Genomic DNA, 57,671 nt, shown 5'->3' with positions numbered 1-57,671 from the left:
CACCGCGATCGCCGGTGGCTTTGACCTGGTCGACCGCTCTGGCGGGCGCCTTATCTTGGTCGAAGACCGCTTCTCGAATCTCGCCGAGGTCTGCGCCGCGCAAGGCGTTGACGCCGTCGACGGTGTCGTCATGGACGTCGGCGTCTCCTCGATGCAGCTCGACCAGGCCGGCCGCGGCTTCTCGTTCCGGCTCGACGGTCCCCTCGACATGCGGATGGGGCAGGCTGGACCGACCGCAGCGGACGTCGTCGCAAAGGCGTCCGAGAGCGATCTTGCCGACATCATCTACCTCTTCGGCGAGGAGCGGCATTCGCGCAAAGTCGCGCGCGCCATCGTCGCAGCACGGCAGGAAGCACCGATCACGACCACGCGCGCGCTCGCCGATCTCGTTGCACGAGTCGTGCGCTCGAAGCCCGGCGACATCCATCCGGCGACGCGGACGTTCCAGGGCTTGCGCATCTTCGTTAATGAAGAGCTCGAAGAGCTTCAGACGGCGCTTGCAGCCGCCGAGCGCGTGCTGAGGCCTGGCGGGCGGCTGGTCGTGGTTTCCTTCCATTCGCTGGAAGACCGCATCGTCAAGAATTTCCTCAGCGAACGCGCCAAGACCGGCGGGGGCTCGCGGCATTTGCCCGAGGTCGCGCAGGTGCCGCCGAGTTTCCAGCTCCTGACGCGGCGTCCGGTCGTCGCTGGCGAAGATGAGGTCGCGCACAATCCGCGCGCGCGTTCCGCCAAGTTGCGCGCCGCCGAGCGGACCGCCTCTGCCGCGCATGCCGAGGGCGAGTCATCGTCCTGGCCGAGCCTTTCCGATGTCATGAGGGGCGGCTAGCGCATGCGCATCATTCACCTCTTGGTCATCGGCGCGCTGATCTTCGCCGCGGCCTATGTCTACCGGATCAAGATGGAGTCCACCGCGCGCACCGAGCGAGTGCTGCGCCTGCATGCCGACATCCGCGAGCAGCGCGATGCCATCGCCGCATTGCGCTCCGAATGGGCCAAGCTCGATGCGCCATTGCGGCTGCAAGGACTTGCCGAGCGGCATCTGCCGCTCAAGCCGGTCAATGGCACGCAATACGATCAGCTGAAGAACCTGCCCGACCGCCCGCCGCGGCTGGTCAAGCCCGGCGAGCCCGATCCGATCGGCGCCATGATCAACACCATTGAAGCTGCGACCGATGCCGACACGGTCACGGGTTCGGTGCGAGAGCCGCAGGACAAGCAATGAGCGCCGCCACTCCGGGCAAACCCGCAAAGCCGGCGCAGCGGGCAACCGAGCCTTGGCGTCAGCGGCTGATCCGCAGCCTGCTCTACGGGCGCAACGTCGATCGCGCGGCGAAGGCGCGTGCGCGCGTGGGCCTTGCGATCCTGGCGTTTTCGGCCGTCTATGCGCTAATCGGCGGCCGTCTCGTGATGTTCGCCATCGGTGCCGACGTCCACAGCGCACGGCGCGGCGGCGCGCAGGACGTGGTTGCGACCGCGCGGCCCGACATCGTCGATCGCAACGGCGAGATCCTTGCCACCGACGTCAAGGCGCCGAGCCTGTTCGGCGAACCGCGCCGCATCATCGACAAGGACGAGGCGATCGAACTCCTGACCGCCACCGTGTCTGACCTCGACGAGGCCGAGGTACGCGAGCGGCTATCCGCGCGAAAGGGGTTCGTCTGGCTGAAGCGCGAGATCACGCCGAAGCAGCAGCAGGAGATCCACAAGCTCGGCATTCCCGGCATCGGGTTCCTGCGCGAGAACAAGCGCGTCTATCCAACCGGCAACGAGGTCGCCCACCTCATCGGTCTCGTCAACATCGACAACCAGGGCATCGCCGGCATGGAGAAGTGGCTCGACAATAACGGGCTCGCCGATCTCCACCGTGCGGGCTTTGCCACCGACCGCCTGCAAAAGCCGATCGAGCTGTCGGTGGACTTGCGCGTCGAGCACGCGCTGCGCGACGAACTGTTGAAGGCGAAGGAGAAGTTTCACGCCAAGGCGGCGTCGGGCCTCGTCTCCAACGTCAAGACCGGCGAGATCGTGGCGATGGTCTCGGTGCCGGACTTCGACCCGAACAACCCGAAGGAAGCCCACGACCCCGATCGCATCAACCGCCTGACCACCGGCGTCTACGAGATGGGCTCGACCTTCAAGGCCTTTACGCTCGCCATGGCGCTCGACTCCGGCAAGGTCGATCTCAATTCGATGTGGGACGCGCGCGGGCCGCTGCACTACGGCAAGTTCGCCATTCATGACGATCACGCGCTCGGCCGCTTCATCAGCATGAAGGAAGTGTTCTATTACTCCTCCAACGTCGGTGCGGCGCGCATCGCGCTCTCGCAAGGCGTCGAGGCGCACAAGGCCTTCCTGCGCAAGATGGGGCAGCTCGAGCGGCTCCGCACCGAATTGCCGGAGAGCGCCTCGCCGATCGTGCCGAAGCGCTGGGCGGAGCTCAACACGGTGACCATCTCCTTCGGTCACGGCATCGCGGTCGCGCCGCTGCAGGCGGTGATGGGCATCGATGCGCTGGTCAATGGCGGCTATCTCATTCCGCCGACCTTCTTGAAGCGCACGGAGGCCGAGGCGATGGCGATGGCAAAGCGCGTCATCAAGCCCGAGACCTCGGACAAGATGCGCTATCTGATGCGGCTCAACGCCGAGGTCGGTACCGCCAAGAAGGCCGACGTTCCCGGCTATTACATCGGCGGCAAGACCGGCACGGCCGAAAAGGTCATCAACGGCCACTACGCCAAGAAGCGTGTGCTCAACGCCTTCACCGCGATCCTGCCGGCGGACAATCCGAAATACCAGCTCCTGATCATGCTGGACGAGCCGCAGCCTCTGAAAGAGACCTATGGCTTGATTACCTCGGGCTGGAACGCGGTGCCCACGGGCGGCAAGGTGATCGAGCGGATCGCGCCGCTGCTCGGGATCGAGCCCCGTTTCAACCTGCCGCCGTCCGACCGCCTTATTCTTGCAGCATCCAGGACAACCCAGTAAGCCGTAACCGGGCTGCCCCGAGTCGGGTTTCCTCCTGGATCCGGCTTGGCATTTCGACTGGAAGGCCATGAAACTGCGCGACCTCCTAGGTCAGGATTTTCTGGGCAATGATGCCGCAATCGAGCCCGCCGTCGCGGCGCTCGATGCGACGGGGCTTGCGCTCGACAGCCGCGTCGTCAAACCGGGTGATCTCTTCTTCGCGCTCGCCGGCAGCAAGACCGACGGCGCACGCTTCACCGACGCGGCGATCGCCGCAGGCGCGGTCGCTGTCGTCGGCGACCATGCGCCGGATACCTGCAAGGTGCCGTTCATCGCGGTCTCCAATCCGCGGCGTGCGCTGGCTCTGGCCGCGGCAAGATTCTTCCCCGCCCAGCCTGCGACGATTGCGGCGGTGACCGGCACCAGTGGCAAGACCTCAGTCGCGGCCTTCACGCGGCAGATCTGGGAGCGGCTCGGCCACGCGTCCGCCAGCATCGGGACCATCGGCCTTGTCTCGCCCAAGCGTACCGTCTACGGCTCGCTGACGACGCCCGATCCGATTGCGCTGCACCGGCAGCTCGATGAGATTGCGCGCGATGGCGTCACGCATCTGGCGTTCGAAGCGTCCTCGCACGGGCTCGATCAATATCGCCTCGACGGCGTGCGCGTCGCGGCCGGCGGCTTCACCAACCTCACGCGCGACCACATGGACTATCACCCGACCATCGCGCACTATCTTGCAGCGAAGCTGCGGCTGTTCCGCGATCTGGTCGCACCTGGCGGCGCGGCTGTGATCTCCGCCGATCATGATTGCTCGACTGAGGCGATCGAGGCCGCGAGGTCGCGCGGCCTGCGCGTGATGGCGGTCGGCCGCAACGGCGACGGGGCAGGCGAGGGCATCCGCCTCGTCGATGCCAAGGTCGACGGCTTTTCGCAAGCGCTCGCAATCGGGCATCGCGGCAAGGCGTATTCGATCAGGCTGCCGCTGGTCGGCGCGTTCCAGGTCGAGAACGCGCTGGTCTCCGCTGGCCTTGCGATCGGCACCGGCAGCGATGCGGGAGGCGTGTTTGCGAGCCTCGAACATCTCGAAGGCGCCAAGGGGCGGCTCGAGCTCGTTGGCGAACGCAATGGCGCGCCGATCTTCGTCGACTACGCGCACAAGCCGGATGCATTGGTCAAGGCACTTCAGGCGCTCCGGCCCTATGCCAAACGCAAGCTGATCGTCGTGTTCGGCGCCGGCGGTGATCGTGATGCCGGCAAGCGACCGATCATGGGCGCTATCGCGGCGGAGAATGCCGACGGTGTCATCATCACCGACGACAATCCGCGCAGCGAAAAGCCGGAAGCCATTCGCGCCGCAATCCTTGGCGCTGCAAAGGGCGCGAAAGAGATCGGTGATCGCGCAGCGGCGATCCGCGCGGCAATCGAGGAGCTCGAGCCGGGCGATGCGCTGCTGATTGCCGGCAAGGGCCACGAGACCGGGCAGATCATCGGCGGCCAGGTGCTGCCGTTCAGCGATCACGAGGCGGTCGCCGCCGCATTAGCGACGAGGGTTTCATGAGCGCGCCATTGTGGACGATTGCCGAGGTCGCGCGCGCGCTGGGGATCGCGGGATCGTTCCCGGACACGGCCATCGACTTCGTCACCCAGGACAGCCGCCTGGTGAAGCCGGGCAGCCTGTTCGTCGCGCTGAGCGGCACGCCTAGCGGCGGCTTCATCTCGGCCTTCGCCAGCGCGCGCGACGGCTGGGAGTTTGCCGACAAGGCGGAAGCTTCCGGCGCGGTCGCGATGATCGTGCCGCATGAGATCGCGGGCATCCGCATCCCACAGCTCATCGTCAAGGACACGCTGATCGACGGCCTCTGGGGCCTCGCGCGTGCCGCCCGCGCCCGCTTTGCGGGGCCGGTCGTCGGGCTCACTGGCAGCGCCGGCAAGACCAGCACCAAGGAATATCTCGCCGCCTACCCGAACGCCTATGCGAACCCGTCCAGCTTCAACAATTTCTGGGGCGTGCCGCTGACGCTGTGCAATGCGAGGCCTGATGCGAGCCTCTGGGTCGTCGAGATGGGCATGAACCAGACCGGCGAGATCGCGCGACTGAGCGAGCTGACGCGGCCGACGGTGGCGCTGGTCGTCAACGTGCAGCCGGTGCATCTGGAAAAGCTCGGCTCGCTCGAAGCCATCCGGCGCGAGAAGGTTTCGATCGCACTCGGCCTGCCGAATGACGGCGTGCTGGTGTTGCCGGCCGATATCGCCGCGCCCGAATGGAACGGCAAGGTCATCCGTTTCGGCGACGGCACCGAGGTCCGCGAGCTCGGGCACACGCCACATGGTGAAAGCTGGCAGGTGAGGGCGCAAGTCGGCGACAAGGAGATCGACTTCAGCCTCACGCCCGGCGCGCCGCACCGCGTCCACAACGCGCTCGCCGCGCTGGCCTCGATTCACGCGGCCGGTCTCGATGCCGCTGCGCTCGCGGCGAGGCTCGATGGTGTCGGCATCATGACTGGCCGCGGCGTCGAGCAGACCGTCGGCGGCATCACCGTGATCGACGACAGCTTTAACGGCAATCCGGCCAGCATGGCCGCGGCTCTGGAAAGTCTCAAGGCGCGCCACATGACCAGTGGCCGCCGCATCGCCGTGATCGGCGACATGCTCGAGCTGGGAACTGACGCGCCGTCCTATCACGTGAATCTTGCAAGACATCTCGACGGCATCGACGGCGTCTACTGTGTCGGTCCGTTGATGCATCATCTCTACCAGAAGCTGCCGCTGGCCAAGAGCCTCGGCTGGCATGACGATCCTGCCACGCTGGCCCCGCGAGATGTCGCAGATCTGCTGAAGGCAGGCGATGTCGTGGTTGTCAAGGGCAGCAAAAAGATGTTCTGGGTCAACAAGTTTGTGCCGGGGCTAGTGGCTGCCTTGCAGGCAAAGGCGTAAACTGGTTAAGCGCCGTGTCTGATCCCACAACACCGGCCGTCCGATTTTTGAGGGTCGCCCGACCACACCATGGAAGCCGGCGAAATACGCCAAAAGCGCTTTCGGCAAGGCCGCATGTGATGAGGCGGTATAGGACTGTCTGAATGTTTTACTGGCTGATCGAACTCTCCAACACGTTTCCGAGCTTCGGTGCGTTTCGCACCGTGCTGAACGTCTTCCGCTACATCACTTTCCGCACCGGCGGTGCCGTTGTCACCGGCGCGTTGTTCGTGTTCCTGTTCGGGCCCTGGATCATCGATCATTTGCGCATCCGCCAGGGCAAGGGCCAGCCGATTCGGGAAGACGGCCCGCAATCGCATCTCAGCAAGAAGGGCACGCCCACCATGGGCGGGCTGATGATCCTGTCCGGCCTCACGGTCGGCACGGTGCTGTGGGCCAACCCGCTCAATCCCTATGTCTGGATCGTGCTCGCGGTGACGCTCGGCTTCGGCTTCGTCGGCTTCTACGACGATTACCTCAAGGTGACCAAGCAGACGACGAGCGGGTTCGGCGGCAAGCTTCGCCTGCTGATCGAGGCGGTCATCGCGCTGGTCGCCTGCTATGCGCTGGTGCGGCTGAATCGCGATCCCGCGTCGACCGCGTTGACGATTCCTTTCCTCAAGGACACCGTTCTGCATTTCGGCTGGTTCTTCGTGATCTTCGGCGCCTTCGTCATCGTCGGCGCCGGCAATGCGGTGAACCTCACCGACGGTCTCGACGGCCTCGCCATCGTGCCGGTGATGATCGCCACCGCGAGCTTTGCCATGATCGCCTATCTCGCCGGTAACGCCGTGTTCGCCGATTACCTCCAGATCAAATATGTCGCGGGCACCGGCGAGCTCGCCGTGCTCTGCGGAGCGCTGCTGGGAGCGGGCCTCGGCTTCCTCTGGTTCAACGCACCGCCGGCCTCGATCTTCATGGGCGACACCGGTTCGCTGGCGCTCGGCGGCATGCTCGGCTCGATCGCCGTTGCGGTGAAGCACGAGATCGTGCTCGCCGTGATCGGCGGCCTGTTCGTGCTGGAGGCGGTCTCGGTGATCGTGCAGGTCGTCTCGTTCAAGCTGACGGGAAAACGCATCTTCAGGATGGCGCCGATCCATCACCATTTCGAGCAACTCGGCTGGACCGAGCCGCAGATCGTGATCCGCTTCTGGATCATCTCGGTGATGCTGGCGCTCGCCGGCCTTTCCACGCTGAAGCTGCGGTGATCGATCGATGATCCCGGTCACATCGTTTGCCGGCAAGACGGTCGCGGTGTTCGGGCTCGGCGGCTCGGGCCTCGCAAGCTGCCACGCCCTGAAAGCCGGCGGCGCCGAGGTGATCGCCGGCGACGACAGTGCCGACAATCTCGCCAAGGCAGCGCAGGAAGGTTTCATCACCGCCGAACTGCGCACCGTGTCGTGGGCGAATTTCTCGGCGCTGGTGCTCGCGCCCGGCGTGCCGCTCACCCATCCGGCGCCGCACTGGAGCGTCTTGAGGGCGCGCGAGGCCGGCGTCGAGGTGATCGGCGACATCGAGCTGTTCTGCCGCGAGCGGCGACGCCACGCGCCGAACGCACCGTTCGTCGCCATCACCGGCACCAACGGTAAGTCCACCACCACGGCGCTGATCGCGCATCTCACCAAGGTTGCCGGCTACGACACCCAGATGGGCGGCAATATCGGCACCGCGATCCTGTCGCTGGAGCAGCCGCGCATGGGCCGCGTCCATGTCGTCGAGATGTCGTCCTACCAGATCGATCTCACGCCGTCGCTCGATCCCTCCGCCGGCATTCTGCTCAATGTCAGCGAGGACCACATCGACCGCCACGGCACCATCCAGCACTATGCCGCGGTGAAGGAGCGTCTCGTCGCCGGAGTGCAAGCGAGCGGCACCTCGATCGTCGGCGTCGACGACGGCTGGTGCCGCGACATCGCCGACCGGCTCGACCGCGCCGGCAAGAACGTGGTGCGCATCTCCGTCAAAAATCCGCTTGCGACCGGCATCTATGTCGAGCACGACACGATCGTCCGCGCCTCGGGCGGCGCCCGCAGCGAGGTCGCAAAGCTCGGCGGCATCGGTTCGCTGCGCGGCCTGCACAATGCGCAGAATGCCGCCTGCGCCTCCGCCGCCGCGCTCGCGATGGGCATCAGCCTCGACGTGCTCCAGAACGGCCTGCGCAGCTTTCCCGGCCTTGCGCATCGCATGGAGCAGGTCGGCCGCCGCGGCAACGTGCTGTTCGTCAACGACTCCAAGGGCACCAACGCAGACGCTGCCGCGCATGCGCTGTCGTCCTTTGCCGACATCTTCTGGATTGCCGGTGGCAAGCCGAAGATGGGCGGCATCACCAGCTTGACGAGCTTCTTCCCGCGCATCCGAAAGGCCTATCTGATCGGCGAGGCCGCGCAGGAGTTTTCCGGCACGCTGGGCACGCGAGTCGCCCACGAGATTAGCCAGACGCTGGACGTCGCCGTCGAGCACGCCGCGCGCGACGCGGAAGCATCAGGCATCAGCGAGGCCGTCGTGCTGCTCTCGCCCGCCTGCGCCTCCTTCGACCAGTACCGAAATTTCGAGATCCGCGGCGCCAGGTACCGCGAGCTGGTCCAGGCGCTGCCGGGTGTGAAGCCGGTGGTGTAGGGTGCACTTATTCCTTGCACTCCGCTGTCGTCGTCCGGCTTGACCGGACGACCCAGTATTCCCCAGAGACGGCGACGAATACGGCGAGGCCGCGGCGTACTGGATGGCCCGGTCAAGCCGGGCCATGACGAGCATTTGGGGACGCGCTGTGCGCTATTTCCAAAGTTATCGATCCCATTAACCCCCCGTAAACCAACCTCGGCGACCAATGGGCTGATCTCTGTCCGAAAGTCGGCCGCCCCATGCTCTCCCGTGAAGAACGCACCCCCTTTTCCGAATGGTGGTGGACCGTCGACAAGCCGCTGCTCGGCGTCATCCTGGCGCTGATGCTGACTGGCGTCATCCTGTCGCTGGCGGCGAGCCCGCCGGTTGCGACCCGCATCGGGCTCGATCCCTTCCACTTCTTCAGCCGGCACGTGATGTTTCTGGCGCCGTCCTTCATTGTCCTGATCGGCGTGTCGTTTCTGTCGCCGCGTGCGATCCGGCGCAGCGCGCTGATCATCTTCGCGATCAGCATCATACTCATCGTGGTGACGCTCGCCATTGGCCCCGAGGTGAAGGGCTCGCGGCGCTGGATCACGCTGCTCGGCGTCAACATCCAGGCCTCCGAGGCCGCAAAGCCGTCATTCGTCGTCATCGCCGCCTGGCTGTTCGCAGAATCGACCAAGCGGCCTGAGATGCCCGCGACCTCGATGGCGCTGGTGCTGCTGTTGATGCTGGTCTCGCTCCTCGTCATGGAGCCCGATTTCGGCCAGACCATGCTGATCCTGATGGTGTGGGGCGCGCTGTTCTTCATCGCGGGCATGCGCATGATCTGGGTGTTCGGGCTTGCGGGCGCCGCCTCCGCCGGCCTGTTCAGCGCCTATCTTTTTGTTCCGCATGTCGCCGGGCGCATCAAGCGATTCATGAATCCGGCTTCTGGCGACACCTTCCAGGTCGATACCGCGATGGAAGCCTTCTACAACGGCGGATGGTTTGGCCTGGGGCCGGGCGAGGGCATCGCCAAGCGCAGCCTGCCGGACAGCCACACCGACTTCGTGTTTGCCGTCGCGGCCGAAGAGTTCGGCATCATCCTGTGCCTTGCGATGCTGGCGCTGTTCGCCTTCATCGTCATCCGCACGCTGTCGCGCGCCTATGCCAATGAGGACATGTTCTCGCGCTTTGCCGCCTCCGGCCTTGCCATCCTGTTCGGCGTGCAGGCCGCGATCAACATGTCGGTCAATCTTCAGCTCATCCCGGCCAAGGGCATGACGCTGCCGTTCATCTCCTATGGCGGCTCCTCCATCGTGACGCTCGCTTACGGCGTCGGCATGATGCTGGCGCTGACACGGCTGCGTCCGCGCACCGAGGTCGAGTCGATCGGCCGCGCCGAGGCGATGCGCAGCTACGCGTGATGCCCGACCCTCACCCTGAGGACCCACGCTCGCGCGGCGTCTCGAAGGGCGAGGCCAGCGGCCGGGCCTTCATCCTTCGAGACGCGCGTTCCGCGCTCCTCAGGATGAGGATTGGCATCCTGGATTTGCCCCGCTCGCAATGACGGAAAAGTCCCGGTAAAACCCTCCGCCATGGACACTTCCCCCCTGATTCTTCTCGCCGCAGGCGGCACCGGCGGTCATCTGTTCCCGGCCGAGGCGCTCGGCGTCGAATTGATCCGGCGCGGGTTTCGCGTGCGTCTCGTCACCGACGCGCGTGCGCTCCGCTACAGCGGGCTATTCAGCAAGGACATGATCGACGTCGTGGCGAGCGAAACCGCGCGCGGCCGCAATCCGCTGCAGCTTGCCCATGCCGGCTTCACGCTCGCCACCGGCACGCTCTCCGCCTTCAATCTGATGCGCCGATTGCGGCCGGTCGCAGTCGTCGGCTTCGGCGGTTATCCGACGCTGCCGCCGTTGATCGCGGCCAGGCTCGCCGGTGTGCCCGGTATCATCCACGATGCCAACGCGGTGCTCGGTCGCGCCAATCGGTTCCTGTCGCGCCATGTACGCGCGATCGCGACGTCCTTGCCGGGCGTGCTCGACCGGGATCCCACGCTGGCGCCGAAGACCACGACGGTCGGCACCCCGATGCGTCCGGCGATCCTCGCAGCCGCCGCGGTGAAGTACACGCCGCCGGAGCCCAACGGCCCGCTGCGCCTGCTTGTCGTTGGTGGTAGCCAGGGCGCGCGCATCATGGCCGACATCGTGCCCGGCGCGATCGAGCGGCTCGCGCCCGCGATCTGGAGCCGGTTGATCCTCACCCAGCAGGTCCGCGATGAGGACATGACGCGGGTGCGCGCGGTCTACGACAAGCTCAAGATCAATGCCGAGCTCGCGCCGTTCTTCACCGATTTGCCGGCGCGGCTTGCCTCGAATCATCTGGTAGTGTCGCGCTCGGGCGCCGGCACGGTCGCCGAGCTCGCGGCAATCGGGCGGCCCTCGATCCTGGTACCGCTGCCCGGCTCGATCGACCAGGACCAGTTCGCCAATGCCGGGGTGCTCGCCCAGGTGAACGGCGGTCTGCGCATCCCGCAGACCGAGTTCACCTCGGACCGGCTGGCCGCGGAGATCTCTGCCTTCGCCGTCGAGCCCGCGCGGCTTGCCGCCATGGCCGAGGCCGCCCGCGGTGCCGGCCGGCTCGATGCCGCCGAGCGGCTGGCCGACCTGGTGGTCAAAGTCGCCGGAATCTGACGTCAGTTCCGCCCCGGAATGACCAAAAATGCCCCTTGTCATGCCCCGCGAAAGCGGGGCATCCAGTAACCGGCGCAGGCTGATTTGAATCTCAGGCTTCGCGGAGTACTGGATCGTCCCGCCCCAGTGCGCAAGAGCGCACAAGGCGGACGATGACGTCGAGGAGACAACATGAGACTGCCGCGCGAGATCGGACCCATCCACTTCGTCGGGATCGGCGGCATCGGCATGAGCGGCATTGCCGAGGTGCTGGTCAATCTCGGCTACGCCGTGCAGGGCTCGGACGCCTCCGACAATTACAATCTCGACCGGCTGCGCAAGAAGGGCGCAAAGGTCTCGGTCGGCCACAGGGCCGAAAATGTCGATGGCGCCGACGTCGTCGTCGTGTCCTCCGCGATCAAGCGCGACAATCCGGAATTGATGGCGGCGCGCGCGCAGCGCATTCCCGTGGTGCGCCGTGCCGAGATGCTGGCCGAATTGATGCGGCTGAAGAGCTGCGTGGCGATCGCCGGCACCCATGGCAAGACCACGACGACGACGATGGTCGCAACGCTGCTCGATGCCGGCGGCCTCGATCCAACCGTGATCAACGGCGGCATCATCAACGCCTATGGCTCGAATGCACGGCTCGGTGCTGGCGACTGGATGGTGGTGGAAGCGGACGAGAGCGACGGCACGTTCCTGAAGCTGCCGACGGATGTCGCGATCGTCACCAATGTCGACCCAGAGCATCTCGATCACTTCAAGACGTTCGAAGCCGTGCAGGATGCGTTCCGCCAATTCGTCGAGAACCTGCCGTTCTACGGCTTTGCCGTGATGTGCATCGATCATCCGACCGTGCAGAGCCTGGTCGGCAAGATCGAGGATCGCCGCATCATCACCTATGGCGAGAACCCGCAGGCTGATGCACGGCTTGTCGATCTCACGCCGATGGGTGGCGGCTCGAAATTCAAGGTCGCGATCCGCGATCGCAAGAGCGGTGCCGTGCATGAGATCGCGGATCTCATGCTGCCGATGCCGGGACGTCACAATGCCTCCAACGCGACAGCCGCGATTGCAGTGGCGCATGAGCTCGGCGTCTCCGACGAGGCGATCCGCAAGGCGATGGCGACCTTCGGCGGCGTGAAGCGCCGTTTCACCAAGACCGGCGAGTGGAATGGTATCACCGTGATCGACGACTACGGTCACCATCCCGTCGAGATTGCTGCGGTGCTGAAGGCGGCGCGCGAATCCACCAACGGCAAGATCGTCGCCGTGGTGCAGCCGCACCGCTTCACCCGCCTGCAATCGCTGTTCGAGGAATTCTGCACCTGCTTCAACGATGCGGATGCGGTTGTTGTCGCCGAGGTCTATCCCGCAGGGGAGGCCCCGATCGAAGGCATCGACCGCGATCATTTCGTCGCCGGCCTGCGCGCCCACGGCCATCGCCAGGTGATCCCGCTGCCGGCATCCTCGGACCTCGCCGGCATCGTCAAGGGCACGGCGAAGTCAGGCGATCTCGTCGTGTGCCTGGGCGCCGGCAACATCACGCAATGGGCCTACGCGCTGCCCGGCGAATTGAAGGCGCTGGGGTGAGCCGTCGCATGAGCTTTCCCGACATCACGCCCGAACTCAAAGCCGCGATGCCTGACCTGCGCGGGCGGCTGCTGGCGAACCAGTCGCTGGCCGAGCTCACCTGGTTTCGCGTCGGCGGTCCCGCGCAGGTGTTGTTCACGCCGGCCGATGAAGACGATCTCGCTTATTTCCTCGCGCATCTGTCGACCGACATTCCGGTCTACGTCGTCGGCGTCGGCTCCAATCTCATCGTGCGCGATGGCGGCATCTCGGGCGTCGTGATCCGTCTTGCGCCGCGCGCCTTTGGCGAGGCGAGCGCGAGCGGCGACATCGTCGCCGCGGGGGCTGCCGCGCTCGACAAGCGCGTTGCCGAAGTGGCGGCCAGCGCTGATATCGGCGGGCTCGAATTCTTCTTCGGCATTCCCGGCACGATCGGCGGCGCGCTGCGGATGAATGCGGGGGCCAATGGCGGCGAGACCAAGGACGTGCTGATCGAGGCGACCGGCATCGGTCGCGACGGCACAAGGCACATCTTCTCCAATGCCGACATGAAGTTCGTCTACCGCAACAGCGGTGTCGATCCCTCGGTCATCTTCACGTCCGCGCGCTTTCGTGGCGTCATCAAGGATGCGGAGGCAATCCGCGCCCGCATGGCGGAGGTGCAAAACCATCGCGAGACCGCCCAGCCGATCCGAGAAAAAACCGGCGGCTCGACCTTCAAGAATCCGCCCGGTCACTCCGCCTGGAAGCTGATCGACGCTGCCGGCTGCCGCGGCCTGCGCGTCGGCGGCGCGCAGGTGTCGGAGATGCACTGCAACTTCCTGATCAACACCGGCGATGCGACCGGTCACGACATCGAGACACTGGGCGAGACCGTGCGCGAACGCGTGAAGGTAAATTCCGGAATTGAGCTACACTGGGAAATCAAACGGATTGGGATTCCCGCATGATCGTCATTCCACATTGCGCAAATGCGCAATGTGGAATGACGCCTACGGATAGGTGACTGAACACATGCGCATCACCATTCTCTTCGGCGGCTCCAACAGGGAGCGTCTGGTCTCGGCCGCAAGCGCGCAGGCGCTGCAGCAGGCGTTGCCCGAAGCCGATCTCTGGTTCTGGGACATCGAGGACAACGTCCACGTCGTCCAGTCGAAGCAGCTCGCCGAACACGCCCGTCCCTTCGAGGACGAGTTCAATCCGGGCACGCGCGGCGTTCCGCTGGAACAGGCGCTCGACCAGGCCAAGGTCGAGGATCGTGTGCTGGTGCTCGCGCTACATGGCGGCCGCGCCGAGAACGGCGAATTGCAGGTGATGTGCGAATCGCGCGGCGTAGCCTTCACCGGATCGGGCTCGGCGTCCTCGCATCTGGCCTTCGACAAGATTGCCGCCAAGCAGTTTGCCACCCTCGGCGGTGTGACGCCGCCGATTGGCATTGCGCTCGAAAATATCGACGACGCCTTTGCCGAATACGGCAGGCTGATCGCAAAGCCGGCGCGCGATGGTTCGAGCTACGGCCTGATCTTCGTCAACGCCAAGCAGGATCTCGTCGCGGTCCGCAATGCGGCCAAGCATGAAGAATACGTCATCGAACCCTACATCGCCGGGATCGAAGCAACCTGCGGCGTGCTGGAGCGGCCGGACGGCTCGATGATGTCGCTGCCGCCGATCGAGATCATCCCGGGCGAGGGCAATTTCGATTACGCCGCAAAGTATCTGCTCTCATCGACCCAGGAGATCTGCCCCGGCCGATTCTCGCCGGAGGTCACGGCCGCGCTGATGGACCAGGCGATGCGAGCGCACCGGGCGATGTCCTGCACCGGTTATTCCCGGTCGGACTTCATCGTGTCGGACAAGGGGCTCGTCTACCTGGAGACCAACACGCTGCCCGGCCTCACCAAGTCCTCTCTCTATCCCAAGGCGCTGAAGGCGCAGGGGATCGAGTTCGTCGACTTCCTGCATGACCTGATCGAGCTCGCCGAAGGGCGGGTGCGGAAATAATTGAGGCTGGTTAACGGCCGGCCGGACGAAACGGCCGGTTTTGGAACCCAAAATCGGTAAAATGCCGGGGATAGCGGCATAAATGCCTCACAAGACGAGGCAAAAAGCTCCAGCCGTTAACGAAGTTTACCTTTTGTTTACCAGGAAGTCCGAAGGTTAACGCTGGCGGCGCATATGGCGATTTGGCTGCCGGCGCGTGGGCTGTCGCGGGGGTTCCCGACTCCGGCCAACGCTTTGAAGGGGAGAGGCTTCTTCTGCTGACCCGGCCGGCCGGTCCGAGACGTCATGGGCGTCAGAACCCGCGAATTTTCCGCGGGCTAACTGTTGATGAGCTCGTGCAATGGATGGTGCAGGCAGTCTCACCCGGTCAGTACTTCGATCGCTGAGGCCCCAAGCTGACCTGAAGGCGGCCGCTATTGGAGCGGTCGTGCTTCTGCGCGAGTGGGTCGAGCAGAAGCGCCAAGACAAGCGCGAAGAGAAGCTCGAGGAAAAGCGTGCCCGCGCCAAGGCCCTTCCGGAGCGCGAGCCGACGCCGCGCATCGTCGCGCTGGTCGAACGCTTCCTGCCGCGCCGGGTCGGCATCAGCCTGACCGTCATCCTGCTCGCAGGCGCTACCGGTCTCGGCATCGTCAAGGGCGGCCATCTCCAGGATTTCATCATCGCGGTCAGCGATGCCCGCAATGCGCTGGCCAATTCCGCCGGCTTCCGCATCACGTCCGTCGTCATCAACGGCCGCAAGCAGCTCAGCCAGGACGAGATCCTCGCCATCGGCGGCGTCAGCGGCCGCTCATCGCTGCTGTTCCTCGATGCCGACGGCCTGCGCGACAAGCTCAAGGCCAATCCCTGGATCGCGGACGCGACTGTGCTGAAGCTCTATCCTGGCCAGCTCCAGATCGACATCACCGAGCGCAAGGCGTTCGCGCTGTGGCAGGAAGCTGGCCGACTCTCTGTGATCGCCGACGATGGCGCTGTGCTCGAGCCCTACGTTTCGCGCCGCTTCCTGACGCTGCCGCTCGTGGTCGGCAAGGGCGCAGCCAGCCAGGCGCGCGATTTCCTCGCGCTGCTCGCGCGCTACCCGCAGGTGCAGTCGGTGACCAAGGCGGCGATCTTCATCGGCGAGCGCCGTTGGAATCTGCGGCTCAAGGACGGCCTCGACGTGCGGCTGCCCGAGCAGGACGTCGGCAATGCGCTTGCCGCCCTGTCCAAGCTCGACAAGGAGGAGAAGCTGTTCTCCAAGGATATCGTCGCCGTCGACATGCGCCTGCCCGATCGTCTCGTAGTGCAGCTCTCCGACGACGTCGCGAAGGCGCGCGAAGAAATGTTCAAGGACAAGAAGTCCAAGAAGAAGGCCGGTGATTCCGCATGACCGGTCTCGATCGCACCCAGACGCCGAAGACCCGCCCGATGCCGCATAAGCGCGCCGGGCTCGTCGCCTGTCTCGACATCGGCACCAGCAAGATCGCCTGCATGATCGCGCGGCTGAAGCCGTCCGCGCCAAGCGAGGCGCTGCGCGGCCGTACCCATGCGGTGGAATTGACCGGCTACAGCCAGATCCAGTCGCGCGGCATGAAAGCTGGCGCGGTGATCGATCTCGGCGAATGCGAGCAGGCGGTGCGCCAGGCCGTCGGGCTTGCGGAGAAGATGGCGAAGGTGCGGGTCGAATCCGTGCTGCTGTCGGTCTCCGGCGGCAGGCTCGCCGGGCACATGGTCGAAGCCGCCGCCGACATCCGCGGCGGTGCGGTCACGCCGGCCGACGTCAGTCGCGTCACCTCCACCGGCATGCGCCATGCCACCGGCGAGGGCCGTACCGTGCTGCACGCGCTGCCCGTCGGCTACACGCTCGATGGCGTCAAGGGCATCCGCGATGCCCGCGGCATGATCGCGCGCCAGTTCGGCGTCGACATGAACGTGGTCACCTGCGACGCCACCGTGGCGCGCAACCTGATGCTGGCGGTGGAGCGCTGCCACATCAACGTCGAAGCCATGGCGGCGAGCCCCTATGTCGCCGGCCTCTCCGTGCTGACCGACGACGAGGCCGATCTCGGCGCCGCCGTCGTCGAGATGGGGGCGGGCACCACGACCATCGCCGTCTATTCCGGCGGCCGCTTCGTGCATGCGGCAGGCTTTGCGCTCGGCGGTCATCACATCACGATGGACCTGGCGCGCGGACTGTCGGCGACCATCGCTGACGCCGAGCGGATCAAGACGCTTTACGGCACGGTCATCACCGGCGGATCGGACTCGCGCGAGCTGATGTCGGTGCCGACCGCAGGCGACGAGCAGGATCTGCCGCAGATCGTCTCCCGCGCCACCATCGCCAACATCGTCAAGCACCGGGCCGAGGAAATCTTCGAGATGGTCCGCGACAAGCTGAAGGAATCGCCCTTCGCGGCCGAGCCGAATGGCCGCATCGTTCTCAGCGGCGGCGCCTCGCAGCTCACCGGGCTCGTCGAGCTCGGCACGCAAATTCTCGGCCGTCCCGTGCGGATCGGTCGCCCGCTCGGCTTCGGCCGGCTGCCCAATGAGGCGAAGAACGCCGCCTTCGCGGTGCCCGCCGGGCTCCTGGTCTACCCGCAATATGTTCACCTTGAACATGTCGAACCGCGGCATACGCGGCAGATCAAGACAGGGACCGGCGGTTATTTCGGAAAGGTCGGACGATGGCTTCGCGAGGGCTTCTGATGACAGGCTTCCACGTTCCCGGATTTTCACCAACTCCCGCGGCCGCCGGCCGGGGCGAACCCACGCGCGCGTGATCGAGAGGCAACCATGACCATCAGCATCAACGTTCCTGATATTCACGAACTGAAGCCGCGGATCACCGTGTTTGGCGTCGGCGGCGCCGGCGGCAACGCCGTCAACAACATGATCACGGCGGGCCTTCAGGGCGTCGACTTCGTGGTCGCCAACACCGACGCGCAGGCGCTGACGATGTCGAAGGCGCAGCGCATCGTGCAGATGGGTACGCAGGTCACGCAAGGCCTCGGCGCCGGCTCGCAGCCGAACGTCGGTGCGGCCGCCGCGGAAGAGGTGATTGACGAGCTCCGCGACCATCTCTCGGGCGCCAACATGGTGTTCGTCACCGCCGGCATGGGCGGCGGCACCGGCACCGGTGCAGCTCCGGTGATCGCCAAGACCGCGCGCGACATGGGCATCCTCACCGTCGGCGTGGTGACCAAGCCTTTCCACTTCGAAGGCGGCCGCCGCATGCGCACCGCTGAAGCCGGCATCAACGAGCTGCACAAGGTCGTCGATACGCTGCTGATCATCCCGAACCAGAACCTGTTCCGGGTCGCCAACGAGAAAACCACCTTCGCCGACGCCTTCGCGATGGCCGACCAGGTGCTCTATTCGGGCGTTGCCTGCATCACCGACCTCATGGTGAAGGAAGGCCTGATCAACCTCGACTTCGCCGACGTCCGCGCCGTGATGCGTGAGATGGGCAAGGCGATGATGGGCACGGGCGAAGCCTCCGGCGACAAGCGCGCACTGACCGCGGCCGAAGCTGCGATCGCCAATCCGCTGATCGACGATTCCTCGATGAAGGGTGCCAAGGGCCTCCTGATCTCGATCACCGGCGGCAAGGACCTCACCTTGTTCGAGGTCGATGAAGCCGCGACCCGCATCCGCGAGGAGGTCGACCAGGACGCCAACATCATCGTCGGCGCCACCTTCGACGAAGCCCTCGACGGCCTGATCCGCGTCTCGGTCGTTGCCACCGGCATCGAGCAGGCGGCGATCGCCCGCAACAGCCAGGCCTCCAGCGCACCGGCGGTCGCCGTTGCCGCCCCGCAGGCTCCGGCCGCCGTGGCTGAAACCCGGCTCGCCGATCTCACCGCGCGGTTGCGCGCGGACAACCAGCGGCTCGCCGAGCGCGCCCAGAAGCTGGAAGCGCAGATCCCGCCGGCCGCAGCCGCGCCGGTCGCTGCCGCCCCCATGGCGCCGCGTCCCAATGTCGAGCGTGCCGCATTGGCTGCGATTGCCGCCGCTGTGGCTCCCGAAGTGCCGCATGCCCCGGCGCCCCAAACCTATGGCGACGTCACCGTGCGCCCGATCGCGCAAAAGCCCTCGCTGTTCCCCGAGCCGGAAGCAGCACCCGTCGCGATGCAGGAGCCGATGACGCCGGAAACCTTCATCCCGCCGCAGGCGGAGCGTCCGCCGCTGCGTGCGCCGCGGATGCCGCGCCTCGAGGACCTGCCGATGCCGGCTCAGGCCGAGATTCGCCAGGGCCGCGAGGCCGAGGACGAGCCGACCCAGAAGACCCGCCTGTCGCTGCTGCAGCGCCTTGCCAATGTCGGCCTTGGCCGTCGCGACGAGGAGAGTGAGCCGCCGGTTACGGCGCGCACCACCGGCCCGGCGATGCCGCCAATGCCCGAGCGCAAGCCGCAGCGCAGCGTGGCTCAGCAGATCGCAGCCAGCGATCCGGTATCGGAGTATGCCCGCCGGCCGGCGCCGCAGGGATTGGACGTCCATGGCCGCCCTGCGCCTGTTGCGCCGGGGCCACAGGGAGACGACCATCTTGACATCCCGGCCTTCCTCCGCCGGCAGGCGACGTGAGGATTGTTACAATCCTCCGAGCGGAAAAGGTCCTGGCGAATCGATCGCCGGGACCTTTGCTTTTGGCCGGGAGGATTCCGGGCTGCGAGACCAACTGACTGATTTTAAATGATTAATTATGTATTCCGTGGTGGAGTAAAGTTGCCGAAACCACCTCCAAACGTGGCGCAAATTGGTTCACGCCACGCCCGAATGCGGCAGAGTTGGGGTAACAATTGGTAAAAAAGCGTGAGTTGGCTTGTTTGGGGCAGTGACTATGGTCTGCGCGTGACTTGGGGATACGGAGATTCGAGCTGGTGCCTCGGACGGCCAGTTCGGTTCAGTATAAGTCGCAGTGGGTCGTAGGGTGGGCAGTTCCCGATGAAATTTAGCCGGCAAACAACGCTCCGCGCGCAGGCCACAGTGGTTGGCGTCGGCGTTCATTCCGGTCTCCCCGTCACGCTGACCTTGGGGCCTGCACCTGTCGATGCAGGCTTGGTTTTTGTCCGCACTGGTCTCGAAGGTTGCGACCGCGAAGTGCAGGCCACCGCCGAACAGGTCATCGCAACCGATTTCGCGACCGTGCTTGGCGACCGCGACGGCGCACTGGTGTCGACCGCTGAGCACGTGCTTGCGGCACTGCGTGGCATGGGCGTGGACAACGCCACCATCGAAATCGACGGTCCGGAAGTTCCGATCATGGACGGTAGCGCAGCGGCGTTCGTCGCGGCGATCGACCAGGCCGGCATCGTCAGCCAGCCGGCACAGCGCCGGTTCATCCAGATTTTGAAGCCGGTCTCGGTTGCGATTGGTGATTCCTTCGGCGAGCTGCGGCCTTACGCCAACGGCTTCCGTGCCGAGGTCGAGATCAATTTCGCCAATCCCGTGATCGGCCGGCAGGCCTACACGTTCGAGCTCAGCCCGGAGCGCTTCCGCCGCGAGATCGCGCGGGCCCGCACCTTCGGCCTGATGTGCGATCAGGCGCGTCTCTGGAGCGCGGGCTTTGCGCGCGGCGCCTCCTTCGAGAACACCGTCGTGTTTGACGAGGAGCGGCTGCTGAATACCGAAGGTCTGCGCTACGCCGACGAATGCGTGCGCCACAAGGTGCTGGACGTGGTGGGAGATCTGGCGCTGGCCGGCCTTCCGCTGCTCGGCGCCTACCGTTCGGTCCGCGGCGGCCACAAGCTCAACCACGCCGTCCTGACCGCGCTGCTTGCCGATCGGACTGCCTGGCGGGTGGTAGAAGGTGAGGCGGCTCGCCGCACCACGCGTCCGGTGGTCGAGGTCGGCAGCGGTATCGTGGGTGGCCGGATTGCCGCCGCCTACGGGCCGGACGTGTCCTGAACGGCCGATTCCGGCCGCTTTGGCTAGCCAGCGCATTTCCTGGTAACCATGATCGACTAGCTTCAGTGCACCGTCGCCTTAATCCGGGCGAAATGCCTGCCTATCCGGGACGTTACCGATCGTTTTTGGGCTATACCGGCTTGGGTCGCATGGCAGGGCGCCGAAGCACGGCAAACAGATTTCGCGGCCGTGGCGGGGTCATGGCGTGGCGGGCAGCGCATCACAGGGCGTCAGGTCTTAATTTATGTCAGCACAGCGTATGACGCGCGAATCACTCACGGCTTCGCTCGCGCCCTCGGCGCGACGGTTGCTGCAGGCTGCCACGTTCCTCGTGCTCGCGCTGCCGCTCGGCGGCTGCGGCGCGGGCGAACTGTGGGACAAGTTCACCGCCAAGGACGACACCTTCGTCGAGGAGCCGGCCGACAAGCTCTACAATGAGGGCCTGTACCTCATGAACGAGAAGAAGGACATCAAGGCGGCGAACAAGAAGTTCGAGGAGGTCGACCGGCAGCACCCCTATTCCGACCTGGCCCGCAAGTCGCTTCTGATGTCGGCTTACGCGTCCTACCAGGCGGGCGACTATGACAGCTGCATCGGCTCTGCGAGCCGTTACGTCACCCTGCATCCCGGCAGCCCGGACGCGGCCTACGCGCAATATCTGATCGCGGCCTCCCATTACGACCAGATCCCCGACATCAGCCGCGACCAGACCCGCACCGAGAAGGCGATCGCCTCGCTCGAAGAGGTGGTGCGCAAATATCCGAACTCCGAATACGCGACCAGCGCCAAGGCCAAGATCGAGGGCGGGCGCGATCAGCTCGCCGGCAAGGAGATGGCCGTCGGTCGCTATTACGCGCAGAAGCGCGACTTCACGGCCGCGATCAACCGCTACAAGACCGTGGTCACGCAGTACCAGACCACGCGCCACGTCGAGGAGGCGCTCTACCGCCTGACCGAGGCCTATATGGCGATCGGCATCGTTGGCGAGGCGCAGACCGCCGCCGCCGTGCTCGGGCACAATTTTCCTGACAGCCGCTGGTACAAGGACGCCTATAATCTTGTAAAATCCGGCGGTCTCGAGCCGAGCGAGAATCAGGGGTCCTGGATCAGCAGGACCTTCAAGAAGATGGGCCTCGGCGGCTAGGAAATTTTGGGGTTCCATGCTGGCGCGTCTGTCGATCCGTGACATCGTCCTGATCGAACGGCTCGATATCGAATTCGCGACCGGCCTTGCGGTTTTGACCGGCGAGACCGGCGCGGGAAAATCCATCCTGCTCGATGCCTTTGCGCTGGCGCTCGGCGGCCGCGGCGACGCCGGCCTCGTGCGCCACGGCGCGGAGCAGGGGCAGGTCACGGCCGTGTTCGACGTGCCCAAGGCCCATCCCGCGACGAAGATCCTCGCCGAGAACGGGCTGGAAGAGGCGAGTTTTGCAGATTCTTGCGAGATGATCCTGCGCCGCGTGCAGCTCGCCGACGGCCGCACCCGCGCCTTCATCAACGACCAGTCGATCAGCGTGCAGACCCTCAAAGCGGTCGGTGCCGCGCTGGTCGAGATCCACGGCCAGCATGACGAGCGCGCGCTGGTCGATGCTTCCACGCATCGCCGCCTGCTCGATGCCTTTGCCGGGCTGGAGAAGGATGTCACGGCCGTTGAAGCGCTGTGGGATGCGCGGCGCACCGCCAACACCGCGCTGGAGGAGCATCGCGCCGGCATGGAGCGCGCCGCGCGCGAGGCGGATTATCTGCGTCATGCCTCGGACGAATTGAAGCAGCTTGCGCCGAAGGACGGCGAGGAGACCGCCCTGGCCTCCCGCCGTACCACCATGATGCAGGGCGAGAAGATCGCCTCCGACCTGCGCGAGGCGCAGGAAATCGTCGGCGGTCACAATTCGCCGGTCGCGGCTCTTTCGGCGGCAGTGCGAAGGCTGGAACGCCGCGGCGTCAATTCACCGGCGCTGGTCGAGCCCGCGGTGAAGGCGATCGACGCCGCGATCAATTCGTTGGAGGAGGCCGACCAGCATCTCCAGGCCGCGCTCGCCGCCACCGATTTCGACCCCTTGGAGCTCGAGCGTATCGAGGAGCGGCTGTTCGCGCTGCGTGCAGCCTCGCGCAAATATTCGACGCCCGTCGATGGCCTGGCAGCGCTTGCCGCGAAGTACGCGGCCGATGTCAGGCTGATCGACGCCGGCGCCGAACAGTTGAAGAAGCTCGAGCAGTCCGCGATCGAGACTGATGCGCGCTACGCGGCAGCTGCCGAGAAGCTCTCGGCTGCACGCCAGAAATCGGCCGAAAAGCTCAACAAGGCCGTCAATGCCGAGCTCGCGCCGCTCAAGCTCGAACGCGCGAAATTCATGACCCAGGTCGAGACGGATGAGCGCGCACCGGGACCGCAGGGGTTCGATCGCGTCGAGTTCTGGGTGCAGACCAATCCGGGCACCAAGCCGGGGCCGCTGATGAAGGTTGCCTCCGGCGGCGAGCTGTCGCGCTTCCTCCTCGCGCTGAAGGTCGTGCTGTCCGACCGCGGCTCGGCGCCGACCCTGGTGTTCGACGAAATCGACACCGGCGTTGGCGGCGCGGTGGCAGATGCCATCGGCGCACGGCTCGCGCGGCTTGCCGGCCAGGTGCAGGTGATGGCCGTGACCCACGCCCCGCAGGTCGCCGCACGCGCCGACCAGCATCTGCTGATTTCCAAGGACGCCCTCGACAAGGGCAAGCGCGTCGCCACCCGCGTCAATGCGCTCGCCGCCGACCACCGCCGCGAGGAGATCGCGCGGATGCTGGCGGGGGCGGAGATCACGGCGGAGGCGAGGGCGGCGGCGGAGCGGTTGTTGAGGGCGGCGACGGCGTAGATCTCGTGTCCCGGACGCGGTGCAGCGCGCAGCGCTGCTCCGCAGAGCCGGGACCCACAATGGTGCCTCAAGATGGGCCCCGGATCAGCAGCGCACCGCTTTGCGCTGCGCAGCGTCCGGGGCACGAGATTTCCACACGCCCTTAACCTCGCGCAGCGTCTGTCGTATTCAACGGTCATGGCAAGAGCAGCAAAATCCAAAACGAAGACGCTTCCCGACGTCGCCGATCTCACCAAGGCGCAGGCCAAGGTCGAGCACGTGCGGCTTGCCCTCGAACTCGAGGGGCACGACAAGCGCTACTATCAGGACGACGCGCCGACGATAACGGATGCCGAATATGACGCGCTGCGCCAGCGCTTCAATGCGATCGAGAAGCGCTTTCCGGAATTCGTCAGCGCCGAGTCGCCGTCGCAGAAGATCGGCGCGGCGCCGTCCGGACGCTTCAAGAAGGTCCGGCACGCAGTGCCGATGCTGTCGCTCGACAACGCCTTTGCGGAAGAGGACGTGCGTGATTTCGTTGGTCGCATTGCGCGCTTCCTGAAGCTTGCCGACGACAGGATCGATTTCTCCGCCGAGCCCAAGATCGACGGGCTCTCGATGTCGCTGCGCTATGAGGGCGGCGAGCTCGTCACCGCGGCGACACGCGGCGACGGCGCGGAGGGCGAGGACGTCACTGCCAACATCCGTACGCTCGAGGACGTGCCGAAGAAGCTCAAAGGCCGCAACGTCCCCGACATCTGCGAGGTGCGCGGCGAGGTCTACATGACCAAGAAGGCTTTTCTTGCGCTCAACGAGCGGCAGAAGGCGGCCGGCGACACCATCTTCGCCAATCCGCGCAACTCGGCCGCAGGCTCGCTGCGGCAGAAGGACCCCGGGATCACCGCCTCGCGCCCGCTTGGCTTCTTTGCTTATGCGTGGGGGCAGATGAGTGCCATGCCGGAGGGCACGCAGAGTGGCATGATCCACTGGTTCGAGCGCTGCGGCTTCAAGACCAATCCGCTGACCAAGCTCTGTCACTCCGTTGAGGAGCTGCTCGCGTTTCATCATTCAATCGAAGAGCAGCGTGCCGAGCTCGACTACGACATCGACGGCGTGGTCTACAAGGTCGACCGCATCGACTGGCAGGAACGGCTCGGCTTCGTGTCGCGCACGCCGCGCTGGGGTATTGCGCACAAGTTTCCGGCCGAGCGCGCCATGACGGTGCTGCGCGACATCGAGATCCAGGTCGGTCGCACCGGCTCGTTCACGCCGGTCGGCAAGCTCGAACCGATCGGCGTCGGCGGCGTGATCGTGCAGAACGTCACGCTGCACAACGAGGACTACATCAAGGGCATTGGCAACAAGGGTGAGGTGCTGCGCGAGGGCCGTGACATCCGGATCGGCGACACCGTCGTGATCCAACGCGCTGGCGACGTCATCCCGCAGGTCGTCGACGTCGTGATCGACAAGCGGCCGAAGAATGCGAAGGAATTCCAGTTCCCGAAGAAGTGCCCGTGCCCGCTACACACCGATGTGGTGCGCGAGGAGACGGCGACGGGCGAGGAGGGGTCGCGCGCCCGCTGCACCGGCGAGTTCGCCTGTCCCTATCAGAAGATCGAGCATTTGAAGCTGTTCGTGTCGCGGCGGGCGTTCGACATCGATGGCCTCGGCGAGAAGCAGCTTCAGTACTTCTTCGACGAAGGATTTGTGAAGGAGCCCGCCGACATCTTCACGCTGCAGAAGCGCAATGCGAAGCTGAAGCTGGAGGAGATCGAGGGTTACGGCGAGACCTCGATACGCAACCTCTTCGGCGCCATCGAAAGCCGGCGCAACATCGCGCTGGAGCGCTTCATCTATGCGCTCGGCATGCGTCATGTCGGCGAGACCACGGCGCTCGCGCTGGCGCGCGGCTATGGCTCATGGGATGCCTTCCACGACGCCTGCCTGAAGGTCGCTCACGGCGACGAGGAGGCAATTGCCGACATGGATGCGCTGGACCAGATCGGCGACACCGTGATCAAGAGCATCGCCGACTATTTCGGCGAGAGCCACAACCGCGGCATCGTCGAGCGGCTGACCGGCGAAGTCGACATCATCGACGCCGAGAAGCCGAAGAGCAACTCGGCCGTCGCCGGCAAGACCGTGGTGTTCACGGGCTCGCTGGAGAAGATGACGCGGGATGAGGCCAAGGCGACCGCGGAACGGCTGGGCGCGAAAGTGTCGGGCTCGGTGTCGAAGAAGACCGATCTCGTCGTCGCCGGCCCCGGCGCAGGGTCCAAGTTGGCTGACGCCAACAAGCACGGCGTCAAGGTGCTGACCGAGGATGAGTGGCTGAAGCTGATCGGGGAGTGAGGTTTTGGCGCTCGCTGCTGCCTCTTGCTTCGCCGTCATCGCCCGCGCAGGCGCAGGCGGGCGATCCAGTATTCCAGGGGCCGTGCGAGGATACGGAGAGGCCGCGGCGTACTGGATCCCCCGCTTTCGCGGGGGATGACACCGAGAGTGTTGGAACAGCTGTCGCTCGCGGCGACCCCTCACATCATCCCGCTCTCTTCCTCTTCCGCCTGCTCGATCAGTTCTTCGCTGACCACGACCTCGCGTCGCGGCACGATGAAGATCATGGTGGAGGCGCACAGCAGTGAGATCGCCGTTATCGCTGAAGTCAGCGGCAGCGTCGTCGTGGAGTGGCCGCCGAGATAGGCGCCGAATTGCGATACCAGCGACCCGATGCCCTGTTGCAGGAAGCCCATCGCGCCTGACGCAGTGCCGGCGGCTTCGGGGCGGACGCTGATGGCGCCCGCGGCCGAGTTCGCCATCACGAAGGCATTGCCGACCATCACGATCATCTGCGTGCCGAACAGCCAGCCTGGTGCCTCGTTCCAGCCGGTCAGGCTCCAGACAAGGTTCAGGACGCTGCCGCTGAGCTGCAGTGCGAGCCCGAACCAGATCAGCCTCTCCAGCGAGTGCCGCGGCGAAAAGCGCACGCAAAGGAGATTGCCGACCAGATACGCAAACGCCGTGGTCGCGAACCACGCGCCATATTCGGCGCTGCTGCGGCCCATCTGCGTGACCACGATGTAGGGGCCGCCACCGGCGAAGGTGAAAATGATCTGCGAGGCCAGCACCTGGCACAGCACATAGCCGACGAAGGCGCGATTGCGGATGAGGCTGCCGACGTCGCCGCGAAAGCCGCTGCCGGCGGCGCGAGCGCGGCGCGTCTCGGGCAGCGTCAGCGCGATGCCGACGGAGACTAAGAGCGAACCTCCCGTGATGGCGTAGAAGATCGCGCGCCAGCCGAACGCAGTCTCGATCAGGCCGCCGGTCAGGGGTGAGAGCATTTGCGCGATCATCATGACGGCGACGACGAGGCTGATCATCGCGCCGACGCGCTCGCGCTCGTAGAGGTCGCGGATGATGGCGCGGCTCACCACCATGCCCGTGGCACCGCCCAGCGCCTGGAAGAAGCGTGCTGCGATCAGTTGCGGCAGGTTATCCGCGAAGATGCAGGCGATGCTTGCCGCGACCATGAGCGCGAGCCCTGCGAGCAGCACCGGTCGCCGGCCGAACCGGTCGGACAGCGGTCCCATGATGATCTGCGAGCAGGCGATGCCGACCATGTAGAGCGACACCGTCATCTGCGCGACCGAGATGTCGCGACCGAACGTCGTCGCCAGCACCGGCAGCGCCGGAACCAGCATGTAAAGCGAGATCGGCGCGACGCCGGTCATGGCGACGAGCAACATCAGCATCACGCGAGAGGTCGCGAGGTTCTGTTGCGCCGAGAGCGTCGGCTTGCCCATCATGCCATGCATGGATCGACACTAGCCGCATGACGGGATCAGCGAATACCGATGTTTCGGAATACGGCCATGCGCGATGCCGGCACCGCAAATCTACCGTCATCCCACGAGGCGTCGCCACAAAACAGGTGTCATCGCCCGGCTCGACCGGGCGATCCAGTACGCCGCGGCTTCTCAGGATACGACCAGTGCCTCTGGAATACCGGATTCCCCGCCTGCGCGGGGAATGACAGCGGAGGTTGGGGCGAGAGTTGCGGCGAACGCGACGGTGCTATGCACTATGTCAGCTCCGCCGTCGCCTCATCGAGCCAAGCCTTCGTCGCATCATCGAGCGCCGGCCGCACTTCGGCCCTGACGCGGGCGTGGTAGGCGTTGAGCCAGTCGAGCTCATCCGTGCTCAGCATCGCGACAGCGATCAGGCGCCGGTCGATCGGCGCGAGCGTCAGCGTCTCGAAGGCGTTCATCGGCTTCTCGGCGCCGGCGATGTCGGCGGCAACCACCAGCTCGAGATTCTCGATACGAATGCCAAAACCGTCGGTCTTGTAGTAGCCGGGTTCGTTGGAGAGGATCATGCCGCGCTTGAGCGGCGTGGTGCCGAGCTTCGAAATGCGCGCCGGCCCTTCATGAACGGAGAGATAGCTGCCGACGCCGTGGCCGGTGCCGTGCTCGAAATCGACGCCGGCGGCCCAGAGATATTGCCGGGCCAGCGTGTCGAGCTGCGCGCCGGTTGTACCGTCGGGAAACACTGCGCGTGCGATCGCGATATGGCCGCGCAGCACGCGCGTGAAGCGGTCGCGCATCTCCGCGGTCGGCTCGCCAACGGCCATGGTGCGCGTGACGTCGGTGGTGCCATCCTCATACTGCGCGCCGGAATCGATCAAGAGCAGATCGCCGCGTGCGATCCGCCGGTTGCTCTTGCGGGTGACACGGTAATGCACGATGGCGCCGTTCGGGCCCGTTCCGGAAATGGTCGGGAACGACACGTCCTTTAGTGCGCCGGTGTCACGGCGGAACGTCTCCAGCGCCTCCACTGCGTCGATCTCGGTCAGCTTGCCCGAGGGTGCCTCGCGATCGACCCATGCGAGGAAGCGGGCCAACGCCACCGCGTCACGCCGGTGCGCAGTCTTCGTCCCAGCGATCTCGGTGGCGTTCTTGACCGCCTTCAGCAGCGCCACCGGATCGGCGCCGCGCAGCGGCTTGCCGCCGCCGCTCGTGATCAGCCGGCTGAGCGCGTCGGCGGCCGTCGCATTGTCCAGCGCGATCGCTGCGCCGCTCTTGGCGAGCGCCATCAGCGTCGGCGTCAATGCATCTGGCTCGTGCACATCGGCGGATTGCTCGAGATGGTCGCGCGTCAGGTTGGAGAGCTTTCGGTGGTCGATGAACACGGTCGGCCGGCCGTCCTTCGGCACCAAGGCGTAGGACAGCGGCAACGGCGTGTGCGCGACGTCGCTGCCACGAATGTTGAAGCTCCAGGCCACCGCATGGCTGTCCGACAGCACCAGTGCATCGGCGCCCAGCTTGCCGATCTCGCTGCGGATCTGCGCGACCTTCTCCGCCTCCGCGATCCCCGCATGTTGCAGGGCGTGAATCACGACCGGCGCGATTGGAGCGGGCGGCCGGTCGTGCCAGATGGCATCGACCGGGTTCGAATCGACGGCCACCAGCTCGGCGCCGGCCTTGGCGCAGGCGGCGGATAGGCGTTCGGCTGCCGCAAAAGTGTGCAGCCACGGATCAAATCCTAGGCGGTCGCCCGTCTTCAGATGCGCGGACAGCCAGCTTTCCGGCGGTGGATCGATCAGCGACTCCACAGCCCAGGCCTTTGCGTCGACCTGCTTGGCCGCCTGCAGCGTATAGCGGCCGTCGACGAACACCGCCGCCTCTTGCGGCAGCACGACCGCCAGTCCCGCCGAGCCGGTGAAGCCGGTGAGCCAGGCCAGCCGCTCCTCCGACGGGGCCACATATTCATTCTGCTGCTGGTCGGCGCGCGGAATGACGAAGCCGGTCAGCTTGCGGCGGGCGAGTTCCTCGCGAAGTGCTGCAAGCCGCGCGCTCAATGCGACGCCGGCCTCCGGCTCCTCGAATGTCTGGAAGTGAGCTTCGAACATGCTGTGACTATCTTAGGGTGATGGTGATTGCTCCGCAATGTGGACGCAATCGTTGTGCATTGGCATAGACTGTGCTTGCGAAGTTCCATTCGCGTTGAGTGGAGTAATGGATGCGGCTTCCGCGCTTCGTCCGGATGACAGGGCAAAAGGAGCAAGTGGTTCATCTCAATGGCGAGGGGACACACGATGCCTGCGTTTATGTTTGAAAAGATCTCGCCTCCGGTCCGTCGCGGACCCTCTCCTCCCGAGCCCGAGAAGCCGCGCGGCGTCATCTACCAGATGATCGACCGTTTCGCCGAGCGCCGCGCCAAGCGGATGTTGCGCGAGAAGCGCGTTCCGATTGGCCGCGACGACAAATCGACGGAGTAGCAAGCGCTGCATCGTCGACAGCGTAGTCCGTAGGGTGGGCAAAGCGAAGCGTGCCCACCACTTCTATCGCCCGGTGCGGATCGATGATGGCACGGCGCGCGAAGAGCGCGCCTTTGCCCGCCCTACAGCACCTCACCCCATCTTCCGCAGCAACAGGCTGCTCCAGCCCTCGATCCGCAAGTGCCGCACCGGCACCAGCCCGCGCGCGCGATAGGCCGCGATGACCGCGGGCGCCTGGGGCGTCAGGAGCCCGGAGAGGATGACCTGCGCGCCCGGCGCGAGGCGGCGCGTCATGGGGCCCGCCAATTGCCGCAGGGGGTTGGCTAGAATGTTGGCCAGCACCAGGTCGAACGGTCCCCACGCGGCAAAATCGGGCGCGGCAAAGCCGGTGGCACGGATCGCATGCACGTGGTGACCGGCCTCGTTCAGGCTCGCGTTCTCGCGAGCCACGCGCACCGAGGGCGGGTCGATGTCGCTCGCCAGCACCACGCGATGCAGCGCCTTGGCCGCTGCGATCGCCAGCACGCCGGTCCCGGTGCCGAGGTCGAGCACGCGCTTCGGCCGAGAACCTTTCAAGACATGGTCAAGCAACAGTAAACAGCCGCGCGTCGTGCCGTGATGGCCGGTGCCGAAGGCCAGCGCCGCCTCGATCTCGATGGCCAGCTTGTTCGGTGGCACGCGATCGCGATCGTGGCTGCCATGGACGACGAAGCGCCCGGCCGGAACGGGCACCAGATCCGCAAGGCTCGCCTTGACCCAATCCTTGGCCTCGACGCTGTCGAACACCAGCGTGTCCGCGGTCTGGCTACCTGCCGCTTCAGCGATGATTCCCCTCAGGAAATCCTGATCCGGCGCATCCGCGAAGTGCAGGGTGACATCCCAGCGCCCGTCGGGTTGCTCGAATGCGGCGACCGCCGCGTCACCATCGAAAAAGACCTCGGTCAGGATGTCGACGACACGCTTGGCGGCGGCCTCGTCGCCTATCGCAAAGCTCGCGCGGTGGGTGGGGAATGGGGGCATTTGATTCAAATTTACTCGCTCAATTCGATCCAATTTAATGAGTTATCGCCTCGCATCATTCTCAAAACTTGTGGTTCCCGTGTTTATTCAACTTTAGGTTCCGCTCCGTAGATTACCGGATGTTGGGTGCAGCCAACGAAACTGGAAATTGGAGGCAAATCTTGAAGCGCATGGTTCAAAAGTTCTGGTCTGATGAGTCTGGCGCCACCGCGATCGAATACGGTCTGATCGCAGCCGGCATCGCCCTGGCGATCATTACCGTGGTCAACAACCTGGGTACCAGCCTGAATGACAAGTTCGGTTCAGTTAGCAGCTCCTTGAAGTAATTTCCGCCTCCCTTTTCCGAGCGGGGGCTATTTCATTGAAGACAGCGATCGACGCCCGCGGGGGAACGCCCCCTGCGGGCGCAGTCGTTTCTGACGGTGTCCGGTGGTGTCTCTAAGCTTCGAAAGGGAGTGACGTGTGATAGATGAGAAGCGAAACGCCGCAGACCTTCGTTGGAGCGAAGAAGTCGGCGCGTCAATCGTCGACGAATTGCTGGTCGCAAAATTGATAATGGAAGACCAGGCCGAATGGGCGCGTCAAATAGTGGCCCAAGACCTTCATATCCAACTGGTCTCTGGCCACAGGCCTCCAGATTCAAAGTGAGACGCTACCCGCTGCACAGGGTTTCCCTTCGTTAGCCCAAGGTTTGTCCACCGGCTTGTCCACAGGGATATCCCGGCCGTCGTGCGAGGATGTCCCCAGTCGGTCCCCAGGGTTTCTCCCAGGCTATCCACACGCTTATCCACGGCCTGCGAACAGAGAGCGGTGATCCCTCAAGATCGTCCGCGCCGCATTGTGGCCGGGCGCGCCCGTGACGCCGCCGCCGGGGTGCGCGCCGGAGCCGCAATGGTAGAGGCCCCTCAGCGGCCCGCGGTAGTCGGCGTGTCCCAGCATCGGGCGGGCCGAGAAGAGCTGGTTGAGTGTCAGTGCGCCGTGGAAGATGTCGCCGCCGAGCAGGCCGAATTGCCGCTCGAGATCGAGCGGGGAGAGGATCTGGCGGCCAAGCACGCTCGCGGCAAAGCCCGGTGCGTATTTGTCCACCGTCGCGATCATGAGGTCGGCGACCTCCTCGCGATGGTCGTCCCACGATTGGCCCTCAGGCAGCTCCGGCGCGACGTGCTGGCAGAATAGGCTGGCGACGTGCTTGCCTGCCGGTGCGAGCGTGTCATCGAGCGTCGAGGGGATCAGCATCTCGACGACAGGTGAGCTGCTCCAGCCCTGCTCGCGCGCATCCAGATAGGCGCGGTCCATATAGGCGAGACTCGGCGCGATGATGATCCCGGAGGTCAGATGATCGCCGTCGCCAGGGAGCGCCGTAAAGGACGGCAGGCGATCCAGCGCGACGTTCATGCGGAAGGTGCCAGAGCTGTTCTTCCAGTGCCGGATGCGGGCGAGGAAGTCGGCAGGGACGGCGTCCGCTGCGACGAGGCGCGTATAGAGTAGCTTTGGGTTGACGTTGGAGGCAACGTATTTCGCGCGGATGCTCTGGCCGCTCTCCAGCACGACGCCCACAGCACGATCACGCTCGACGATCACCTCGCGCACGCCGGCGTCGGTTTGAATCGCAACGCCCTGGTCGCGCGCGGCGCGCGCCATCGCCTGCGTGATTGCGCCCATGCCACCGATGGCGTGGCCCCAGACGCCCTTCTTGCCGTTCACCTCGCCGAAGGCGTGATGCAGCATCACGTAGGCCGAGCCAGCCGCATATGGGCTGGCGTAGTTGCCGACGATGGCGTCGAATCCGAACAGCGCCTTGACGAGATCGTGCTCGAAACGATCGTCCAGCATCTCGCCGGCCGACCGCGTGAACAGGTCGAGCAGGCTGCGGCTCTGCTCCAGGCTCAAGCGGCGCAGGATGTTGGCGCTTTGCAGAGCGTTGATGCTCTCGCGGATGCTACCCGTGCCAAAGCCCTCCACGAGGTTCGGAGGCGCGCGCAGCACGAACTGGCGCAGCACGTCGGCGATGGCCTCGAGCTCGCGCGAAAAGCCGTCGAGCGCCTCGGCATCATGCGCGCTGAGCCGGGCCACGGAGTCTTTCGTTCGCCCTTCACCGGTGACGAGATAGCTGCCATCGGCTGCGGGTAGAAAATTCTGCGCACGCCGCTCAACGATACGCAAGCCGTGCTCGGCGAGCTTGAGATCGCTGATGACCTGCGGATTGAGCAGGCTCACCGTATAGGCGGCGACCGAATTCCTGAAATCGGGGTGGAACTCCTCGGTCACCGCGGCGCCCCCGACAACCTTGCGCCGCTCGACCACCGTCACCCGCAGCCCCGCCATCGCGAGATAGGCCGCGCAGGTGAGGCCGTTATGGCCCGCGCCGATGATGACGACGTCGGTTTCGGTCATGAAAGCTTCAACATTCTCGACTGCCGCCGCAGAGGCGGTCCCGGAAATGACGCCTGTATATCAGGCATTCGCTGTCGCGACAGTCCCACCCTTTATTGCCCGTTCATGCGCCTTGTGCTCCATTGCGCGCGCCCGGCGCCCGCCGGGGTTTTGCCGGAGCTTTCATGGATTCGATCGTGCCTCCCACCGTCACCGAGCAGCCGTCCGCCTCGCGCAACCGGCTGGTGCTGACGGTCTACACCGCCGCGATCTTCGTCAGCGCGCTGCTGCTGTTCTCGGTGCAGCCGCTGTTCACGAAAATGGTGCTGCCGCGGCTCGGCGGCTCGCCGGCGGTGTGGTCGGTGGCGATGGTGTTCTTCCAGTCGCTACTGCTCGCCGGCTATGCCTATGCGCATTTCCTGATGCAGATCAGGAACCGCGTGATTCCCGTCGTCATCCATCTCGTGCTGCTGGTAGTGGCCTTGCTGACGCTGCCGCTCGGGATTGCGCATTCGTTCGGCGAGCCTCCGACCTCGGGCTATGCGTTCTGGCTGCTCGGCCTGTTTGCAGTGTCGATCGGCCTGCCGTTCTTCGCGCTCGCCGCCAACAATCCGCTGTTGCAGGCGTGGTTCGTCCGCACTGGCCACCCCGATGGTCCCGATCCCTATTTCCTTTACTCCGCCTCCAATATCGGCAGCTTCCTCGCGCTGTTGTCCTATCCGGTGCTGCTGGAGCCGGTGTTCACGCTGCGCACACAGAATTGGCTCTGGACCGTCGGCTATGGGTTATTGATCCTGTTGATCGCGGCCTGTGGCGTGCTGCTGTTGCGCTCGCCGGCGCCGGCGGTGGCTGAGGCGCGAACCGAGGACACGAGCTCGCCGGCCCCGAGCTGGCTCGTTCGCACACGGTGGATCTTCCTTGCTGCGGTGCCTTCCGGCCTCCTGATCGCGGTAACCGCGCATATCTCGACTGACGTCGCCGCCGCACCGCTTCTCTGGGTGGTGCCTTTGTCGCTCTACCTCTTGACCTGGGTGCTGGTGTTCCAGTCGCGGCCGCTGTTGCCGCACAGATGGATGCTGAGGCTCCAGCCGCTCGCGATTGCCGGCACCGTGATCCTGCTGGCTTTCGGCGGCGAGCAGAATCTGCTGCTGACGCTGGGCGGCCACCAGCTCTGCTTCTTCGTCATCGCTATGGCCTGCCATGGCGAATTGGCGCGCACGCGACCGGCCGCAAAATATCTCACCGGCTTCTATGTCGCGCTGTCATTCGGCGGCATGGTCGGCGGCCTGTTCGCCGGCCTCGTCGCGCCTTTCACTTTCTCCTGGATCGCGGAATATCCGATCCTGATCGCGCTCGCCGCGCTATGCCGGCCATCGGCAGGCGAGCGGCTTGCTTCCATCATGAAGTGGTACTGGCTCGTGCTCGCCGCGCTCGCCATCGCACTGGTGGCGCCGTCCTATTCAACCGGCCAAATCCCAGAGCAGGTCACGACCTGGTTCGAGGATCACCGCGTCTGGATCGCCGGCGCCGTCGGCCTGCTCGCAGCGCTTCTGGCGCTCGCGCTCAATGCCAACCGCTGGAAGATCTTTGCAACGATCGTGCTCGCACTGGCGCTGACCCGCGTCTACCCGGCGGATGAAGGCCGCGTCGAGACGGTGCGCAGCTTCTTCGGCGTGCACAAGATCGTGGTGACGCCCGGCGGTTATTTCCACGTGCTGATGCACGGCACCACGATCCACGGCGCCGAGCGTTTCCGCAACAATGACGGCACGCCGGTCGAGGGGCGGCCCGAGCCGATCACCTACTATCACAGGGATGGCGGCATCGGTCAGGCCATCGCTGCCATGCGCGAGCGCAAGGGCGCACCGCTAAAGGTGGCCGCGATCGGCGTCGGCTCCGGCACGCTCGCCTGCGCCGCCGAACCCGGCGAAAGCTGGAAGTTCTTCGAGATCGACCAGACCATGGTCGATACCGCGAGCGATCCCAAATATTTCCGCTACATCTCGAGCTGTGCGCCGGGCCTGAAGCCGGTGATCGGCGATGCGCGTCTGACCTTCGCCAAGGAGCCTGACGGCATCTATGACCTCATCATCGTCGATGCCTACTCCTCGGACGCGATCCCGATCCATCTTGCGACCGAAGAAGCGATGAAGATCTACAAGGACAAGCTCGCCCCGCACGGCGCAGTCGTGATGCACATCTCCAACCGCCATCTCGACCTCGAGCCGGTCGTGGTCGGCATTGCCGATGCCAACGATCTCAAGAGCTGGGTCTACAACGAGGATTCCGGGCGTGATGCGGACTACATCTTCGCGACCGACGTCGTCGTCTCCGCGCGCGAGGAAGCCGATGTCGGAAAGCTCGCCTCCTCCAAGCAATGGGAGGAGACCGAGGCCGACGACAAGGTGCGGGTCTGGACCGACGACTACTCCAACATCATCGGCGCGCTGTACCGGCGTCTGCGGGACGGGGAGTAGCTGAAAGTTCGTAGCCCGGCGCCCGCGCGAGGGGAGACCTACGGACTGACCGGCGTGCCTGCGGGCTGCGCGATGCCTTTTTCGCCGGCGACCTGCCGCAACAGGTCGGGGCGATCGGAGATGATGCCGTCGACGCCGATCTCGATCATCCGCGCCATGTCGTCCGCCTTGTTGACGGTCCAGACGACGACGCGCAGGCCGAGCTCGTGAGCTTCCGTGACCAGAGCCGCGGTCACGTCGCCGAAATAGGGTGACCAGACCGCGCCGCCGGCCGCCTTGATCGTGCGTGGCAGAGAGCCGCCATGATCGGCCGGATTGAAGCCCGCCGTCCACTCGGTGGCTCTGTCGAGGGCGTTGGTCGGCGCCGAGCCGCGCTGCAGCGTCAGATAGACGGTCGGAATTTTCGGTGCCTGCTGCTGGACCAGAAGCAGCGTCCGCCAGTCGAAGGACTGAATCATGACGCGGCCCGAAAACCCCGCGGCGTCGATGAGGCCGAGAAGATGCGTGACAAAGGCTCGCGGATCCGGCGACTCGTCCGGATGGTTCGGATCGATCTTGGTCTCGATGTTGAAGCGCACGCGCGTATTGCCGGATTTTTCGACTAGCGCGAACACCTCCTTCAGCGTCGGAATCCGCGTCCCCTGCACCGCGCGCTGCTCGGGAAACTGCTTGGCGTAGGCACTGTCAGGGCGGATCTGACCGACGTCATACGTCCTGACCTCGTCGAGCCGCAGTTTTACGAACGGCGTCCCCGGAGCACCGACATAGGCGCCTGCGGCGTCGCGCGCGAGATCCGGATTGAGGCCGCGCTCATGCGACACGACGACCTCGCCGTCCGCGGTGACGCCGACGTCGAGCTCCAGCGTGTCGACGCCCATCGACAGCGCGTTGGCGAAGGCGGGCAGGGTGTTTTCCGGCAGCAGCGCGCGCCCGCCGCGATGCGCTTCGAGATCGAAGGTTGAATCGAAGGCCATGGCCCGTCCAGCGATGAGAACACAAAAGGCCGTTAGGATCGTCAGGGCAGGGGATGGCATCGGGGCACGCAGGGCAAGAGGGAAGCAGGAGGTTTGAACCGGTTTTCGACGGCTTTGGCCAGTCTACAGGCATTTGCGCCCGTTGGCTTCGCCCGAGTGCTGAAGATCGGAGACCGTGGCTTTCAGGCCGCGGCCCGGCGTCCTCGCATGCTGTCGACAGCGGCGGCTGCGGCCTTTACTCTTGAGGCCATTGTCATTTGAAGCGTGTGACGGGGGCCTCCATATGCGCCGCGCTCGCGTCTTCGCCGCCCTCATGCTGGCGGTCTCGTTATTCGGCGAGCCCGCTTTCGCCCAGCGCGGCAATGATTTTGATTCGCTCCAGGCGCAGATGGCGGCAAGCATCCAGGCGGGCCGCATGGCCGAGGCCCTGGCGGCCGCCGAGAAGCTCGAGGTGCTGGTTCGCCGGCGGCAGGGCACCGACAACATGAACTATGCCGGGGTGCTGCACAATGAAGGCCTGTGCCTGCACAATCTCGGACGCTACGGCGAGGCCGTCGACAAGCTCAACGCGGCGCTCGCGATCAAGCTGCGCAACACCGACGTTGCCTCGACGCTGCGTACCTCGAACATCCTGGTCACCTCCCTCGGCATGCTCGACCGACGCACCGAGGCGACGGCGATCGCCGAGCGTGCGCTGGCGCTCGGCACATCTTCCTTCGGCGCCAATGACGTCAGGCTTGCAAGCACCCTTGCCGCTCTCGGCGGGCTTGCGCGCGACAAGGAGAATTTTGGTGAGGCCGCGCGCTATTTCGAAACCGCGCTGGCGAGCTGGCAAAACACCCCGAATGCACCGCCGCACGAAATTGCCACAGCGATGGACGATCTCGGCGACGTGTACGGCCTGCTCGGACGCTTCGACGACGGCGAGCGTCTCCTGAAGCAGGCGCTCGACACACTCGACAAGGCCTATGGCCGCGATGCTGAAGCTGCTCCCAACCACGAGAAGACGCTGAACGATCTCGGCAACCTCTATCAGGCCGTCGGCCGCTTTGCCGATGCCGAGGCGATCTTCCGGCGCGCACTCGCGGTCGGCCGCGCGCGGCGTAGCGAGGATCATCCGCTCGTTACGGGGGCGACTGGCAATCTGGCAATCGTTCTGGAGCGGCAGTCGCGCTTTGCCGAAGCGGAAAAACTCTATCAGCAGATGCTTCAGGCCTATGAAAAGCAATACGGCCCCAACCACCCGATCACGGCGATTGCGCTCGTCAACCTCGCCAACAACTATGTCGACCAGCGAAAGGTCGAGGCGGCCGTGGGCCTGCAGGAGCGCGCGCTTGCGATCGACGAGAAGGCGTTCGGCGCCGACAGCGCCGATGTCGGGCGCATCCTCACCAACCTCGCCAACAGCTATCGCAGCCTCGGCCGAGCCGAACAGGCGATCCCGCTCTACCAGCGCTCGCTGCTGCTGATGGAGCGGAAGTTCGGCCAGGGCGCCGCCCAGACCGCCGTCGCGGCGAACTCGCTCGGTCAGGCCTTGGTGGAGGCTGGACGAGCCGACGAGGCCAGGCAATATCTCGGCCGCGCGCTCGAGATCGACGAGCGCCTGCTGGGCAATGCCCATCCGCAGCTCATCGGCGATCTTCGCAGCATCGCGGTGCTCGATCTCAGGACCGGTCAGCTCGCCGATGCACGGGAAAAACTTCGCCGTGCGCTCGCCATCGCACAGGAGAGGCTCGGCGCGAACCATCAGGACACCATTGCCACGATGGTCAATCTCGCCGACGTCGACGCGCGCGAAGGCAAATGGACCGATGCGCTCGCGATGCTGCGGCGGGCATCGGCGGCGTTGAACGCGCTGCGCAATACGCAGTTCACCCGTTTCACCGAGATTGACCCGGCGTTGATCGAAGCGATCTGGCGCGTTTCGGACGGCAGGCCTGACGATACGGCAAGGGACGAGGCGTTTGGCGCCGCGCAGCGGGCCCATGATACCAAGGCGGGCGCGGCGCTGTCGCAGATGGCGGTGCGGTTCGGCGCCGGCAGTGACGCAATCGCGGTGCTGGTGCGGCGGCAGCAGGACCTGAAAGTCATGCTCGACACGCTCGACAAGCGCGTCACGACCGAGCTCGGCCAGCCCGACGGTAAGCGCAACGACGTGCTGATCAGCAGCCTTCGCGCTGAGATCGCGCGAACGCAAAAATCCTACGACGAGGCCTCGACCCTGCTCGACAAGGGCTTTCCCGCCTACGCCGAACTGTCGGATCCCGAGCCGCTGCCGATCGCGCAGGCGCAGGCTCTACTGAAGCCCGATGAGGCGCAGGTCGCCTTTCTCGTCCTGGACGACAAGACCTACGTGTTCGCCGTGACACGTGAGACGAGCGCGCTGCGCCAGATCGCGCTCGGCAGCAAGGCGATCAGCGACCGCGTCGCGCATCTGCGGCTCGGACTTGCCAATTCCGAGGCGACGCAGACATCGTTCGATCTCGATGCCGCCTTTGAGCTCTACGCCGCGCTGCTTGGTCCGGTCATGGCGGACATCTCCGGCAAGCCGAAACTGCTGGTGGTTCCCGCGGGCGCGCTGACCAGCCTGCCGTTCCACGTGCTGGTGACGAAGAAACCCGATCCAGCGCTCGGCAAGGATGATCGCTACCGGCAGGCGGCCTGGCTGCTCAATGAGCGCGTGATCACCGTGCTGCCCTCGGTGGCGAGCCTGCGCGCGCTACGCAGCTTTGCGAAGGATTCGCGTGCGTCGAGACCGTTCGTCGGGTTCGGCGATCCTGTGTTCCAGCGCGCGAGCGGCGACAAGCGCGCGAGCGCCGGGCGCAATGTGCAGCCTTACCAGAGCTACTATGATGGCACGAGCGTCGATCTGGAGCGGCTGCGCACGGGCTTGCCGGCGCTCCCGGAAACCGCGGGCGAATTGCAGGCGGTGGCGCGCGCGCTCGGCGCCTCGCCGCAGGACGACGTCAAGCTCGGTCCGGCCGCGACCGTCACCAATGTCAGCACGCTGCCGCTCGATCAGTATCGCGTCGTCGATTTCGCGACGCATGGTCTCGTGGCCGGCGAGGTCAACGGTCTCGCCGAGCCCGCCCTGGTGCTGACCTTGCCGGACAAGCCGACGCGCGAGGACGACGGCCTGCTCACCGCCAGCCGGATCGCAAGGCTCAAGCTCGATGCCGACTGGGCGGTGCTGTCGGCGTGCAACACGGCGGCCGGCGACAGGCCCGGTGCCGAGGGCCTGTCGGGCCTTGCGCGCGCATTCTTCTACGCCGGTGCCCGCGCGCTGCTGGTGTCGCACTGGCCGGTCGATTCCGAGGCGGCCGTGCGGCTGACCACCGGCGCGTTCTCCGAACTCGCCTCACATCCCGGCATCGGCCGCGCCGAGGCACTGCGCCGCTCCATGCGGGCGCTGATCGCCGACCGCGCCTCGCCGCGCAATGCCGATCCCGCCGTCTGGGCGCCGTTCGTGCTGGTCGGCGAAGGTGGTTAGCGCGTCCAGATAGCCGGTCGCTTCAGCCGTCAGTTCTGATAGTTGTAGTAGGTGCGCGGCTGATAGTACTGGCGGGGCTGCTGCTGATAATAGCCCTGCTGGCCGTAGCTCGGATCGTAAGTCTGGTACTGCCGCTGCGGCTGATAGACCTGCGCATCATAGACCTGGCGCGAGCTGCGCGGTGCTGGATAGCGGGCGCCGGTGTCGCTGCCGTCGGCCGGGTAGATATAGCCGTCGTCCTGCGGCACCACGCGGCGTCCCGGCTGCGCCTGCGGCGTCAGGTCGACGGGTTCGCCGGCTGCAGTGTATTGGTCACCGTACGGCTGCGCGGCGCGCGCCACCGCGCTGGTGCCGCGGCTGCGCGGATTGCGCATCAAGGCGACCTGGGCCGAGCCGGTCAGAGTCACTGTGGTGTTGAGCACGCCCTGCTCCTGCACCAGCGCATAGAGCGTCGAGGCATTCTCGCGCGACAACCGCACACAGCCATGGGACGCTGGCGTGCCGAGCCGGCCGACCGAGTCGGTGCCGTGGATCGCATGCCCGATCTTGGTGAAGAAGATCGAGTGCGGCATCGGCGCGTCGTCGAATTCCTTGGAGTAGTGATCCTCTTCCATGCGGAAGGCGCGGAAGCTGCCGCTCGGCGTCTCGCGGGAAGGGATGCCGGTCGAGACCGGCCAGTGATAACGCGCGACGCCGTCGACCGCGACGGTCATCCGCTGATTGTCCTTGTCGATGGTGATGTCGACCTTGGCCTGCGCGGTGCCCGCGCTGAAAAGCATCAATGAGACGATTGCAACAAATAAGGTACGCATTTTACTCCTGGCCTCCGGCCCGTTCGCGCAAGCGCCGCGGCTCTCCGTCCCCCGGCGTGTACTATGCCCGCAATCAGGTTTCGGTTCCAGTGGCCCGACTTGCCCATCGTTAACTTGGCGCCGGGCGTAAGCAAGGCTGCTTCATCACGAATCCGCGCGTGCGGCGTGACATTTTCGCGAGCGCGGCGCATCGCCAATTCGCCGTCACGGATGCGCAACCATTTGGCCGCAGCGGCGTTTCAAACCGCCTGCCGTCACCGGTCAAGTCGCCGGTCCATCCACTGGGATATTGAGATGAACAAAGCTCGCTCAACCGCGGCCGCGTTGCCGGCTGGTTTGCCTTTACGCCCCCTGTTTGCCGCATGCCTGCTGCTTGCGCTCCTGCCGGAGCCGGGACATACCCAGGGCATCGTGCGCGGCGCCCAGGAAGGTGCCTATGAAGGCAACCGCGTCGCCGGGCCTGTCGGCGGCGTGGTCGGAGGCGCTGTCGGGGCTGGTGTCGGCGGCGCCGTGGGCGCGGTCGAGGGCGTGTTCGGCATTCCCCATCACGGCTGGCGCCATCGCTGCCGCGGTTATTATGACGGCTACCACCACTTCCATTGCTACAGGTGACGGCTCAGATCGTCATTCCGGGGCGCGCGCAGAGCGCGCGAGCCCGGAATCTAGAGGTTGTGGCCCGAGATTCCGGGTTCATGCTTCGCACGCCCCGGAATGACGGCAGACGTCAATTCTTCAGCCGATAGCCGGTGCGGAAGATCCAGCCGATCATGACCAGGCAGGCCACCAAGAAGGCCGTGGTCATGCCAATGCTCAAGGCCACGCTGACATCGGCGATCTCGAAGAAACTCCAGCGGAAGCCGGAGATCAGATAGACCACCGGGTTGAGCAGCGCGACCGTGCGCCAGCCCGACGGCAGCATGTTCACGGAGTAGAAGCTGCCGCCGAGGAAGGTCAGCGGCGTCACCACCAGCATCGGGATCATCTGGAGCTTCTCGAAGCCGTCGGCCCAGATGCCGATGATGAAGCCGAACAGGCTGAAGGTCACCGCGGTCAGCACAAGGAAGGTCAGCATCCAGATCGGATGGTGGATATGCAGCGGCACGAAAAGCCCGGCGGTGGCGAGAATGATCAGGCCGAGAATGATCGACTTGGTCGCGGCCGCTCCGACATAGCCGAGCACGATCTCGAAATAGGAGATCGGCGCGGAGAGGATTTCGTAGATCGTGCCGACGAATTTCGGGAAGTAGATGCCGAAGGAGGCGTTGGCGATGCTCTGGGTCAAGACCGACAGCATCACGAGGCCCGGCACGATGAACGTGCCGTAGCTCACGCCCTCGACATGGTCGATGCGCGATCCGATCGCGGCACCGAACACCACGAAATACAGCGAGGTCGAGACCACCGGCGAGACGATGCTTTGCACCAGCGTGCGCCAGGTGCGCGCCATTTCGAACAGGTAGATGGCACGAACGGCGTGCAGATTCATGACGTCCTCACGAGGTCGACGAAGATATCCTCGAGCGACGATTGCGTCGTGTCGAGGTCAGCGAACCGGATGCCGGCGCTGCGGAGGTCGCCGAGCAGGCTGGTGATGCCGGTGCGCTCGCCCTTGGTGTCGTAGTCGTAGACCAGCGTCGCGCCGCCTTCGCGAAGCTCAAGGGCGTAGGGCGCCAGACTCACCGGCAGCGCATCGATTTTCTGCGCAAGATGCAGCGTCAGCCGCTTCTTGCCGAGCTTCTGCATCAAGGTCGCCTTGTCCTCGACCAGCACGATCTCGCCCTTGTTGATGACGCCGATGCGGTCGGCCATCTCCTCGGCTTCCTCGATGTAGTGGGTGGTGAGAATGATGGTGACGCCGGATTGCTGAAGGGTGCGCACCACCTCCCACATGCCCTTGCGCAGCTCGACGTCGACGCCGGCGGTGGGCTCGTCCAGGAACAGGATCTGCGGCTCGTGCGACAGCGCCTTGGCGATCATCACGCGACGCTTCATGCCGCCGGAGAGCGTGATGATCTTGTTGTCCTTCTTGTCCCAGAGCGAGAGGTCCTTCAGCACCTTCTCGATGTGGGCGGGGTTCTTCGGCTTGCCGAACAGGCCCCGGGAAAAGCTCACCGTTGCCCACACGCTCTCGAATGCGTCGGTGTGCAGCTCCTGCGGCACCAGGCCGATCAGCGAGCGCGCCTTGCGCCAGGAGCTGACGATGTCCTCGCCGCCGACCATGACCTTGCCTTCGGTCGGATTGGCGATGCCGCAGATGATCGAAATCAGCGTGGTCTTGCCGGCGCCGTTGGGGCCAAGCAGCGCAAAGATCTCGCCCCGCTTGATGTCGAGGTTGACGTTTTTCAGCGCCTTGAAGCCGGACCCATAGGTCTTCGACAGGTTGGCGACGGAGATGATGGAGGACATGATGGCCGAAAGGACTGGGGAGGGGACGCTGGAACCCGCCCCTGGAGGGCAGGTCAGCGGAGCCCTGAAATAGGAACGCCTTTCCCCGGCTGCAATTCCCTGGAGAAAAATGGTCTCAAAACAGCCTCTTCAGTGACGGGTTCCGGGCAACTGTTGCGCAACAGTCACGGGCCGCGGATAAGATTGTTGCTCACGCGGCTCTTTGTTGCGTCTGCGAGCAGGCCATGGCTACGATTCCGGCCAATTGCGAAAGCGTGTTCCCAGGGAAAAGATCGATGAGACCGAACGGCCGTTACGCAGCCGGCGCAAGCCACTTGTCAGCACTCAAGACATGGGCGCTCTGCCTGTGCCTGGTGACGGCACTCGCCATCAGCCCGCGGCCCGCCACGGCTGCTCCGACGGCGCCGAACCCGGCGGCGACGACGCATGTCTATCTGTTGCGCGGCGTGCTCAACATCTTCTCGCTCGGGCTCGACACCATCGGCTCGCGGCTCGAGGCACAGGGCATCCCGGTGACGGTTGCGAACTTCGTCTCGTGGTCCTCGCTCGCGGATGAGGCCGCCGCCGCCTACAAGGCTGGGCGGCTGAAGACCATCATTCTGGTCGGGCATTCCTCGGGTGCGACCGCGCTGCCCGACATGATCGCCAAGCTCAATCGTCTCGGCGTGCCCGTGAAGCTCGCGATCGGCCTCGACTCCGTGTTCAAGACCAAGCTCTCGACCGGCGCCGAGCGCTACATCAATCTCTATATCGGCGACGGCCCCGGCGAGCCGGTGCGCGCGGCGGATGGCTTCCGCGGCAAGCTCGACAATGTCGACGTGCGTGGCTCCGGCGCCGGTCACATCACGATCGACAAGAACGAGTTGATCCAGCGCCGCGTGATCGCCGAGATCGATGCCGCGGTGATGCGCTCGCGTGCACCCGCGGCCCCGCAGGCCGAGCCGCGTGCGCCGAAGCCGGTCGCGCGTTCGGCCGCGGCTGCCGCGCCGGCTCGGAACTAGGCGAGTCCCGCGGGGCGTCTCGCCCCGCCGCGTCGGCGCTAGCCGAGGATCTCGGTGATCAGCGACGCCGCCTTGATTCCCGTTCCCGTGATGACGACGACGGTGCGCTCAATGGGGCGAATGGCGCCACGCCGGGCAAGCTCGTCGAGCGCGGCGGCGGCGCTTGCCGATGTCGGCTCGGGAAACAGGCCTGTGACCGCGAGCTTCTTCAGCCCCGCGACGATGCCTTCTTCGGGGACGGCCACCGTGCCCCCGCCGGTTTCCCTCAATGCCGCCACCATCTGCCGCAGGCGTAGCGGGCTCTTGATCGCGGTGCCCTCGGCGATGGTCTTGTGGACCTCGCGCGAGACCTGCGTATCGACGCCTGCCGTGAAGCTCGCATCGAGCGGCGAGCAGTTCAGGGGCTGCGAGGCGAACAGCTTTGGCATCCGCGCGATCTGCCCCGCCGCGAGCAGTTCCTTGAAGCCGAGATAGCAGCCGAGCAGGCTGCTGCCGGCACCGACGGGAACGACGACGTTGTCGGGGGCCGAATAGCCGAAATCCTCCCACATCTCGTAAGCGAGCGATTTCGTGCCTTCGAGGAAGAAGGGCTGCCAGTTGTGGCTCGAATAGAAGATGTGGCTGGATTGGCGGATCGCTTCCGCCTCCGACTCCTCGCGCGGCCCTTCCACGAGCTGGATGTCCGCTCCATAAGCGCGCACCTGCGCGATCTTCATCGGCGAGGTGGACGCGGGTGCCAGGATCTTGATCTTCATTCCGCTGGCGGCGCCATAGGCGGCGACCGATGCGCCGCCATTGCCCGAGCTGTCCTCGAGCACTGCGTTGATGCCGAGCTGGCGGATGAAAGACAGCATCACCGTGGTGCCGCGATCCTTGAAGCTGGCCGTCGGATTGAACCATTCGAGCTTGAAGTAGGGCCTCAACGCGCCCCACTCCTTCTGCACGAGGGGCGTGCAGCCTTCGCCCATGGAGATCGGGCTCGCGATATCGACCGGCAGCGCCGCGCGATACCGCCACAGCGAGCGCACGCTGCGATCGACCTCGTCGCGCGAGATGCCGCGCAGCGGCGTCACCATCAGCGGCTTGCGGTCGTCGGAGCACCAGCGCGGCTGGTCCAGCGGATAGAGCGTGCCGCTGAGCGGTTCGATGTAGGCTGGCGTCGTCATGAGCGATCTCGGATATGAGCGATCTCGGATATGAACGTCAGGGCCGATCACGCCGCCAGATGATCAGGCGAGAGCACGTGCCGGCCCGATTGAACGATTCTAAGTGCCGAAACGGACTATCGATGTCAATTCTGGCGTTCCCGAGTTCGTGGGAAGCTCGACTGAACGCATTCGGAAAAGCAAGGCTCACATGATCAGGGGGTTGGTTGCCGCCGCCGTGCTGATGGCTGCGTTGGTCTGTCCGTCGTCCGGCATTGCCGCCGTCAAGGTCCGCCTCATCAATCCTGAGCGGTACACCGACGCGGATGCTTACGGTGGCGGATCGCGCGAGGCCACGCTGGCCGAGTTTCGCGCCTATCTCGAAAGCCAGGGCAGGCGGCTTCTCGCTCCGGGGCAGAATCTGAGCATCGATGTTCTGGATGTCGATCTTGCCGGCCAGGACGAGCCAAGGGGGCGTGGCTCGGACGTGCGAGTGATGCGCGACGTCACGCCGCCGCGCATCAAGCTGCGCTACACGCTGAGTGGCGGAGGCCGGCGCACGACGAGCGGCGAGGACGATCTGAGCGACATGAACTATCTCATGAACCCCTCCGGCCGCCTGGGTGGCCGCTACGGCTACGAGAAGGCGCTTCTGGACGACTGGTTCAGACGCATCGCCGGTTCTCGATAAGCGAGCGGTAGGCGGGCGCATTGGCGTTGGCGTGCAATTGAGCAGGCTATGTGCCCCAAATTCTGCCAAATCGGTGGTCAGTAAGGCCGGAACAGGGAAGGCGCCCGCCTTCCCGCGGTGGGGTTGCAGGACGCATGGTTGTTTTGAGGCGATTGGTCCTGCTGGCGGCCGGCGTGCTCCTCGGCTTGTCGACCGCCGTGGCGGTCGCTTCGCCGGCAAAGCCGAAGAAGGCTGTCGCGATCGTGGCGCCGTCACTGCCGCAACCGCCGCCGCTGCCCGCTGAGGCCGAGCCTGGGCCGTCGCCGCGCGTCTATCTCTTCCGCGGTGCGCTGGGGCCGATCTTCTCGACCGGCATGGACCGCCTCGCCGAGCGGTTGACGGAAGCCGGCTTCAAGGCCGACGTCTACGAATTCACGATCTGCCGGCTGGTCGCCCAGCGCGCGATCTCCGCCTACCGCGAACAGCCTGCGCCGATCGTGCTGATGGGGCATTCCATGGGCGGGCTGTGCTCGATCATCTTCGCCGAGATGCTTGCCGAGGAGAAGATTCCGGTCAGCCTCGTGATCACCATCGATCCCGCGCACGCGACTGGAAACGTGCCGCTCAACGTCGAGCGCTTCATCAACATCTATCTGTCCGACAGCGTGCTCGGCGGCGGCGACGTGGTCGCCGAGCCCGGCTATCGCGGCCATTATGCGAGCTTCGATTTGAAGCAGAACAAGCGCGTCACCCACATCAACATCGAGAAGTCTGAAGACATCCATCGCCAGATCGTCGACATGGTCGCGCAATTGCCGCGCGTGCCGGCGCAGGCGCAGGGCGACCCCGTGCCGCTGCGCTATCTCGTTCCTGGCGACACGCTGGTGGAATTGTGGGACTCGGGCGTGAAGCTACCGATGCGTGCCGGCGACACGCTCGATCGCATCGCCACGCAATATCACGTGCCGGTCTGGTCGCTCGCGCAGGCCAATGGGTTGTCCGAAAGCGCGCCCCTTGCTGCCGCTCAGGATGTCATCATCCCGCGTCATCTGTTGCCGGCCATGCCGGCGCAGGCCGCCGCCACGCCGCCCAAGTCGGTGCGTTGAAGTCGCTACGCTGACGCTCGCGAAAAGGCTGCAAGAAGAAGGGCCCGGTTCGCGGGCCCTTTTTGTCAGTCGTTGTCGTGATGGATGACGGTCTTCTCGCGACTGCCGTCCTCATTCTGCTTCTTGATGACGGTCGTCCTGTCCTCACGCGGCTCGCGCTGCTTGATGATGGTGGTGCGATCGCGATCGCGATCTCGATATTCGTGGGATTCACCAACCGTCACGCCACCGCCGACCGGGCCGGCGCGAACGCCGACGCCCACCTCGTCCGCGAGCGCGGGAACCGCCATTGCGCCGATCATGGCTGCTGCAAAGAGATATTTCCTCATTCCCATTCTCCATTTGCCGAATGAAGGGGGAATGTCCGGATGCGACAATTCGTTCCGTCGGAACCGGATGTCGGGCGGCAGGCCCGCGCGCAGATGTTACCGCGGCGACAGGAACGGAATGATCATCGGGACGCGGCGGCAATAGGCGCCGTAGGCATCTTCGCCGAGCTCCTTCGACAGGAAGACTTCTTCCATCCGGCCCTTCTGCCACATGCCGAGCGAGATCAGGATGGCGCCGAGGATCGCCGTCACGGTGCCGACCGCGATGCCGGTCGCGAGCATGCCGGCGATCAGGCCGGTGTAGATCGGATGACGCACGATGCCATACGGGCCTGTGTCGATGACGCGGTGGTCTTCCTTGTGGGTAATGGTGTTCGACCAGAACTTGCCGAGATGAAGACGTCCCCACCAGGTGAAGGAGATGCCGGCGAGCACAACGAGCGCCGCGATGTAGACGCCGGTCTCGCCGAACACCCACAGCGGCTTCTCGTTCAGCACTCCCGCAGTCCACGGTGTGAACAGGATGCCGCCGATCAGGATCGGCAGGCGATAGCGTTGCGAGTCCAGCGTCATCACCTGCTTCTTGGTGCGGCCCTGCCAGAACGAGGCTCCAACCCAGCTCGCAAGCCAGGCGAGCCAGATCAGCGCCAGGAGTTTGGTCGGCCAGGTCGTGGTCCAGCCACCCCAGGCGAAAGAGAGAAGTTTGCTGAAATCAAAGGACATACGGAAAGGTTCTTGCTTTTGGGCTTGGGCTCAGCTCGCGCGCGAGCTGAGCGCGTGACGCTCGATGCCGGACGGCGTTTGCAGGCCGCCGCGTGCGAGCAGATGGGTGATGGTTTCGCGCAGCAACGGCTCGATCGGGCGCGGCGCGTAGCCGAGCTCGGTACGCGCCTTGTCGATCGAAAGGTCGCTGGCGGCAAGCGCGATGCGCACGCCCTCGCCCGTGCCGTTGGGCGGCCGGTGCGTGACGTGGTCGGAGATGTATTCGAGCATCATCGCCGAAAGCTCGGCGAGCCTGCCGGGCACTGCGATGGGATAATGCTTGCGGCCGCTGATCACTGACATCATGCGCAGGATCTGTCCGAGCCGGACGCAGTCGCCGCCGAGAATATAACGGTGCCCGATGCGGCCGCGCTCCATCGCGAGCACGAGGCCCGTGGCGACATCGCGCACATCGACCAGGTTGACGAGGAAGTTGATGTGCGGCTGCACCTTCTTTTGCAGGAAGTACCACAGCATCGCGGTGGGCGGCGTGAGATTGTGATCGACCGGCCCGATCGGCATGGTCGGCGTGCCGATGACGAGCGGGAAGCCCGCCGCCGCGGCCTTTGCCGCGCAATGTTCGGCAAGCGACTTCGACCGCGTATAGGCGCCCGGCATCGCGTCGGCCGGCTGCAGCGCCTCCTCGGCCGGGACGCCGCGGAGCTGCGAATAGGGGAACAGGATCGATTCCGTCGAGCAGTGCAGGAAGCGCGACACGCCGCGCAGTTGCGCCGCCGTCAACACGACCTCGGTGCCGCGGCAATTGACCTCGTGGAAATCCTGCTTGTTGGCGACCCACATGCCGGGCAGGCCGGCGAGGTGATAGACCTGATCGACGCCCGCGAGCGCGCGATCCACCGCGTCGCCGTCGAGCACCGAGCCCGCGACGTAGTCGACGTCAGCACACGGCGCGGCCGGCGGCCGCACATCGAGAACGCGCACCCGCTGCCCTCTGGCGCGGAGCGCTTCTACAAGATGATGTCCGATGAAACCGCTGCCACCGGTAACCAGTACGAGAGCCATGAAGAAGGTTTGCTGCTGTTCCGCTCTGGAATCTTATCGGGTTGAAAGGGAATTGGTCGGAACAGGCGCGAGAATCGCGGCAAGGTCACGACGAAAACCCAACGCAATGAAAAATTTCGCCATTACAAACATCGGTCCAAGCAAAAGATGAGACGGAAAGGTGAACAACGAGGCCTCGCGCCCCTCAAAAACCTTATGGCCGATCGCCTGCGCGGCGAAGCCGAGCGCGACCAGCGTGGCGAAAATCGCCCACATCGCGACGGTGCTGACTTGCGCCGCAATGGTCGTCGCGATTGAAAACAGCACGATCGACACGGCCAGAATGCCGGTCCCGAGCGCCACATCCAGCAGCAGCCAATAGATGAGGACCGGCAACGCCAGAATCAGCGCAAGACTGAACTCGAATCCGAACAGCGGGACGTTCACCAGCGTCAGTGGCATTACAGCGCCCGTGAACAGCAAAAGGATACCGATGACATGCATCGCCGTGTTCCGCGGATCGCGATGGTACTCGACATAAACGGCAAGTTGGCGTTGAAAAAAGCCACCCATCTTGGTCTCACTGAGGATGCTGGTCGGAGGAAGCGACAAGCCTATAGCATCTGCTCGTCCCCCGCACAAACCGGCGCATTTGTCGCGCAGAGCAGGTATTCGAGGCGGCGTACGCGCAAAAAACAGTCAGGGGCTCAAAGGGTTCCGAGCGCTGCCAGATGCGATCAATTAGCGTTTTTTTGCCGGCTTCTTGGCCGGTGCCGCAGGTTTGGGCGCGGCTGGCTGGCTGGCCTGCTCCTCGGGGAGCTTGGCAAGCGTCAGGATCTGCAACTGCCCGTTCGCTGCCGAGGTCGGACGCGCACGGTCGAGGAATTGCTCCTCGCCAAGGCCGATCGACTGGATGCGCTTGGCAGAAATCTTGAACGTGTTGACGAGCACATCGCGGATCGCATCCGCGCGGCGCTGGCTCAGGATCGCATTGGCTTCCCGTGTCTTCGAATTGGATTCGACGTGGCCGACGATCAGGAAGGTGTAGGGCAGCAGCGAGGCGTGAACCAGCGCATCCGCGGTGCGGCCGACCGTCTGGTAGGACGAGGGCTGGATGATCGGCGTGTCGTCGTCGAACTGGATCGGCGTATTGAAGGCCGGCAGGCTCGCAAGGTCAGGCGCGATCAGCGGGCGATTCACCGGACCCGGATCATTCTTGATCCGCGTCTTGGCCCGCTCCATCACCTGCTGCTTCAGCGCCGCGAGGTCGAGATCGGGTGCCTGCTCAAAATGGTTGAGCTTGGCGACGATGTCGTCCCGTGTCGGCGGCGCCGTCTGTGCGCCCACAGGTCCTGCCGCGAGCGCCAGAGCGAGGCCGATCGATTGCAGGCTGAGTCGAGCCGGGCGCATCAGCGATACCCCGCGTCGTCCACCGCCTTCAGGCAGTTGTTGCTGATGCCCTTGGGCGTCGAGATCAGGCAGGGGATCGACTTGCTGGTCTCCTTGGTCGAGCCGCCGCACACCTTGACGATCTCGCGCTGGCAGGCGTTCGCCGCGGTCACGCGCGCGGCGACACGCTTCTGGATCGCGTCGAAGGCCGCGAGGTAAGCGGTCTGGCACTGCGGTGACAGCACGTCGCGGTTACGCGACAAGCATTCCTTCAGTCGCGTCGAATCAGGGTTCACGCCGCGGCAATTGGCCACGATCTCCGCACCGCAGCTCTTGGCCAGCATGCCGATCGCATCGCCAAAGCTCATCGTCTCGGCTGCCGCAAGCGACGGCATGCCAAATGCAAGGACGGCGAGTGTGATGAAGCCCCGGGCCATGGCCGCATCTGATACGGGGAAGTTCGCCAGGGTCAAGGGGCGCGGAGCAAGGAAAGCTGGCGGCGTAACGCCGCCGCAACAGGGCGCGGTCTCATGCCCGCTGCACAAAACTGTCCACGACCTTCTTCTCGCCGGCCTTGTCGAAGGCGATGGTGAGCTTGTTGCCGTCGATCTTGGCGACGCGGCCGTAGCCGAATTTCTGGTGGAAGACGCGGTCGCCAATCGAGAATTCCGACGTCGTGCCGGTCGATTTTGCCACCAGCTCGCCCTCGATCGTCATCGGGCCGCGCCGGCGCGATGAAAAACTGCCGCCGAAATCGGGCGCGGAGGAAAACGGCGAGGGCTCTTCCTCGAGGCCGCCGCGTCCGCCGCCGTTGCGGCCGCCCTGGCCACGATTGCGATTCGCCTGGGCGCGCTGCCAGCCCGGCGTCGAATAGCTGGAGCCGAAGGCTTCCATGTCATCGAAGCGCGAGGCGCCGTAGCCGCCGGTGCCGCCCCAGGCCGAGCCGCCCTTGGATTCCGTGATCTCGACATTGGCCGCCGGCAATTCGTCGAGGAAGCGCGAGGGAATCGTGGTCGACCAGGTGCCATGGATCCGGCGGTTGGTCGCGAAATAAAGCTTTGCGCGACGCCGGGCGCGGGTCAGGCCGACATGGCCGAGCCGGCGCTCTTCCTCGAGACCGGCGCGGCCCTGTTCGTCCAGGGTACGCTGGCTCGGGAACAGGCCTTCCTCCCAGCCCGGCAGGAACACGTTGTCGAACTCGAGCCCCTTGGCCGAATGCAGCGTCATGAGCGATACCGCATCTTCCTCAGCGCCGCCGTCGCGATCCATCACCAGCGAGATGTGCTCGAGGAACCCTTGCAGGTTCTCAAACTCTTCCATCGAGCGCACCAGCTCCTTGAGGTTTTCGAGCCGGCCCGCGGCATCCGCGGAGCGGTCCTTCTGCCACATCTCGGTATAGCCGCTCTCGTCGAGCACGATCTGCGCGAGATCAGTATGCGTGGTCACCTCGCGCTGGGCGCGCCAGCGGTCGAATTGCGTGACGAGATCGCGCAAGGAGCCACGCGCCTTCGGCTTCAATTCGTCGGTCTCGACCACGGCGCGCGCCGCCTCGAACAACGGAATGCGGCGCTTGCGGGCATGATCGTGCAGCATCTGCACCGTGGCATCGCCAAGCCCGCGCTTGGGCGTGTTGACGATGCGCTCGAAGGCGAGATCGTCCGCCGGCGAGTTGATGACGCGCAGGTAGGCCAGCGCGTCGCGGATTTCGGCGCGCTCATAGAAGCGCGGGCCGCCGATCACGCGGTAGGGCAGGCCGAGCGTGACGAAACGATCTTCGAACTCGCGCATCTGGTAGGACGCGCGGACCAGGATCGCGATCTCGTTGAGCTTCTCGCCCTGGCGCTGGAGCTGCTCGATCTCCTCGCCGATGCCGCGGGCTTCCTCTTCCGAATCCCAGGCGCCGGTGACCGTGACCTTCTCGCCGTCCTCGTCCTCGGTGCGCAGCGTCTTGCCGAGCCGGCCTTCGTTGTGCGCGATCAGATGCGAGGCGGCGGCGAGGATGTGGCCGGTCGAGCGGTAATTGCGTTCGAGCCGGATGACCTTGGCGCCGGGAAAATCGTGCTCGAAGCGCAGGATGTTGTCGACCTCCGCGCCGCGCCAGCCATAGATCGACTGGTCGTCGTCGCCGACGCAGCAGATGTTTTTGACGTGAGTCGCAGGAGTAACCGTCGTTCCGGGGCGATGCGCAGCATCGAACCCGGAATCTCGATCCGTGGACTCATCAGGAGATTCCCCGACGTGCATTTGCATGTCGTGGTTCGCGTCTTCGACGCGCCCCGGAATGACGGCCCTGGTTGCTGAAGGCGCCGGCGACAACAATCGCAGCCACAGATACTGCGCGACGTTGGTGTCCTGATATTCGTCGACCAGGATGTACTTGAAGCGCTGCTGGTACTGCCGCAGGATATCCGGGTGCTCGCGGAAGATGCGGATGTTCTCCAGCAGCAGATCGCCGAAATCGGCGGCGTTCAAGATCTTCAGCCGCTCCTGGTAGCTCGCATAGAGCTTGCCGCCCTTGCCGTTGGCGAACATCGCGGCTTCGCCCGATGGCACCTGCGCCGGGCTAAGCCCGCGGTTCTTCCAGCCGTCGATCAGGCCGGCCAGCATGCGCGCGGGCCAGCGCTTGTCGTCGATGTTCTCGGCTTGCAGGAGCTGCTTCAACAGCCGGACCTGATCGTCGACATCGAGCACGGTGAAATTCGACTTGAGCTGTGCGAGCTCGGCGTGCGTCCGCAGGATCCGGCCGCCGATCGAGTGGAAGGTGCCGAGCCACGGCATGCCCTCGACCGCCTGTCCCAGCATCTGGCCGAGCCGGTGCTTCATCTCGCGCGCGGCCTTGTTGGTGAAGGTCACCGACAGGATCTCGCCGGGGCGCGCGCGGCCCTGGCTCAGGATATGGGCGATGCGCGTGGTGAGCACGCGCGTCTTGCCGGTGCCGGCGCCGGCGAGCACCAGCACGGGGCCGTCCAGCGTCTCCACCGCGTCGCGCTGCTCGGGATTGAGGCCGGCCAGATATTTCGGGCCCACCGAGGCACGGGCGCGCGCGGCAATGCCGCCGGCCGCGGGCTGGTGGTCGGGAACGCTGTGAGAGGTGATTTTGCTCGGCTCGGTCATGCGAATCAGTGGCCCCACGATGGCACCGCGGGGTGGCGGAAGGGAGCCTTCATAACAGGGATTAGCCCCTATATGGGGCGGCGGCGAGGGGTTTTCCACGTACGCAGAGGGCCGATTTGTTCCAGTCCGCTCAGCGAATTTCCGCCCCTGTCAGCCCGGAACCTTCGTTTCGAGGTCGAGATTGTCTTTGCAAACGAGGCGTGGCGCGAGGCCGTGCCGATCGGAAGACAAACATCGAGACGGAGGTTTTGACCATGCTTGGCTGGGTTGTGACGTTTCTGGTTATCGCACTGATCGCCGGTATCCTGGGCTTCGGCGGCATCGCCGGCGCTTCGATCGAAATCGCCAAGGTCATCTTCTTCATTGCGGTCGTGCTGTTCCTGGTCTCGGCCGTGGTCGGATTGGCCCGCGGCCGCACCAGGGTCTAGCGTGACAAGCCCCTCATGGTGAGGAGCGCGAAGCGCGTCTCGAACCATGAGGCCCGACTGTTGACCTGCATCCTTCGAGACGCCCGCTTCGCGGGCTCCTCAGGATGAGGAGTTACAGCATTCTAAGGCACTACCGCTTCGAGGGCATCGCGACGTTTCTCCCGATGCCCTCAGGCCGCGTTACTGCGCTGTGGTCCTTGACCACGGAGGCGATGTTTTCGCGAATGTCGGCCGGGAAGGGCGCCACTTTTCGCGAGGTCATGTCCATGTGCAGTGACATGTTTTCGGAAGTCGCCGACAGCCAGCCCTCGGTCGCGTGACGAAGCTCCTCGAAGGTGTGCAGCCGCTTGTCGTCGGCTTCGAGCAGCCACACCGAGATCTGCACGGGATCGCCGAGATGGATCTCGCGCAGATAGCGCACATGGCACTCGGCGGTGAAGGTCGAGCCGTGACGTTCCTTCATATAGGTCGGCCCGATCCCGAGCTTCAGCCAGAGCTGGTCGATCGCCCTGTCGAACATCACGTTGTAATAGGCCATGTTGAGATGGCCGTTATAGTCGATCCATTTCGGCTCGATCTGCATGATCGAGGAACGGAACGGCTCGGCGTTCGGCTCGTGGGCGGCTGCCTCGGTCATCTTTCCTTCCTGCCAATTTCTTCCCGACATGCGTCCGGTCGCTTGACTTGACCGGTCATATGTCCTTTGCCACGGTCCTTAGATCATGATCCGCAAAAGTGTGCAGCGGTTTTCCGAAAGGATCATGCTCAAACAACAAGCTAAAGCGCGATGACGATTCATCCTGATTTCATCGCGCTTGAGTCGGGAGGAATGTCCGTGGGTATGACCATCACCAATAATCCGCCGCGGCCCGAGCCGAAAGCCCTGGCGAGTGCGCTCGAAGCGCTCGCCGCGCGCTTCGGCAACCGCTTCATCACCTCGCAGGCCGTGCGCGAGCAGCACGGTCACACCACGACCTGGCTCGCCAACCAGCCGCCGGATGGCGTGGTGATGGCGCAGGAGACCAAAGACATCCAGGACGTGGTGCGGATCTGCGCTGGAAACGGCGTGCCCGTGATCGCGTTCGGCACCGGCACCTCGCTCGAGGGCCAGGTGAATGCGCCGGCCGGCGGCATCTGCATCGACCTGCGCGACATGAACAAGGTGCTCGCGGTGCATGCCGAGGACCTCGATTGCGTGATTGAGCCCGGCGTGACGCGCAAGGCGCTCAACGAGCATCTGCGCGACCAGGGCCTGTTCTTTCCGATTGATCCCGGCGCGGATGCGTCGCTCGGCGGCATGGCCTCGACGCGCGCCTCAGGCACCAATGCGGTACGCTACGGCACCATACGCGAGAGCGTGCTGGCGCTGAAGGTCGTGCGCGGCGATGGCGAAATCATCACGACCGGCACGCGCGCGAAGAAGTCGTCGGCCGGTTACGATCTGACGCATCTCTTCGTCGGCGCCGAAGGTACGCTCGGCATCATCTCGGAGCTCACCATCCGCCTGCGCGGCATCCCCGAGATGATCGCGGCCGGCGCGGTCTCGTTTGAAACGGTGCATGGCGCCTGCCAGGCGGTGATCCTCGCGATCCAGACCGGCATTCCCGTGGCGCGCATCGAGCTGCTCAACGCCGCGCAGGTGAAGGCTTGCAACGCCTATTCGAAATTGACGCTGCCGGAGACGCCGCTACTACTGGTCGAATTCCACGGCAGCGAGATCGAGGTCGCCGAGCAGTCCAAGGCGTTCGGCGAGATCGCCAGGGATTGCGGCGGCGGTGATTTCTCCTGGACCACCAAACCCGAGGATCGCACAAAACTGTGGCAGGCGCGGCACGACGCCTACTGGTCCGTCAAGGCGCTGCGGCCCGGCGACAGCATCGGGGTGGTCGCAACCGACGTCTGCGTGCCGATCTCGCGGCTTGCGGATTGCGTCAGCGAGACCGAGGAAGATCTCAAGCGTCTCAACCTGTTGTCGCCGATCGTCGGCCATGTCGGCGACGGCAATTTCCATTGCTCGCTGGTATGCGACACCAACGACGCAGACGAGATGGCGCGCGGCGAGGAGTTCATGCATCGCCTTGTCGAGCGCGCGCAGGCGATGGACGGCACCTGCACTGGCGAGCACGGCATCGGCCAGGGCAAGCAGAAATACCTCAAGGCCGAGCTCGGTCCCGAGGCGCTGGATGCGATGCGGGCGCTGAAGAAGGCGCTCGACCCGCAGAACATCTTCAATCCGGGCAAGATCGTGCCGGCGGCGTAGCGCCGCGGGCTCCACCTGCGGGAACTTTTGGCAAGTCGGCCGGTTCCAATTCCCGACACGTTCCGATGCCTCAATGGCGCGGCACCTTCGGGAGGATGCGATGTTGCGACCGGTCATTGGAATTGCCGCAATGGTGCTTGCCTGCATGCTGGCGGGCGCGGCGCTGGCGAAGGGCGGACATGGCGGCGGTGGCCATGGTGGCGGACATGGCGGCGGGCACGGTGGTGGACATCGCGGCGGCGGGCATGGCGGTGGTCATCATGGTGGCGGCCATTTCGGCGGTCATGGTTTCGGTCACGCGCATTTCGGCGGGCATCACGGCGGGATGCGGTTTGCAACCGGTGCCCGACATGGCCGCTCGAGCTTTGGTCAGATCCGCAATGCGGCAGTGCGCCCTGCAAACTTCCGCAACGCGCTGAACGTCCACTCCAGTGCCTTCCGCAACGGTCGGCTGATCAGCAATCCGGCGGCGCGGGCCCAGATCGCAGCCGCGGCTGCGCTCGCCGGCTGGCACGGCGCAAGCAGCGGATGGTGGCAGCATCCCGGCGGCTTCTATGGCTGGGTGGGACCGTTGTTCTGGCCGTTCGCCTATAACGATCTCTACGACTACACCATTTGGGGCGATGGTCTCGGCTTCTGGGGCTACGGCTATCCCGACATCTATGCCGGCATCTTCGGCCCATACGGCTATGATGGCCTCGCAACCTATCTGCCGCAACGCTCGTATGGACGACGGCAGCCGCGCGGCGTTGGCCTCGATCAACTCTGCGGCAGCGATCGCCGCGAGATCGTCGGTCTGCCGATCGACCAGATCGCGGATGCGGTGCAGCCGACTGACGCACAAGGCGCCGATCTCGATGCTCTCGGCAATGCCTCGATCCAGGCCGCCGAGTTGATCCGCGCATCCTGTCCAACGCAGGTCGCGGCGACGGCGCCCGGCCGGCTCGCGGCCATGCAGCAGCGCGTCGAGGCGATGACGAAGGCCGTCGATCTCGTCCAGCCCACGCTCGACAAATTCTACGGTGCGCTCACCGACGAGCAGAAGGCGCGCTTCAATGCGCTGGCCGAAGACCAGCGCCGCGCAGCGGCTTCAAGCAACGCCAATGCATCGCTCGTGCAGAATTGCGGTACGCCTGTTGGGCTCGATTGGCCAGGCGCAG

General features: G+C 65.2%; 48 protein-coding genes (2 of these 48 cut by a window edge). 30 read left to right on the top strand and 18 right to left on the bottom strand.

Translation table 11 applies throughout. The features are described 5' to 3' along the window. From rsmH to ligA, 19 genes are all read left to right on the top strand, one after another. Positions 1–826, top strand: partial view of a 16S rRNA (cytosine(1402)-N(4))-methyltransferase RsmH gene (gene rsmH, locus SO180_RS13515; protein ID WP_449379316.1) — the 3' portion only. Its footprint begins 164 nt before the window's first position; the window shows 826 of its 990 coding nt (coding positions 165–990); its start codon lies off the left edge, out of view; the stop codon is at positions 824–826. A gap of 3 nt (positions 827–829) precedes the next feature. Further along, positions 830–1,222 carry a cell division protein FtsL gene (gene ftsL, locus SO180_RS13510; protein ID WP_449379315.1) on the top strand — a complete coding sequence of 131 codons (393 nt, stop codon included), beginning with the start codon at positions 830–832 and terminating at the stop codon, positions 1,220–1,222. Next, positions 1,219–2,982, top strand: a complete 1,764-nt coding sequence (locus SO180_RS13505; RefSeq protein WP_449379314.1) for a peptidoglycan D,D-transpeptidase FtsI family protein — start codon at positions 1,219–1,221, stop codon at positions 2,980–2,982. The genes ftsL and SO180_RS13505 overlap by 4 nt, the downstream gene beginning before the upstream one ends. A 67-nt stretch (positions 2,983–3,049) precedes the next feature. Continuing rightward, positions 3,050–4,522 carry a UDP-N-acetylmuramoyl-L-alanyl-D-glutamate--2,6-diaminopimelate ligase gene (locus SO180_RS13500; protein WP_449379313.1) on the top strand — a complete coding sequence of 491 codons (1,473 nt, stop codon included), beginning with the start codon at positions 3,050–3,052 and terminating at the stop codon, positions 4,520–4,522. After that, complete coding sequence (locus SO180_RS13495) at positions 4,519–5,898, top strand: UDP-N-acetylmuramoyl-tripeptide--D-alanyl-D-alanine ligase (protein WP_449379312.1); 1,380 nt, start codon at positions 4,519–4,521, stop codon at positions 5,896–5,898. The genes SO180_RS13500 and SO180_RS13495 overlap by 4 nt, the downstream gene beginning before the upstream one ends. Positions 5,899–6,041: 143 nt before the next feature. Continuing rightward, entirely contained in the window at positions 6,042–7,145 is a 1,104-nt protein-coding gene (gene mraY, locus SO180_RS13490) for a phospho-N-acetylmuramoyl-pentapeptide-transferase (protein WP_449379311.1), read from the top strand. A 7-nt stretch (positions 7,146–7,152) separates the two neighbouring features. Continuing rightward, positions 7,153–8,553, top strand: a complete 1,401-nt coding sequence (gene murD / locus SO180_RS13485) for a UDP-N-acetylmuramoyl-L-alanine--D-glutamate ligase (RefSeq protein WP_449379310.1) — start codon at positions 7,153–7,155, stop codon at positions 8,551–8,553. A 242-nt stretch (positions 8,554–8,795) separates the two neighbouring features. Then, the gene (gene ftsW, locus SO180_RS13480) at positions 8,796–9,947 is read left to right on the top strand and encodes a putative lipid II flippase FtsW (protein ID WP_449379309.1); all 1,152 of its coding nucleotides are present in this window, start codon (positions 8,796–8,798) and stop codon (positions 9,945–9,947) included. A 171-nt stretch (positions 9,948–10,118) separates the two neighbouring features. Next, the gene (gene murG, locus SO180_RS13475) at positions 10,119–11,219 is read left to right on the top strand and encodes an undecaprenyldiphospho-muramoylpentapeptide beta-N-acetylglucosaminyltransferase (RefSeq protein ID WP_449379308.1); all 1,101 of its coding nucleotides are present in this window, start codon (positions 10,119–10,121) and stop codon (positions 11,217–11,219) included. Between the two features lie 171 nt (positions 11,220–11,390). Then, a complete protein-coding gene (gene murC, locus SO180_RS13470) occupies positions 11,391–12,794 on the top strand; it encodes a UDP-N-acetylmuramate--L-alanine ligase (RefSeq protein WP_449379307.1) in 1,404 nt (467 codons plus the stop codon). A gap of 8 nt (positions 12,795–12,802) precedes the next feature. Beyond that, on the top strand, positions 12,803–13,723 hold the full coding sequence (murB, locus tag SO180_RS13465) for a UDP-N-acetylmuramate dehydrogenase (RefSeq protein ID WP_449379306.1): 921 nt from the start codon (positions 12,803–12,805) through the stop codon (positions 13,721–13,723). 64 nt (positions 13,724–13,787) lie between these two features. Then, positions 13,788–14,774: a D-alanine--D-alanine ligase family protein gene (locus SO180_RS13460; protein ID WP_449379305.1), complete on the top strand. Its 987-nt coding sequence runs from the start codon at positions 13,788–13,790 to the stop codon at positions 14,772–14,774. A 340-nt stretch (positions 14,775–15,114) separates the two neighbouring features. After that, complete coding sequence (locus SO180_RS13455) at positions 15,115–16,140, top strand: cell division protein FtsQ/DivIB (protein ID WP_449379304.1); 1,026 nt, start codon at positions 15,115–15,117, stop codon at positions 16,138–16,140. Further along, on the top strand, positions 16,137–17,456 hold the full coding sequence (ftsA, locus tag SO180_RS13450; RefSeq protein ID WP_449379303.1) for a cell division protein FtsA: 1,320 nt from the start codon (positions 16,137–16,139) through the stop codon (positions 17,454–17,456). Before SO180_RS13455 ends, ftsA begins: the two co-directional genes overlap by 4 nt. A gap of 87 nt (positions 17,457–17,543) precedes the next feature. Further along, entirely contained in the window at positions 17,544–19,331 is a 1,788-nt protein-coding gene (ftsZ, locus tag SO180_RS13445; RefSeq protein WP_449379302.1) for a cell division protein FtsZ, read from the top strand. A 360-nt stretch (positions 19,332–19,691) separates the two neighbouring features. Beyond that, positions 19,692–20,654 carry a UDP-3-O-acyl-N-acetylglucosamine deacetylase gene (lpxC, locus tag SO180_RS13440; RefSeq protein ID WP_449379301.1) on the top strand — a complete coding sequence of 321 codons (963 nt, stop codon included), beginning with the start codon at positions 19,692–19,694 and terminating at the stop codon, positions 20,652–20,654. 244 nt (positions 20,655–20,898) lie between these two features. Then, positions 20,899–21,798 carry an outer membrane protein assembly factor BamD gene (locus tag SO180_RS13435; protein WP_449379300.1) on the top strand — a complete coding sequence of 300 codons (900 nt, stop codon included), beginning with the start codon at positions 20,899–20,901 and terminating at the stop codon, positions 21,796–21,798. 16 nt (positions 21,799–21,814) lie between these two features. Then, entirely contained in the window at positions 21,815–23,503 is a 1,689-nt protein-coding gene (gene recN, locus SO180_RS13430; protein WP_449379299.1) for a DNA repair protein RecN, read from the top strand. A gap of 177 nt (positions 23,504–23,680) precedes the next feature. Then, positions 23,681–25,834, top strand: a complete 2,154-nt coding sequence (gene ligA, locus SO180_RS13425) for an NAD-dependent DNA ligase LigA (protein ID WP_449379298.1) — start codon at positions 23,681–23,683, stop codon at positions 25,832–25,834. A 179-nt stretch (positions 25,835–26,013) separates the two neighbouring features. Here the strand turns inward: ligA and SO180_RS13420 are convergent, their stop codons facing one another. Continuing rightward, positions 26,014–27,291, bottom strand: a complete 1,278-nt coding sequence (locus SO180_RS13420; protein WP_449379297.1) for a multidrug effflux MFS transporter — start codon at positions 27,289–27,291, stop codon at positions 26,014–26,016. A 266-nt stretch (positions 27,292–27,557) separates the two neighbouring features. Further along, positions 27,558–29,384, bottom strand: coding sequence for an aminopeptidase P family protein (locus tag SO180_RS13415; protein ID WP_449379296.1), 1,827 nt, complete (start codon positions 29,382–29,384; stop codon positions 27,558–27,560). A 186-nt stretch (positions 29,385–29,570) separates the two neighbouring features. Between SO180_RS13415 and SO180_RS13410 the strand changes: the two genes are divergently transcribed. After that, positions 29,571–29,753, top strand: coding sequence for a hypothetical protein (locus SO180_RS13410; protein WP_449379295.1), 183 nt, complete (start codon positions 29,571–29,573; stop codon positions 29,751–29,753). 132 nt (positions 29,754–29,885) lie between these two features. Here SO180_RS13410 and SO180_RS13405 read toward each other — a convergent pair whose 3' ends face one another. Next, complete coding sequence (locus tag SO180_RS13405; RefSeq protein ID WP_449379326.1) at positions 29,886–30,773, bottom strand: 50S ribosomal protein L11 methyltransferase; 888 nt, start codon at positions 30,771–30,773, stop codon at positions 29,886–29,888. 170 nt (positions 30,774–30,943) lie between these two features. Between SO180_RS13405 and SO180_RS13400 the strand changes: the two genes are divergently transcribed. Then, positions 30,944–31,099 (top strand): Flp family type IVb pilin, encoded by a 156-nt coding sequence (locus SO180_RS13400; protein WP_449379325.1) that lies wholly within the window; start codon positions 30,944–30,946, stop codon positions 31,097–31,099. 457 nt (positions 31,100–31,556) lie between these two features. Here the strand turns inward: SO180_RS13400 and SO180_RS13395 are convergent, their stop codons facing one another. Next, positions 31,557–33,167 (bottom strand): phytoene desaturase family protein, encoded by a 1,611-nt coding sequence (locus SO180_RS13395; protein ID WP_449379294.1) that lies wholly within the window; start codon positions 33,165–33,167, stop codon positions 31,557–31,559. A 164-nt stretch (positions 33,168–33,331) separates the two neighbouring features. On the opposite strand from SO180_RS13395, the gene SO180_RS13390 reads away from it, so the two are divergent. Then, positions 33,332–35,623 carry a fused MFS/spermidine synthase gene (locus tag SO180_RS13390; protein WP_449379293.1) on the top strand — a complete coding sequence of 764 codons (2,292 nt, stop codon included), beginning with the start codon at positions 33,332–33,334 and terminating at the stop codon, positions 35,621–35,623. A 38-nt stretch (positions 35,624–35,661) separates the two neighbouring features. Here SO180_RS13390 and SO180_RS13385 read toward each other — a convergent pair whose 3' ends face one another. Beyond that, on the bottom strand, positions 35,662–36,597 hold the full coding sequence (locus SO180_RS13385; RefSeq protein WP_449379292.1) for a glycerophosphodiester phosphodiesterase: 936 nt from the start codon (positions 36,595–36,597) through the stop codon (positions 35,662–35,664). Between the two features lie 283 nt (positions 36,598–36,880). On the opposite strand from SO180_RS13385, the gene SO180_RS13380 reads away from it, so the two are divergent. Further along, the gene (locus tag SO180_RS13380) at positions 36,881–40,087 is read left to right on the top strand and encodes a CHAT domain-containing tetratricopeptide repeat protein (RefSeq protein ID WP_449379291.1); all 3,207 of its coding nucleotides are present in this window, start codon (positions 36,881–36,883) and stop codon (positions 40,085–40,087) included. A gap of 29 nt (positions 40,088–40,116) precedes the next feature. Here the strand turns inward: SO180_RS13380 and SO180_RS13375 are convergent, their stop codons facing one another. After that, on the bottom strand, positions 40,117–40,899 hold the full coding sequence (locus SO180_RS13375) for a L,D-transpeptidase (protein WP_449379290.1): 783 nt from the start codon (positions 40,897–40,899) through the stop codon (positions 40,117–40,119). A gap of 294 nt (positions 40,900–41,193) precedes the next feature. Here SO180_RS13375 and SO180_RS13370 point away from each other — a divergent pair, with 294 nt between their 5' ends. After that, entirely contained in the window at positions 41,194–41,511 is a 318-nt protein-coding gene (locus SO180_RS13370; RefSeq protein ID WP_449379289.1) for a hypothetical protein, read from the top strand. A 112-nt stretch (positions 41,512–41,623) separates the two neighbouring features. Here the strand turns inward: SO180_RS13370 and SO180_RS13365 are convergent, their stop codons facing one another. After that, entirely contained in the window at positions 41,624–42,385 is a 762-nt protein-coding gene (locus SO180_RS13365) for an ABC transporter permease (RefSeq protein ID WP_449379288.1), read from the bottom strand. After that, a complete protein-coding gene (locus SO180_RS13360; RefSeq protein ID WP_449379287.1) occupies positions 42,382–43,305 on the bottom strand; it encodes an ABC transporter ATP-binding protein in 924 nt (307 codons plus the stop codon). The genes SO180_RS13365 and SO180_RS13360 overlap by 4 nt, the downstream gene beginning before the upstream one ends. 275 nt (positions 43,306–43,580) lie before the next feature. On the opposite strand from SO180_RS13360, the gene SO180_RS13355 reads away from it, so the two are divergent. Beyond that, positions 43,581–44,306 carry a hypothetical protein gene (locus tag SO180_RS13355; protein WP_449379286.1) on the top strand — a complete coding sequence of 242 codons (726 nt, stop codon included), beginning with the start codon at positions 43,581–43,583 and terminating at the stop codon, positions 44,304–44,306. Positions 44,307–44,344: 38 nt separating this feature from the next. On the opposite strand, the gene SO180_RS13350 is transcribed toward SO180_RS13355, so the two are convergent. Further along, positions 44,345–45,472, bottom strand: coding sequence for a threonine synthase (locus SO180_RS13350; protein ID WP_449379285.1), 1,128 nt, complete (start codon positions 45,470–45,472; stop codon positions 44,345–44,347). A gap of 190 nt (positions 45,473–45,662) precedes the next feature. Between SO180_RS13350 and SO180_RS13345 the strand changes: the two genes are divergently transcribed. After that, on the top strand, positions 45,663–46,142 hold the full coding sequence (locus tag SO180_RS13345) for a DUF3016 domain-containing protein (protein ID WP_449379284.1): 480 nt from the start codon (positions 45,663–45,665) through the stop codon (positions 46,140–46,142). A gap of 134 nt (positions 46,143–46,276) precedes the next feature. Continuing rightward, positions 46,277–47,227: a LysM peptidoglycan-binding domain-containing protein gene (locus SO180_RS13340; RefSeq protein WP_449379283.1), complete on the top strand. Its 951-nt coding sequence runs from the start codon at positions 46,277–46,279 to the stop codon at positions 47,225–47,227. 65 nt (positions 47,228–47,292) lie between these two features. Here the strand turns inward: SO180_RS13340 and SO180_RS13335 are convergent, their stop codons facing one another. The 7 genes from SO180_RS13335 to SO180_RS13305 form a co-directional block, all read right to left on the bottom strand. Beyond that, positions 47,293–47,556, bottom strand: coding sequence for a hypothetical protein (locus SO180_RS13335; RefSeq protein WP_449379282.1), 264 nt, complete (start codon positions 47,554–47,556; stop codon positions 47,293–47,295). A 96-nt stretch (positions 47,557–47,652) separates the two neighbouring features. Continuing rightward, entirely contained in the window at positions 47,653–48,279 is a 627-nt protein-coding gene (locus SO180_RS13330; protein WP_449379281.1) for a methyltransferase family protein, read from the bottom strand. A 30-nt stretch (positions 48,280–48,309) separates the two neighbouring features. Further along, positions 48,310–49,341, bottom strand: coding sequence for an NAD-dependent epimerase/dehydratase family protein (locus SO180_RS13325; RefSeq protein ID WP_449379280.1), 1,032 nt, complete (start codon positions 49,339–49,341; stop codon positions 48,310–48,312). A 33-nt stretch (positions 49,342–49,374) separates the two neighbouring features. After that, positions 49,375–49,893, bottom strand: coding sequence for an Mpo1 family 2-hydroxy fatty acid dioxygenase (locus tag SO180_RS13320; protein ID WP_449379279.1), 519 nt, complete (start codon positions 49,891–49,893; stop codon positions 49,375–49,377). 168 nt (positions 49,894–50,061) lie between these two features. Then, positions 50,062–50,730: an OmpA family protein gene (locus SO180_RS13315; RefSeq protein ID WP_449379278.1), complete on the bottom strand. Its 669-nt coding sequence runs from the start codon at positions 50,728–50,730 to the stop codon at positions 50,062–50,064. After that, on the bottom strand, positions 50,730–51,146 hold the full coding sequence (locus tag SO180_RS13310; RefSeq protein WP_449379277.1) for a hypothetical protein: 417 nt from the start codon (positions 51,144–51,146) through the stop codon (positions 50,730–50,732). Before SO180_RS13310 ends, SO180_RS13315 begins: the two co-directional genes overlap by 1 nt. A 91-nt stretch (positions 51,147–51,237) precedes the next feature. Beyond that, the gene (locus SO180_RS13305) at positions 51,238–53,823 is read right to left on the bottom strand and encodes an ATP-dependent helicase (RefSeq protein WP_449379276.1); all 2,586 of its coding nucleotides are present in this window, start codon (positions 53,821–53,823) and stop codon (positions 51,238–51,240) included. A 254-nt stretch (positions 53,824–54,077) separates the two neighbouring features. Here SO180_RS13305 and SO180_RS13300 point away from each other — a divergent pair, with 254 nt between their 5' ends. Further along, positions 54,078–54,251, top strand: coding sequence for a DUF1328 domain-containing protein (locus tag SO180_RS13300; protein WP_449379275.1), 174 nt, complete (start codon positions 54,078–54,080; stop codon positions 54,249–54,251). Between the two features lie 130 nt (positions 54,252–54,381). On the opposite strand, the gene SO180_RS13295 is transcribed toward SO180_RS13300, so the two are convergent. After that, entirely contained in the window at positions 54,382–54,888 is a 507-nt protein-coding gene (locus tag SO180_RS13295; protein WP_449379274.1) for a thioesterase family protein, read from the bottom strand. A 198-nt stretch (positions 54,889–55,086) separates the two neighbouring features. Between SO180_RS13295 and SO180_RS13290 the strand changes: the two genes are divergently transcribed. Continuing rightward, positions 55,087–56,511: an FAD-binding oxidoreductase gene (locus tag SO180_RS13290; protein ID WP_449379273.1), complete on the top strand. Its 1,425-nt coding sequence runs from the start codon at positions 55,087–55,089 to the stop codon at positions 56,509–56,511. Between the two features lie 70 nt (positions 56,512–56,581). On the opposite strand, the gene SO180_RS13285 is transcribed toward SO180_RS13290, so the two are convergent. Further along, positions 56,582–56,863 carry a hypothetical protein gene (locus SO180_RS13285; RefSeq protein WP_449379272.1) on the bottom strand — a complete coding sequence of 94 codons (282 nt, stop codon included), beginning with the start codon at positions 56,861–56,863 and terminating at the stop codon, positions 56,582–56,584. Positions 56,864–56,899: 36 nt separating this feature from the next. On the opposite strand from SO180_RS13285, the gene SO180_RS13280 reads away from it, so the two are divergent. Next, on the top strand, positions 56,900–57,671 hold the 5' portion of the coding sequence (locus tag SO180_RS13280; protein WP_449379271.1) for a Spy/CpxP family protein refolding chaperone. Its footprint extends 275 nt past the window's final position; 772 of the gene's 1,047 nt are visible here — the first part of the coding sequence; it begins with the start codon at positions 56,900–56,902; its stop codon lies off the right edge, out of view.

It is taken from the genome of Bradyrhizobium sp. UFLA05-112, assembly GCF_053572325.1.
The sequence above is the reverse complement of the archived record's forward strand: the minus strand, read 5'-3'. Positions and strand labels throughout refer to the sequence as shown.

Bases quoted from the DNA above. Each gene is read 5' to 3' on its own strand.
- SO180_RS13500 (WP_449379313.1), top strand. From the start codon at position 3,050: ATGAAACTGCGCGACCTCCTAGGTCAGGATTTTCTGGGCAATGATGCC.
- SO180_RS13410 (WP_449379295.1), top strand. From the start codon at position 29,571: ATGCCTGCGTTTATGTTTGAAAAGATCTCGCCTCCGGTCCGTCGCGGA.
- SO180_RS13345 (WP_449379284.1), top strand. From the start codon at position 45,663: ATGATCAGGGGGTTGGTTGCCGCCGCCGTGCTGATGGCTGCGTTGGTC.
- ftsL (WP_449379315.1), top strand. From the start codon at position 830: ATGCGCATCATTCACCTCTTGGTCATCGGCGCGCTGATCTTCGCCGCG.
- SO180_RS13305 (WP_449379276.1), bottom strand. From the start codon at position 53,823: ATGACCGAGCCGAGCAAAATCACCTCTCACAGCGTTCCCGACCACCAG.
- recN (WP_449379299.1), top strand. From the start codon at position 21,815: ATGCTGGCGCGTCTGTCGATCCGTGACATCGTCCTGATCGAACGGCTC.
- SO180_RS13330 (WP_449379281.1), bottom strand. From the start codon at position 48,279: ATGTCCTTTGATTTCAGCAAACTTCTCTCTTTCGCCTGGGGTGGCTGG.
- lpxC (WP_449379301.1), top strand. From the start codon at position 19,692: ATGAAATTTAGCCGGCAAACAACGCTCCGCGCGCAGGCCACAGTGGTT.
- SO180_RS13435 (WP_449379300.1), top strand. From the start codon at position 20,899: ATGTCAGCACAGCGTATGACGCGCGAATCACTCACGGCTTCGCTCGCG.
- SO180_RS13325 (WP_449379280.1), bottom strand. From the start codon at position 49,341: ATGGCTCTCGTACTGGTTACCGGTGGCAGCGGTTTCATCGGACATCAT.
- SO180_RS13310 (WP_449379277.1), bottom strand. From the start codon at position 51,146: ATGGCCCGGGGCTTCATCACACTCGCCGTCCTTGCATTTGGCATGCCG.
- ftsW (WP_449379309.1), top strand. From the start codon at position 8,796: ATGCTCTCCCGTGAAGAACGCACCCCCTTTTCCGAATGGTGGTGGACC.
- SO180_RS13300 (WP_449379275.1), top strand. From the start codon at position 54,078: ATGCTTGGCTGGGTTGTGACGTTTCTGGTTATCGCACTGATCGCCGGT.
- murG (WP_449379308.1), top strand. From the start codon at position 10,119: ATGGACACTTCCCCCCTGATTCTTCTCGCCGCAGGCGGCACCGGCGGT.
- mraY (WP_449379311.1), top strand. From the start codon at position 6,042: ATGTTTTACTGGCTGATCGAACTCTCCAACACGTTTCCGAGCTTCGGT.
- SO180_RS13460 (WP_449379305.1), top strand. From the start codon at position 13,788: ATGCGCATCACCATTCTCTTCGGCGGCTCCAACAGGGAGCGTCTGGTC.
- murD (WP_449379310.1), top strand. From the start codon at position 7,153: ATGATCCCGGTCACATCGTTTGCCGGCAAGACGGTCGCGGTGTTCGGG.
- SO180_RS13285 (WP_449379272.1), bottom strand. From the start codon at position 56,863: ATGTCGGGCACCGGTTGCAAACCGCATCCCGCCGTGATGCCCGCCGAA.
- SO180_RS13395 (WP_449379294.1), bottom strand. From the start codon at position 33,167: ATGACCGAAACCGACGTCGTCATCATCGGCGCGGGCCATAACGGCCTC.
- ligA (WP_449379298.1), top strand. From the start codon at position 23,681: ATGGCAAGAGCAGCAAAATCCAAAACGAAGACGCTTCCCGACGTCGCC.
- SO180_RS13365 (WP_449379288.1), bottom strand. From the start codon at position 42,385: ATGAATCTGCACGCCGTTCGTGCCATCTACCTGTTCGAAATGGCGCGC.
- SO180_RS13405 (WP_449379326.1), bottom strand. From the start codon at position 30,773: ATGCCCCCATTCCCCACCCACCGCGCGAGCTTTGCGATAGGCGACGAG.
- SO180_RS13505 (WP_449379314.1), top strand. From the start codon at position 1,219: ATGAGCGCCGCCACTCCGGGCAAACCCGCAAAGCCGGCGCAGCGGGCA.
- murB (WP_449379306.1), top strand. From the start codon at position 12,803: ATGAGCTTTCCCGACATCACGCCCGAACTCAAAGCCGCGATGCCTGAC.
- SO180_RS13335 (WP_449379282.1), bottom strand. From the start codon at position 47,556: ATGAGGAAATATCTCTTTGCAGCAGCCATGATCGGCGCAATGGCGGTT.
- murC (WP_449379307.1), top strand. From the start codon at position 11,391: ATGAGACTGCCGCGCGAGATCGGACCCATCCACTTCGTCGGGATCGGC.
- SO180_RS13400 (WP_449379325.1), top strand. From the start codon at position 30,944: ATGGTTCAAAAGTTCTGGTCTGATGAGTCTGGCGCCACCGCGATCGAA.
- SO180_RS13380 (WP_449379291.1), top strand. From the start codon at position 36,881: ATGCGCCGCGCTCGCGTCTTCGCCGCCCTCATGCTGGCGGTCTCGTTA.
- SO180_RS13495 (WP_449379312.1), top strand. From the start codon at position 4,519: ATGAGCGCGCCATTGTGGACGATTGCCGAGGTCGCGCGCGCGCTGGGG.
- SO180_RS13385 (WP_449379292.1), bottom strand. From the start codon at position 36,597: ATGGCCTTCGATTCAACCTTCGATCTCGAAGCGCATCGCGGCGGGCGC.
- SO180_RS13320 (WP_449379279.1), bottom strand. From the start codon at position 49,893: ATGGGTGGCTTTTTTCAACGCCAACTTGCCGTTTATGTCGAGTACCAT.
- SO180_RS13315 (WP_449379278.1), bottom strand. From the start codon at position 50,730: ATGCGCCCGGCTCGACTCAGCCTGCAATCGATCGGCCTCGCTCTGGCG.
- SO180_RS13375 (WP_449379290.1), bottom strand. From the start codon at position 40,899: ATGCGTACCTTATTTGTTGCAATCGTCTCATTGATGCTTTTCAGCGCG.
- SO180_RS13390 (WP_449379293.1), top strand. From the start codon at position 33,332: ATGGATTCGATCGTGCCTCCCACCGTCACCGAGCAGCCGTCCGCCTCG.
- SO180_RS13340 (WP_449379283.1), top strand. From the start codon at position 46,277: ATGGTTGTTTTGAGGCGATTGGTCCTGCTGGCGGCCGGCGTGCTCCTC.
- ftsA (WP_449379303.1), top strand. From the start codon at position 16,137: ATGACCGGTCTCGATCGCACCCAGACGCCGAAGACCCGCCCGATGCCG.
- SO180_RS13415 (WP_449379296.1), bottom strand. From the start codon at position 29,384: ATGTTCGAAGCTCACTTCCAGACATTCGAGGAGCCGGAGGCCGGCGTC.
- SO180_RS13295 (WP_449379274.1), bottom strand. From the start codon at position 54,888: ATGACCGAGGCAGCCGCCCACGAGCCGAACGCCGAGCCGTTCCGTTCC.
- ftsZ (WP_449379302.1), top strand. From the start codon at position 17,544: ATGACCATCAGCATCAACGTTCCTGATATTCACGAACTGAAGCCGCGG.
- SO180_RS13455 (WP_449379304.1), top strand. From the start codon at position 15,115: ATGGATGGTGCAGGCAGTCTCACCCGGTCAGTACTTCGATCGCTGAGG.
- SO180_RS13370 (WP_449379289.1), top strand. From the start codon at position 41,194: ATGAACAAAGCTCGCTCAACCGCGGCCGCGTTGCCGGCTGGTTTGCCT.
- SO180_RS13360 (WP_449379287.1), bottom strand. From the start codon at position 43,305: ATGTCCTCCATCATCTCCGTCGCCAACCTGTCGAAGACCTATGGGTCC.
- SO180_RS13420 (WP_449379297.1), bottom strand. From the start codon at position 27,291: ATGCATGGCATGATGGGCAAGCCGACGCTCTCGGCGCAACAGAACCTC.
- SO180_RS13350 (WP_449379285.1), bottom strand. From the start codon at position 45,472: ATGACGACGCCAGCCTACATCGAACCGCTCAGCGGCACGCTCTATCCG.
- SO180_RS13355 (WP_449379286.1), top strand. From the start codon at position 43,581: ATGAGACCGAACGGCCGTTACGCAGCCGGCGCAAGCCACTTGTCAGCA.